Origin of the sequence: Nissabacter sp. SGAir0207, from assembly GCF_005491205.1 — a bacterium.
Classification (GTDB): Bacteria; Pseudomonadota; Gammaproteobacteria; order Enterobacterales; family Enterobacteriaceae; genus Chimaeribacter.
The window spans coordinates 2,000,469-2,058,139 of the sequence record NZ_CP028035.1; the positions used below are offsets into that span (position 1 = coordinate 2,000,469).

General features: G+C 64.5%; 48 protein-coding genes (2 of these 48 cut by a window edge). 24 read left to right on the plus strand and 24 right to left on the minus strand.

Annotated features, from left to right (window positions below):
• Positions 1–68: the beginning of an ROK family transcriptional regulator gene (locus C1N62_RS08625; RefSeq protein ID WP_137763245.1), read on the minus strand. Its footprint begins 1,150 nt before the window's first position; the window shows 68 of its 1,218 coding nt (coding positions 1–68); its start codon is at positions 66–68; the stop codon falls past the left edge of the window.
• Positions 69–196: 128 nt separating this feature from the next.
• Complete coding sequence (locus C1N62_RS08630) at positions 197–1,108, minus strand: LysR substrate-binding domain-containing protein (protein WP_137764961.1); 912 nt, start codon at positions 1,106–1,108, stop codon at positions 197–199.
• Between the two features lie 191 nt (positions 1,109–1,299).
• Between C1N62_RS08630 and C1N62_RS08635 the strand changes: the two genes are divergently transcribed.
• Positions 1,300–2,544 (plus strand): MFS transporter, encoded by a 1,245-nt coding sequence (locus tag C1N62_RS08635; protein WP_240775772.1) that lies wholly within the window; start codon positions 1,300–1,302, stop codon positions 2,542–2,544.
• Positions 2,545–2,679: 135 nt separating this feature from the next.
• Positions 2,680–3,618: a DNA replication terminus site-binding protein gene (tus, locus tag C1N62_RS08640; RefSeq protein ID WP_137763247.1), complete on the plus strand. Its 939-nt coding sequence runs from the start codon at positions 2,680–2,682 to the stop codon at positions 3,616–3,618.
• Between the two features lie 57 nt (positions 3,619–3,675).
• On the opposite strand, the gene fumC is transcribed toward tus, so the two are convergent.
• Positions 3,676–5,073 (minus strand): class II fumarate hydratase, encoded by a 1,398-nt coding sequence (fumC, locus tag C1N62_RS08645; RefSeq protein ID WP_137763248.1) that lies wholly within the window; start codon positions 5,071–5,073, stop codon positions 3,676–3,678.
• 238 nt (positions 5,074–5,311) lie between these two features.
• Here fumC and manA point away from each other — a divergent pair, with 238 nt between their 5' ends.
• Positions 5,312–6,490, plus strand: a complete 1,179-nt coding sequence (gene manA, locus C1N62_RS08650; protein WP_137763249.1) for a mannose-6-phosphate isomerase — start codon at positions 5,312–5,314, stop codon at positions 6,488–6,490.
• 144 nt (positions 6,491–6,634) lie between these two features.
• Positions 6,635–8,191, plus strand: a complete 1,557-nt coding sequence (locus C1N62_RS08655) for a YdgA family protein (protein WP_137763250.1) — start codon at positions 6,635–6,637, stop codon at positions 8,189–8,191.
• 96 nt (positions 8,192–8,287) lie between these two features.
• Here the strand turns inward: C1N62_RS08655 and malI are convergent, their stop codons facing one another.
• Entirely contained in the window at positions 8,288–9,310 is a 1,023-nt protein-coding gene (gene malI / locus C1N62_RS08660) for a Mal regulon transcriptional regulator MalI (RefSeq protein ID WP_137763251.1), read from the minus strand.
• 161 nt (positions 9,311–9,471) lie between these two features.
• On the opposite strand from malI, the gene malX reads away from it, so the two are divergent.
• From malX to C1N62_RS08680, 4 genes are all read left to right on the plus strand, one after another.
• Positions 9,472–11,082 carry a maltose/glucose-specific PTS transporter subunit IIBC gene (gene malX / locus C1N62_RS08665; protein WP_137763252.1) on the plus strand — a complete coding sequence of 537 codons (1,611 nt, stop codon included), beginning with the start codon at positions 9,472–9,474 and terminating at the stop codon, positions 11,080–11,082.
• An 11-nt stretch (positions 11,083–11,093) separates the two neighbouring features.
• Positions 11,094–12,275 (plus strand): MalY/PatB family protein, encoded by a 1,182-nt coding sequence (locus C1N62_RS08670; RefSeq protein ID WP_137763253.1) that lies wholly within the window; start codon positions 11,094–11,096, stop codon positions 12,273–12,275.
• A 148-nt stretch (positions 12,276–12,423) separates the two neighbouring features.
• Complete coding sequence (add, locus tag C1N62_RS08675; RefSeq protein WP_137763254.1) at positions 12,424–13,425, plus strand: adenosine deaminase; 1,002 nt, start codon at positions 12,424–12,426, stop codon at positions 13,423–13,425.
• A gap of 111 nt (positions 13,426–13,536) precedes the next feature.
• On the plus strand, positions 13,537–14,646 hold the full coding sequence (locus C1N62_RS08680; RefSeq protein WP_137763255.1) for an endonuclease/exonuclease/phosphatase family protein: 1,110 nt from the start codon (positions 13,537–13,539) through the stop codon (positions 14,644–14,646).
• Positions 14,647–14,648: 2 nt separating this feature from the next.
• Here C1N62_RS08680 and C1N62_RS08685 read toward each other — a convergent pair whose 3' ends face one another.
• From C1N62_RS08685 to C1N62_RS08710, 6 genes are all read right to left on the minus strand, one after another.
• Positions 14,649–15,653, minus strand: coding sequence for a bile acid:sodium symporter family protein (locus C1N62_RS08685; RefSeq protein WP_137763256.1), 1,005 nt, complete (start codon positions 15,651–15,653; stop codon positions 14,649–14,651).
• Positions 15,654–15,701: 48 nt separating this feature from the next.
• Positions 15,702–16,745, minus strand: a complete 1,044-nt coding sequence (locus tag C1N62_RS08690) for an oxidoreductase (RefSeq protein WP_137763257.1) — start codon at positions 16,743–16,745, stop codon at positions 15,702–15,704.
• Between the two features lie 117 nt (positions 16,746–16,862).
• On the minus strand, positions 16,863–17,792 hold the full coding sequence (gene araC / locus C1N62_RS08695; RefSeq protein ID WP_137763258.1) for an arabinose operon transcriptional regulator AraC: 930 nt from the start codon (positions 17,790–17,792) through the stop codon (positions 16,863–16,865).
• Positions 17,793–17,904: 112 nt separating this feature from the next.
• A complete protein-coding gene (araH, locus tag C1N62_RS08700) occupies positions 17,905–18,906 on the minus strand; it encodes an L-arabinose ABC transporter permease AraH (RefSeq protein WP_137763259.1) in 1,002 nt (333 codons plus the stop codon).
• 16 nt (positions 18,907–18,922) lie between these two features.
• Complete coding sequence (gene araG / locus C1N62_RS08705; RefSeq protein WP_137763260.1) at positions 18,923–20,449, minus strand: L-arabinose ABC transporter ATP-binding protein AraG; 1,527 nt, start codon at positions 20,447–20,449, stop codon at positions 18,923–18,925.
• Between the two features lie 59 nt (positions 20,450–20,508).
• Positions 20,509–21,492, minus strand: coding sequence for an arabinose ABC transporter substrate-binding protein (locus C1N62_RS08710; RefSeq protein ID WP_137763261.1), 984 nt, complete (start codon positions 21,490–21,492; stop codon positions 20,509–20,511).
• A gap of 379 nt (positions 21,493–21,871) precedes the next feature.
• Here C1N62_RS08710 and C1N62_RS08715 point away from each other — a divergent pair, with 379 nt between their 5' ends.
• Together C1N62_RS08715 and araA are read left to right on the plus strand one after the other, a co-directional pair.
• Entirely contained in the window at positions 21,872–23,581 is a 1,710-nt protein-coding gene (locus C1N62_RS08715; RefSeq protein ID WP_137763262.1) for a ribulokinase, read from the plus strand.
• 49 nt (positions 23,582–23,630) lie between these two features.
• Positions 23,631–25,136, plus strand: coding sequence for an L-arabinose isomerase (gene araA, locus C1N62_RS08720; RefSeq protein WP_137763263.1), 1,506 nt, complete (start codon positions 23,631–23,633; stop codon positions 25,134–25,136).
• Between the two features lie 72 nt (positions 25,137–25,208).
• Here araA and C1N62_RS08725 read toward each other — a convergent pair whose 3' ends face one another.
• The 3 genes from C1N62_RS08725 to C1N62_RS08735 form a co-directional block, all read right to left on the minus strand.
• Positions 25,209–27,341 (minus strand): hypothetical protein, encoded by a 2,133-nt coding sequence (locus tag C1N62_RS08725; protein ID WP_137763264.1) that lies wholly within the window; start codon positions 27,339–27,341, stop codon positions 25,209–25,211.
• 159 nt (positions 27,342–27,500) lie between these two features.
• A complete protein-coding gene (locus C1N62_RS08730) occupies positions 27,501–27,926 on the minus strand; it encodes a hypothetical protein (protein WP_137763265.1) in 426 nt (141 codons plus the stop codon).
• A 461-nt stretch (positions 27,927–28,387) separates the two neighbouring features.
• On the minus strand, positions 28,388–29,035 hold the full coding sequence (locus tag C1N62_RS08735) for a TipAS antibiotic-recognition domain-containing protein (RefSeq protein ID WP_168195843.1): 648 nt from the start codon (positions 29,033–29,035) through the stop codon (positions 28,388–28,390).
• 228 nt (positions 29,036–29,263) lie between these two features.
• Between C1N62_RS08735 and C1N62_RS08740 the strand changes: the two genes are divergently transcribed.
• From C1N62_RS08740 to nth, 9 genes are all read left to right on the plus strand, one after another.
• A complete protein-coding gene (locus tag C1N62_RS08740; RefSeq protein ID WP_137763267.1) occupies positions 29,264–30,676 on the plus strand; it encodes a glycoside hydrolase family 1 protein in 1,413 nt (470 codons plus the stop codon).
• Between the two features lie 146 nt (positions 30,677–30,822).
• Positions 30,823–31,263: a DUF2569 domain-containing protein gene (locus C1N62_RS08745; RefSeq protein ID WP_137763268.1), complete on the plus strand. Its 441-nt coding sequence runs from the start codon at positions 30,823–30,825 to the stop codon at positions 31,261–31,263.
• Between the two features lie 53 nt (positions 31,264–31,316).
• The gene (gene rsxA / locus C1N62_RS08750) at positions 31,317–31,898 is read left to right on the plus strand and encodes an electron transport complex subunit RsxA (RefSeq protein ID WP_137763269.1); all 582 of its coding nucleotides are present in this window, start codon (positions 31,317–31,319) and stop codon (positions 31,896–31,898) included.
• The gene (gene rsxB / locus C1N62_RS08755; protein ID WP_137763270.1) at positions 31,898–32,473 is read left to right on the plus strand and encodes an electron transport complex subunit RsxB; all 576 of its coding nucleotides are present in this window, start codon (positions 31,898–31,900) and stop codon (positions 32,471–32,473) included. The genes rsxA and rsxB overlap by 1 nt, the downstream gene beginning before the upstream one ends.
• A complete protein-coding gene (gene rsxC, locus C1N62_RS08760; protein WP_137763271.1) occupies positions 32,466–35,177 on the plus strand; it encodes an electron transport complex subunit RsxC in 2,712 nt (903 codons plus the stop codon). The genes rsxB and rsxC overlap by 8 nt, the downstream gene beginning before the upstream one ends.
• Positions 35,178–36,230 (plus strand): electron transport complex subunit RsxD, encoded by a 1,053-nt coding sequence (gene rsxD, locus C1N62_RS08765; RefSeq protein WP_137763272.1) that lies wholly within the window; start codon positions 35,178–35,180, stop codon positions 36,228–36,230. It abuts the gene before it with no gap.
• Between the two features lie 9 nt (positions 36,231–36,239).
• Entirely contained in the window at positions 36,240–36,872 is a 633-nt protein-coding gene (gene rsxG / locus C1N62_RS08770; RefSeq protein WP_137763273.1) for an electron transport complex subunit RsxG, read from the plus strand.
• Positions 36,865–37,563: an electron transport complex subunit E gene (locus tag C1N62_RS08775; RefSeq protein WP_137763274.1), complete on the plus strand. Its 699-nt coding sequence runs from the start codon at positions 36,865–36,867 to the stop codon at positions 37,561–37,563. Before rsxG ends, C1N62_RS08775 begins: the two co-directional genes overlap by 8 nt.
• Entirely contained in the window at positions 37,560–38,195 is a 636-nt protein-coding gene (gene nth, locus C1N62_RS08780) for an endonuclease III (RefSeq protein ID WP_137763275.1), read from the plus strand. Before C1N62_RS08775 ends, nth begins: the two co-directional genes overlap by 4 nt.
• Positions 38,196–38,222: 27 nt before the next feature.
• Here the strand turns inward: nth and C1N62_RS08785 are convergent, their stop codons facing one another.
• The 10 genes from C1N62_RS08785 to yihU form a co-directional block, all read right to left on the minus strand.
• On the minus strand, positions 38,223–38,735 hold the full coding sequence (locus C1N62_RS08785) for a DUF2501 domain-containing protein (RefSeq protein WP_137763276.1): 513 nt from the start codon (positions 38,733–38,735) through the stop codon (positions 38,223–38,225).
• Positions 38,736–38,833: 98 nt separating this feature from the next.
• On the minus strand, positions 38,834–39,295 hold the full coding sequence (locus C1N62_RS08790; protein WP_137763277.1) for an RES family NAD+ phosphorylase: 462 nt from the start codon (positions 39,293–39,295) through the stop codon (positions 38,834–38,836).
• Positions 39,292–39,738 (minus strand): antitoxin Xre/MbcA/ParS toxin-binding domain-containing protein, encoded by a 447-nt coding sequence (locus C1N62_RS08795; protein ID WP_137763278.1) that lies wholly within the window; start codon positions 39,736–39,738, stop codon positions 39,292–39,294. The genes C1N62_RS08790 and C1N62_RS08795 overlap by 4 nt, the downstream gene beginning before the upstream one ends.
• A 66-nt stretch (positions 39,739–39,804) precedes the next feature.
• Positions 39,805–41,214 (minus strand): MFS transporter, encoded by a 1,410-nt coding sequence (locus tag C1N62_RS08800; RefSeq protein ID WP_137763279.1) that lies wholly within the window; start codon positions 41,212–41,214, stop codon positions 39,805–39,807.
• A gap of 45 nt (positions 41,215–41,259) precedes the next feature.
• Entirely contained in the window at positions 41,260–42,618 is a 1,359-nt protein-coding gene (locus C1N62_RS08805) for an MFS transporter (protein WP_137763280.1), read from the minus strand.
• Between the two features lie 51 nt (positions 42,619–42,669).
• Complete coding sequence (locus C1N62_RS08810; protein WP_137763281.1) at positions 42,670–44,700, minus strand: alpha-glucosidase; 2,031 nt, start codon at positions 44,698–44,700, stop codon at positions 42,670–42,672.
• A gap of 27 nt (positions 44,701–44,727) precedes the next feature.
• The gene (locus C1N62_RS08815; protein WP_137763282.1) at positions 44,728–46,071 is read right to left on the minus strand and encodes an L-fucose/L-arabinose isomerase family protein; all 1,344 of its coding nucleotides are present in this window, start codon (positions 46,069–46,071) and stop codon (positions 44,728–44,730) included.
• 1 nt (position 46,072) lies between these two features.
• On the minus strand, positions 46,073–47,122 hold the full coding sequence (locus C1N62_RS08820; protein WP_137763283.1) for an aldose epimerase family protein: 1,050 nt from the start codon (positions 47,120–47,122) through the stop codon (positions 46,073–46,075).
• A gap of 12 nt (positions 47,123–47,134) precedes the next feature.
• A complete protein-coding gene (locus C1N62_RS08825) occupies positions 47,135–47,989 on the minus strand; it encodes a class II fructose-bisphosphate aldolase (RefSeq protein ID WP_137763284.1) in 855 nt (284 codons plus the stop codon).
• 10 nt (positions 47,990–47,999) lie between these two features.
• The gene (gene yihU, locus C1N62_RS08830; protein WP_137763285.1) at positions 48,000–48,905 is read right to left on the minus strand and encodes a sulfolactaldehyde 3-reductase; all 906 of its coding nucleotides are present in this window, start codon (positions 48,903–48,905) and stop codon (positions 48,000–48,002) included.
• Positions 48,906–49,102: 197 nt separating this feature from the next.
• On the opposite strand from yihU, the gene C1N62_RS08835 reads away from it, so the two are divergent.
• From C1N62_RS08835 to C1N62_RS08845, 3 genes are all read left to right on the plus strand, one after another.
• Positions 49,103–49,999, plus strand: a complete 897-nt coding sequence (locus tag C1N62_RS08835) for a PfkB family carbohydrate kinase (RefSeq protein ID WP_137763286.1) — start codon at positions 49,103–49,105, stop codon at positions 49,997–49,999.
• A gap of 37 nt (positions 50,000–50,036) precedes the next feature.
• The gene (locus C1N62_RS08840) at positions 50,037–50,828 is read left to right on the plus strand and encodes a DeoR/GlpR family DNA-binding transcription regulator (RefSeq protein WP_137763287.1); all 792 of its coding nucleotides are present in this window, start codon (positions 50,037–50,039) and stop codon (positions 50,826–50,828) included.
• 94 nt (positions 50,829–50,922) lie between these two features.
• Complete coding sequence (locus tag C1N62_RS08845; protein ID WP_137763288.1) at positions 50,923–51,828, plus strand: LysR family transcriptional regulator; 906 nt, start codon at positions 50,923–50,925, stop codon at positions 51,826–51,828.
• A 44-nt stretch (positions 51,829–51,872) separates the two neighbouring features.
• Here C1N62_RS08845 and dacD read toward each other — a convergent pair whose 3' ends face one another.
• Positions 51,873–53,066, minus strand: coding sequence for a serine-type D-Ala-D-Ala carboxypeptidase DacD (dacD, locus tag C1N62_RS08850; protein ID WP_137763289.1), 1,194 nt, complete (start codon positions 53,064–53,066; stop codon positions 51,873–51,875).
• Positions 53,067–53,409: 343 nt separating this feature from the next.
• On the opposite strand from dacD, the gene C1N62_RS08855 reads away from it, so the two are divergent.
• Positions 53,410–55,716: an FdhF/YdeP family oxidoreductase gene (locus C1N62_RS08855; protein WP_137763290.1), complete on the plus strand. Its 2,307-nt coding sequence runs from the start codon at positions 53,410–53,412 to the stop codon at positions 55,714–55,716.
• Between the two features lie 146 nt (positions 55,717–55,862).
• Positions 55,863–57,671, plus strand: the 5' portion of a protein-coding gene (locus tag C1N62_RS08860) for an exoribonuclease II (RefSeq protein WP_137763291.1). 126 nt of this gene lie beyond the right edge of the window; the window shows 1,809 of its 1,935 coding nt (coding positions 1–1,809); it begins with the start codon at positions 55,863–55,865; the stop codon falls past the right edge of the window.

Genomic DNA, 57,671 nt, shown 5'->3' on the forward strand with positions numbered 1-57,671 from the left:
CGGTATACCGTGCCTGCATTGGTCTGCTTAATCTGATCGATATGCCCGGGTAGCCCGTCGACAATCACTTACTTGCTCCTGCAATTTTTCGCGCCTCGAAATAAATCATATTCGACATGCCGGGCGTTTGGGAACAAGACGGCAACCATTTGATTGTTTATGTGATTCGCCGCACAGATTCCCGGCGCGAAAGCCTCTATTTGGCCAGCAGCCCGCGATCTTCCAGCAGCAGATCCAGCAGCGCTTGGGCGGGTGCGGTCAACGGTCGGCGCGCGTGGCTCACCAGCCACACTTGGGTGGCGAAGCGCGGGTCAGCCAGCGGGATATAGCGTACGCCGCTGATCTTCAGGCGCATGAAGGAGGCTGGCAGGATGGAGACGCCCAGCCCCGAGGAGACCAGCCCGATGATAGTCATCGCCTCGCCCACCTCCTGGGTGATGAAGGGGCGAATGCCCGCCTCCGCCAGCAGGTCAAGGATCTCATCATAGAGCGCGGTGCCGACCAGCCGCGAGAAGAAGACAAACGGCTGATCCGCCAGCGCCTGCACATCCAGCGCCGCCGGTTCGCCAGCCGCCAGCGGGTGATCCTCTGGCAGTACCGCCACCAGCGGTTCGCGCAGCATCAACTGGTAGTGCAGCGCCTCCGGCAGCACGGTGTTGCGCATCACGCCGAGATCGAGTTTTCCCTCCAACAGCGGGCCAATCTGCTGCTTGGTGTTCAGCTCCTCCATCTGGATATGCACATGGGGGTGCATCTGGCGGAAGCGGCGCAGGCTGCGCGAAATGCTGCCGATAAAGGGCGAAGAGGAGGTGAACCCGATGGTCAGCTCCCCCACCTCCCCCCGGTGGATGCGCGCCGCCTTCTCCGCCGCGTCATTGACCTGCGCCAGAATCTGGTAGGCATCACGCAAAAATTGCTCGCCAGCCTGTGTCAGGCTGACGCTGCGGTTCGTCCGGGAGAGCAATGTGGCACCAATTTGCTGCTCCAGCGTCTGGATTTGCAGGCTCAGCGGCGGCTGTGAGATGCGTAGCCGCTCCGCCGCCCGGCCAAAGTGCAACTCTTCTGCCACCGCGATGAAGTAACGCAAATGGCGCAGTTCAATGTTCATCATATTTTTAAAGTATCAATTGCAATCATTAATATATTAGACAGAAAAATGTGACCTGCCTATGATTTTGTTACACCTGTATGACTCCCCCAACATAAGGATTACCCGTGACCAGCCCCCAACGCTCTGCGAATGACCACCGTGCGAGCGATGCAGCCAATGACAGTGACGCTGCGCATCAACAACCCTCACTGCCGACCTCATCCCGTGCCCTGAAACTCGCCTCGCCGCGCCCAACGACGCCCTTTATCAAGCGTGGGACGCCGCAATTCATCCGCGTGACGCTGGCGCTGTTCTCAGCCGGGCTGGCGACCTTCGCCCTGCTCTACTGCGTCCAGCCGATTTTGCCGCTGCTCTCCCATGACTTTGGCATCTCGCCAGCCAGCAGCAGTCTGTCGCTGTCGGCCTCGACCGGGCTGCTGGCGATCGGGCTGATGTTTACTGGCCCGCTCTCAGACGCGGTGGGCCGCAAGCCGGTGATGGTGGTGGCGCTGTTGCTGGCGGCGGTCTGTACGCTGATCTGCGCGGTGATGACCAGCTGGGACGGCATCCTGCTGATGCGCGCGCTGGTGGGGCTGGCCCTGAGCGGCGTGGCGGCGGTGGCGATGACCTACCTGAGCGAGGAGATCCACCCGAGCGTGGTGGCCTTCTCGATGGGGCTGTATATCAGCGGTAACTCCATCGGCGGCATGAGTGGCCGTCTGGTGACGGGCGTGCTCTCTGACTTCTTCTCCTGGCGAGTGGCGATTGGCGTGGTCGGTCTGTTCGCCCTCGGCGCGGCGCTGATGTTCTGGCGCATCCTGCCGCCGTCGAAGCACTTCCGCCCTGCCTCGATGCGCCCGCGCAACCTGCTGATCAACATCCGCCTGCATTTCCGCGATGCTGGCCTGCCGCTGCTGTTCGTCGAGGGCTTTGTCATCATGGGCAGCTTCGTCACGCTGTTTAACTACATCGGCTACCGCCTGCTGGCGCAGCCCTACCACCTGAGTCAGGCGATTGTCGGCATCCTGTCGATCGTCTACCTGATGGGCACCTACAGTTCGCCGAAGGCGGGTCTGCTCTCCACCCGCTATGGCCGCGGGCCGGTGCTGCTCGGCGCGATTGGCATGATGCTGGTGGGCATCCTGCTGACCGCCTTTAACCCGGTGCCGGTGATTCTGGCTGGCATGGTGCTGGTGGCGGGCGGTTTCTTTGCCGCCCACTCGGTCGCCAGCGCCTGGATTGGCCGCCGCGCGCGCCGCGCTAAGGGACAGGCCTCCTCACTTTACCTGTTCTGCTACTACGCAGGCTCCAGCGTGGCCGGCACCTTTGGCGGCGTCTTCTGGCACAACTTTGGCTGGCTGGGCGTGGTCGGCTACATCAGCCTGATGCTGCTGGTGGGTCTGGCCGTCGGCTGGCGGCTCAAGAGCCTGCCAGAGAAGCGTCTGCCAGCCTGATCCCTTCCCTCCGCGCGCCGGGCCTATTGCGCCCGGTGCGCATTTTTTCCTGCTGACGCACAAAACACAGAATTTCAGGTAGCCAGCCTGTTTCTTATGCGCTATAAAGTATGTTGTAACTATTAGGAGGGGTGAATGAGTAACTACGAGCTTATAGAACGCATGAATGAATGCTTTTACGAACTTGAACTGGCGCTGGATGACCTCACCCATCTCTTGGGCAAGCTGGAGCGGCTGGATGCGCGGGTGTTTGTGCTGCCGGAGATAGAGAAAGGCAAGGAGAATGATCCGCTCGACCAGATTGCCGTCACCCCACTGGCGGGCGACGTCGCCCACCAGCGCGCGCTGCAACACTTCCGCCGGCTGTTTATCCAGGACAACGCCGGACACATCAGCAGCAAATCGGCGGTGCGTCTGCCGGGGGTGCTCTGTTACGCCGTCTCACCGGATGAGCGTCAGGCGGCACAGTTGCTGATTGAGGAGGTGAACAAACTGAAGGCGGAGCTGGAGCATATCGTCACCGTGGAGTCCGGGCTGGAGCGCGAGCAGCGCTTTGAGTTTGTCCACACCCACCTGCGCGGCCTGATCACCCTCAACGCCTACCGCTCTGTGACCTACCTGCTTAACCCCGGCTCGGTGCGCTTTGGCTGGGCGAACAAGCAGATCATCAAGAACGTGACGCGTGAGGAGATTGTTGATCAGCTGAACCGCAGCCTGAAGGCCGGGCGCGCCGTTGCCCCCTACACGCGTGAGCAGTGGGCCGAGAATGTGACGCGCGAGATCAATGACATCATGCGCCTGCCGGAGAAGGCGGCGCTGAAGATCCGTCGGCCGGTGAAGGTGCAGCCGATCGCCCGCGCCTGGTATCCGGCGGAGCAGAAGCAGGTGCAGCACCCCTGCCCGATGCCGCTGATCACCCTGTGCGAGCGGGTCGGCAAGCAGGTGAAGACGCCGAAGCTGGGCGAGCTGCCGGACTATGACGTCAACGCCATCAAGCACAAGTACCGCCCGGCGGCGCAGCCGCTGCATCTGGTGATCCCGCGCCTGCACCTCTATACCGACCATCGCGTCTAAGCGGCAGGGATAAAAAAAGCCAGCGCATGCGCTGGCTTTTTGCTGCCGGGAGCGGGCTTAGCGTTTCATGCTGCCGACCATCTCTTCCGGGCGCACCCACTCATCGAACTGCGCTTCGGTGAGGTAGCCCAGCTTCAGCGCCGACGCCTTCAGGGTCAGCCCCTCTTTGTGCGCCTGCTTGGCAATCTCGGCCGCTTTGTCGTAGCCGATGTGGGTGTTGAGCGCCGTCACCAGCATCAGCGACTCATTCAGCAGCTGGCTGATGCGGTCGCGGTTCGGCTCGATGCCCACCGCACAGTGCTCGTTGAAGCCCTCCATGCCATCCGCCAGCAGGCGGATGGATTGCAGGAAGTTGTGGATCACCATCGGACGGAAGACGTTCAGCTCGAAGTTGCCGGACGCGCCGCCAATGTTGACCGCCACGTCGTTGCCCATCACCTGCGCGCAGAGCATGGTCATCGCTTCGCACTGGGTCGGGTTGACCTTGCCCGGCATGATGGAGCTACCCGGCTCGTTCTCTGGGATGGAGATCTCACCGATGCCGCAGCGTGGGCCGGAGGCCAGCCAGCGCACGTCGTTGGCGATCTTCATCAGCGAGGCCGCCAGACCTTTCAGCGCGCCGTGGCCATGCACCAGCGCGTCACAGGTCGCCAGCGCCTCGAATTTGTTCGGCGCGGTGACGAACGGCTGGCCGGTCAGCTCGGCGATGGCCTTGGCCACGCGCTCGGCGTACTCCGGGTGGGTGTTCAGGCCAGTGCCGACGGCGGTGCCGCCCAGCGCCAGTTCGCACAGGTGCGGGATCGCCGCCTCAATGTGCTTCTGGCTGTAGGCCAGCATCGTCACCCAGCCAGAGATCTCCTGACCCAGCGTCAGCGGGGTGGCATCTTGCAGGTGGGTACGGCCAATCTTGACGATGTCTTTGAACGCCTCGGCCTTCTGCGCCAGGGTGTTTTGCAGGGTTTCCAGCTGCGGCAGCAGGTGTTCGCGCAGCGCAACCACGGCCGCCACGTGCATGGCCGTCGGGAAGACGTCATTGGAGCTTTGGCTCTTGTTGACGTCATCGTTTGGGTGCACCAGACGGCTGTTGCCGCGCTCGCCGCCCAGCAGCTCACTGGCGCGGTTGGCCAGCACTTCGTTCATGTTCATGTTGGTCTGGGTGCCGGAACCGGTCTGCCAGACAGAGAGCGGGAATGCCTGACCATGTTTACCGGCCAGCACTTCGTCAGCGGCTTGCAGGATCGCATTGCCGCGTTCTGCGGGCAGCAGGCCCAAATCCATGTTTACCGTGGCGGCGGCGCGCTTGGTTTGCGCCAAAGCGTTGATCAGCGCGGTGGGCATTTTCTCCGTGGAAATGCGGAAATGCTCTAATGAACGCTGGGTTTGTGCGCCCCACAGTTGTTCCGCAGGAACTTCAATCGGCCCCATTGAGTCTTTTTCAATGCGAGTGGCTGCCATTACTTTCTCCTTAAGATGCATAGCACAGATAGTGAGTGTGCCGCCGGGCGCACCCAGGCTGCCCTCGGCACAACACCCTATATTGACACAGAAAAGCGCACGATAATGAGATACAGCCTCATTTATTAGACTTTCCTTATTGATAATCACCCGTTCCCATTGTTAACTAACCAAAATTTTGCTGAGTGCCGGGATCTCCCCGGCCCCTTTCTATATTTTTCATGAGCAGGATAGCCACATGCAAAAGATGCACAATGCGGTTCAGAACTATGCCTGGGGCAGCCCCGACGCGCTGACCCGCCTGTATGGTATTGCTAATCCGCAGGGCAAGCCGATGGCCGAGCTGTGGATGGGCGCGCACCCCAAAAGCAGTTCCGAGATTGTTGATGAGCAGGGGCAACGCCGCGCGCTGCGCGAGGTGATTGACGCTGACCCGGCCCACTGGCTCGGCCAGGCGGTGGCGGATCGCTTCGGCGAGCTGCCGTTCCTGTTCAAGGTGCTGTGCGCTGACCAGCCGCTCTCCATCCAGGTGCATCCGAGCAAGGCCGCCGCCGAGGTGGGCTACGCGAAGGAGAATGAGGCTGGCATCCCGTTGGACGCCGCCGAGCGCAACTACAAGGACGCCAACCACAAGCCGGAGCTGGTGTTCGCCCTGACCCCGTTCCAGGCGCTGAACGGCTTCCGCGCGCTGAATGACATCATCTCCCTGCTGCAACCGGTGGCCGGTGCGCACCCGGACATCGCCGCCTTCCTGCAACAGCCGGACGCCGATCACCTGGCGGCCCTCTTCACCGGCCTGCTGAGTATGCAGGGCGAAGCCAAATCACGCGCGCTGGCGGTGCTGAAGGCAGCGCTCAACAGCCAACAGGGCGAGACCTGGGACGCCATCCGCAGCATCGCTGGCGTCTACCCGGATGACAGCGGCCTCTTCTCGCCGCTGCTGCTGAACGTCATCACCCTGCAACCGGGCGAAGGGATGTTCCTCTACGCTGAGACGCCGCACGCCTACCTGAATGGCGTGGCGCTGGAGGTGATGGCCAACTCGGACAACGTGCTGCGCGCCGGGCTGACGCCAAAATATATCGACATCCCAGAGCTGATGGCCAACCTGAAGTTTGAGCCGAAGCCTGCCGACACGCTGTTGACCCAGCCGCACCGCCACGGCCACGAGCTGAACTTCCCGATCCCGGTGGAGGATTTCGCCTTCTCCCTGCACGATCTCTCGGCCGAGCCGCAGGCGCTGGCGCAGCAGAGCGCGGCCATCCTGTTCTGCGTGGAGGGCGAGGCGGTGCTGGAGAAGGAGGGGAACCAGGTGGTGCTGAAGCCGGGCGAGTCCTGCTTCATTGGGGCCTTTGAGTCGCCGGTGCAGGCCAGCGGCGTGGGCCGGATCGCGCGGGTATTCAACCAGTTGTCTTGATCCCGCTCCCCCGCCCCGGCCCATTCTTTGCTAAACTCTGCCGCGGGCCAGCCAAAAAAACGCCTTCGGGCGTTTTTTTATGCGCCGGCGCCGTGGGAAAACAGACAGCGGCCATGCCCAAGGCCGCGTAAAGGATGAGAAGCTATGAAAAAATCGTTAATTGCCGTCAGCGTCATCGTGGTGCTGGGCGCAGCATGGACCGGCGCTTCCTGGTACACCGGGAAGCAACTCGAAAGCCATCTGGACGAGATGGTGGCGCAGGCCAACAGCCAGATTAAATCCCAGTTCCCACAGGCCGGCGTGCGGCTGGTGCACCAGGATTTCCAGCGCCATCTCTTTAGCAGCAACGCCAAACTGGTGTTGCAGGCCGATCCGGCTGCCCAGGGTGAGAAGGCGCTCGGCCCCGGCGAGGAGGTGGTGTTCAATGAGACCATCGACCACGGCCCCTTCCCGCTGGCGCAGCTGAAAAAGTTCAACCTGATCCCCAGCATGGCCTCGGTGCACAGTGAGCTGGCGAACACCGCCGCCGTGCAGGGCCTGTTCACCATGACCAAGGGCGCGACCCCGGCCAGCGCCGAAACGCGCATCGCCTACAACGGCGACACCCAGACCGCCCTCGCGCTGGCCCCGATTGACTACCAGAACAACGCCAGCCGCCTGGAGTTCTCCGGTGCCACCCTTGACGCCGACATCGCCCGTGACTTCGCCACCGCCAAATTTGACGCCCGCAGCGACAGCGTCGCCCTCACCTCACGTAACCAGTTCGGCCAGCTGGAGAAGATGACCTTCAGCGGCGTCACGGCCAGCAGCGACACCCATAAGGGCGCGTTGCAGGTGGCGATCGGCGACCAGCAACTGGTGGCGAAACAGGTGGTAGTCAACGTGGAGGGCAAAGATGCCGCCGCGCTGGAGAACTTCCGCCTTAACAGCCACTTCGGCGAGCAGGGCAACACCCTGAATGGCCGACTGGACTACAGCCTGGACGCGCTGAAGGTACAGGGCGCTGACCTCGGCGCGGGCAAGCTGACCGTCACGCTGGACAAGCTGGACGCCGCGGCGCTGAAGCAGTTCTCTGAGCAGTACAACCAGCAGACCATGCAGCTGATGCAGCAGGGCGACCAGCTCGACCCGGCCGCCTATCAGGCGCAGGCCGCCGCCATCCTTGGCCAGAACCTGCCGATCCTGCTGAAGGGCAGTCCGAGCATCACCATCAACCCGCTGAGCTGGAAGAACAGCGCTGGCGAGAGCACCTTCACCCTGAACCTGAACTTCAACGAACCCCCGGCGGGCCAGCCAGCGGCGCAGACTCAGGATCAGCTGATTGCCCAACTGGTGCGTAACCTCGATGCCACCCTGACCATCCCGATGCCGATGGCAACCGAGCTGGCGACCCAGATTGGCAAGATGCAGGGTTACAGCGAGGCGGACGCCAAGAAACTGGCGGCGCAGCAGGTGCAGGGGCTGGCGGCGATGGGCCAGATGTTCAAGCTAACCAACGTGCAGGACAACACCATCAGCACCCGCTTCCACTTCGCCAACAACCAGGTGGATTTGAACGGCCAGACCATGAGCTTGCAACAGTTCGCCGGCCTGTTTGGCATCTTTGGCGCCCCGGTTGACGCCCCGGCCCCGACGCAGGTGCCCGGCGTCTCGCCGCTGGCCCCGCTGCCCGGCATGGCACCGGTCACCCCGGCGCAGTAATAGAGAGTAATAGAAAGGCCATCCTCAGGGATGGCCTTTTTCTTTGCCGAATCCATCAACGGCCAGCTTGGCTTTTTCTAAGGCTTCCCTTACCGCTCACCCTTCCCGCACCGTCAGTTGTGGGGCGACCACCCATTGGCGGAGGGTGGTGTCGCCGTCGATTTTTTGCAGCAGGCGGTTGGCGGCGCTGCGGCCCACTTCGCGCGCCTCGGCGGAGACCAGCGTGAGCGGCAGTTCTGCCAGCATGGCATCGCTGGCTTCGCCAAAGCCCACCAGCGTGATGCGCGGGCTGTAGAGTCCCTCCAGCGCCTGACCGCCGAGCGCGCGGCCCGTGCTGATCACGCCGAAGTAGGCCCCCAGCGCCACCGCCGCGTCGTGGCAGACCAGCGCGGTGATCTGTGGGTGGCGGCGCAACAACGCCTCGGTTTTGGCGGCGATGCCCTGTCGGCCATCAGACTCAATCACCCACTCTGGGTGGAATGGCAAGCCATACTGCAACAGCGTGGCGCAGAAGCCGCCGAGCCGCTCGGCGCGGGTCAGCGAGTGGCCCGCACCGCCCAGATAGGCGATCTGCTTGTGGCCACCATCCACCAGATGGCGGGTGGCGAGCCGCGCGGCCTGCTGGTTGTCCGGCCGCACCAAGTCCATCCCCTCCAGCGCCGCACCGCGGGCCGCGCACACCAACGGCACGCCCGCCGTCTCCGCCCGCTGGCGCACCTCCAGCCCGTGCAACAGGTTGCCAGCCAGCACCAGCCCCTCAACGCCCTGACGCAGCAGGCTCTCCGCCGCCCGCAGCGTGCCGTGGCCCTGCGCGCCGCCCTGTGCCAGCAGCAGCGTGCGCCCCTCCGCCTCCAGCGTCTCGCCCAGCCCCGCCGTGACCTCCGCGTAAAAGGGCGCACAGAGGTCACGCACAATCAGCCCAACCGTGCCGGAGCGCCCGCCGCGCAGCGTCGCCGCCTGCCGGTTCGGCAGGTAGCCCAGCGTCTGAATCGCCGCCTGCACCCGCGCCGCCGTCTCCGCTGAGATGCGTCCCTTGCCGCTCAACACCATCGACACCGTGGTAATGGAGACCCCGGCCTGGCTGGCGACATCATGAATGGTTGTCTTCTTCTCCGCCATCTCTCCGCCCCGTTGACCTTCCTTGATGAATGCGGCCCTCATACTCTGTGATCGGCCCCTCATACCACAATGATAAAACGTTTTATCTTACTTTACCTGCTTTATCAGGCGTTTTTTCACAATTTTATCGCGTTTTTACAACATTTTCGCAAGGAGCGTGTATGTCTCTCTCTGCCCGGCCCCGCCTTACGCTGTGGGAATTTTTCCAAAGCCTCGGCAAAACCTTTATGTTGCCGGTCGCCCTGCTGTCGTTCTGCGGCATTATGCTCGGCATCGGCAGTTCACTTAGCAGCCGGGACGTGATTGCCCTGCTGCCAGCGCTCGGCCACCCGCTCTGCCAGATGCTGTTCGCCTGGATGAGCAAGATTGGCTCGGTGGCTTTCAGTTTCCTGCCGGTGATGTTCGCCATCGCCATCCCGCTCGGCATGGCGCGGGAGAACAAGGGGGTCGCCGCCTTCTCCGGCTTTGTCGGCTTTACGGTGCTGAACCTGGCGGCCAACGTCTGCCTGACGGCGCGTGGCATCCTGCCCGCCAGTGACCCGCTGCTGTTGAAGGCCAACAATATCCAGATGATTCTGGGGGTGCAGTCGATCGATACCGGCATCCTTGGCGCGGTGCTGGTGGGGATAGTGGTCACGCTGCTGCATGAGCGCTTCCACACCATCCGCCTGCCCGATGCGCTGGCCTTCTTTGGCGGCGCGCGCTTCGTGCCCATCATCACCACGCTGGTGCTGGGCGTGCTCGGGCTGGCGGTGCCGCTGGTCTGGCCGTGGTTTGCCGCTGGCATCAACGGGCTGGGCCGGTTGATCAGCGGCGCGGGCATCTTTGGCCCGATGCTGTTCGGCAGCGGCGAGCGCCTGCTGCTCCCCTTCGGTCTGCACCACATTTTGGTGGCGCTGATCCGCTTTACCGAGGCGGGCGGCACGCTGGAGGTGTGCGGGCAGGATGTCAGCGGCGCGCTCACCATCTTCCAGGCGCAGCTCTCCTGCCCAGAGACCCACGGCTTCGCGGAGAGCGCCACCCGCTTCCTGTCGCAGGGCAAGATGCCGGCCTTCCTCGGCGGCCTGCCCGGCGCGGCGCTGGCCATGTACCACTGTGCCCGGCCAGAGAACCGTGCACGGGTGAAGGGGCTGCTGATCTCAGGCGTGGTGGCCTGCGTGGTGGGTGGCACCACCGAGCCGATCGAGTTCCTGTTCCTGTTCGTCGCCCCGCTGCTCTACCTTGCCCATGCGCTGCTCACCGGCCTTGGCTTTACGCTGATGGCGCTGCTGGGCGTCACCATCGGCAACACCGATGGCAATATCATCGACTTCGTGGTGTTCGGCATCCTGCATGGCACCGCCACCCGCTGGTACTGGGTGCCGGTGGCCGCTGCCGCATGGTTTGCCCTCTACTATGTGCTGTTCCGCGTCGCCATTTTGCGCTTTGACATCCACACCCCCGGCCGCGAAACCGAGCCAGTGGCTGGCACTTTCGCCACCAGCAATGCCCCTACCGGCCGCTCTGGCTATGACGTCCCGGCCATTCTGGCGGCGCTGGGCGGGGCAGAGAACATCCTGTCACTCGATAACTGCATCACCCGCCTGCGGCTGACCGTGCAGGAGATGGCGCGGGTGGATGACGCAGCGCTCAAACGCCTGCGTGCGCTGGGCGTGGTGCACCTCAACGCCCATACGTTGCAGGTGGTGATTGGCCCACAGGTGCAGTCGGTAAAAGATGAACTGGCGGCGCTGATGGCCGTTGAGCGCCCACTACAGAACGTGACAGCGTAACAGGAGCCATGATGTTTGATTTCTCCACGCCGGTTGACCGGCACAATACCTGGTGCACCCAGTGGGACTACGTGGCCGATCGCTTCGGCCATGCGGATCTGCTGCCCTTCACCATCTCAGACATGGATTTCGTCACCGCGCCCTGTGTGCTGGCGGCGCTCCACCAGCGGCTGGCGCACGGCGTGCTGGGCTACAGCCGCTGGCAGCACGACGACTTTTTGGGCGCGGTGCAGGGCTGGTTCCAGTCGCGCTTTGGCACCGCGATTGAGTCCAAAAGCGTGGTGTATGGGCCGTCGGTGATTTATATGGTTTCGGCGCTGATCCAGCTCTGGTCAGCGCCCGGCGACGCGGTAGTGATCCATACGCCCGCCTATGACGCCTTCTACAAAGCGATTGAGGGCAACCAGCGGCAGGTGCTGGCCTGCCCACTGACGCGTGACAACGTCACCTGGCGCTGCGATATGGCGGCGCTGGAGCGCCTGTTGGCGCGGCCCGAGTGCAAAATCCTGCTGCTGTGCAGCCCGCACAACCCCACCGGCAAGGTGTGGCAGGAGGAGGAGTTGCGCATCATGGCCGGGCTTTGCGCGCGCCACGGCGTCCGGGTGATCAGCGATGAGATCCATATGGATATGGTGTGGCAGGGGCAACACCGTCCGTGGGCGGCCATCGCCCCGCCGGAGAGTGACTGGGCACTGCTGACCTCCGCCTCCAAATCCTTCAACATCCCGGCACTGACCGGCGCTTATGGCCTGATCAGTGACAGCGTCACGCGCGGTCACTATCTGCAACAGTTGAAGGGGCGCGATGGCCTCTCCTCCCCGGCGGTGCTGGCGTTAACGGCGCACATCGCCGCTTACCAGAAAGGCGCGCCCTGGCTGGATGCGCTGCGCAACTATCTGGCGGAGAACCTGCGCTGGACGGCACAGGCGCTCAACCACGCCTTCCCAACGCTCGGGTGGCAGCCGCCGGAGGCGACCTATCTGGCGTGGATTGACCTGCGGCCGTTGGCGATAGATGACGAGGCGTTGCAGCGGCAACTGATTGAGCATGAGCGGGTGGCGATCATGCCCGGCACCACCTATGGCGCGGAGGGGCGCGGGTTTGTGCGGCTCAATGCCGGTTGCCCGCGCGGCAAACTGGAGCAAGGGGTCAACGCGCTGATCCACGCCTTGCGCACCTTGCAGGCGCAGTAAGCGGTAAAAATCCCACCGCCGCCAGTACAGGTGGCGGTGGATTGCGCAAACAGCCCACCATTCGCCCTCTTTTTGCTGCAACGCATGGTAATTTTCATCTGTTTATTTTTATACTGTTATGCACTTTATTCTTAGAAGAGTGCACATCATGATTGATCCCCGCCTTCCCCTGACTGACATCCACCGCCATCTTGACGGTAACATCCGTGCGCAAACCATTCTCGAGCTGGGTCGCCAGTTCAACCACCCGCTGCCAGCCAATGAGCTGGAGGCGCTGCGCCCGCATGTGCAGGTGACGAAAAATGAGCCGGATCTGGTGAGCTTCCTGCAAAAGCTGGATCTGGGCGTGGCGGTGCTGGGGTCGCTGGAGGCCTGCCGCCGTATCGCCTATGAGAACGTCGAGGATGCCCGCCAGGCCGGGATCGACTACGCCGAGCTGCGCTTCTCGCCGGGCTACATGGCGATGACCCACCAATTGCCGGTGGCTGGCGTGGTGGAGGCGGTGATTGACGGCGTGCGCGCTGGCATCCGCGATTTCGGCACCGAGGTGCGCCTGATTGGCATCATGAGCCGCACCTTTGGCGAAGAGGCCTGCCTGCGTGAGCTGGAGGGGCTGCTGGCGCACCGCGATGGCATCACCGCGCTGGATCTGGCTGGCGATGAGCTGGGCTTCCCCGGCAGCCTGTTCCTCAGCCACTTCAACCGCGCGCGTGACGCCGGGATGCGCATCACCGTGCACGCTGGCGAAGCCGCTGGCCCGGAGAGCATCTGGCAGGCGATCCGCGAGCTGGGTGCCGAGCGCATCGGCCACGGCGTGAAGGCGGTGGAAGACCGGGCGCTGCTCGATTTTCTGGCCGAGCAGCAGATCGGCATTGAGTCCTGCCTCACCTCCAACATCCAGACCAGCACCGTCTCCTCGCTGGCCGCGCACCCGCTGGCGACCTTCCTGCGCCACGGCGTGCTCGCCTCAATCAACACCGATGACCCGGCCGTGCAGGGCATTGAGCTGCCGCACGAGTACCAGGTTGCCGCACCGCAAGCTGGCCTGACGCCCGAGGAGATCCGCCAGGCCCAGCAGAATGGCCTGACGATGGCATTCCTCAGCGAGCAGGAGAAGCAGGCGCTGCGCGACAAGGCCGCCGCCCGCTGATGTGTTGCAGGCCGGCGTCGCCCGGCCTGCCCCTCCCCACCCTTTTCTGATTTTCCCCCCTTCCGCCGCTCCACTGGCTACGCTGTTAACAGCGCAACACAGGAGAGAGCCATGCGTATTGCATCCTACAATGTGGAAAACCTGTTTGACCGGGCAGCGGTGATGGATCAGGCCAGCTGGAGCAGCGGTCGGCCGGTGCTGGAGAAGTTCGCGGCACTGAACGCCCTGCTGGGGGAAGTGACCTACACCGACGCGATGAAAAAGAAGATGGCGGCCCTGCTCGTCGATCTGGGGCTGGAGAAGTCAGACACCGGCCCGTTTGTCATTCTGCGGCGCAACCGCGGCAGCCTGCTGACGCGGCCCCGCGCTGGCGGCATCACCATCACGGCCGAGGGCCGGGCCGACTGGGTTGGCTCGCTGGAGCTGATTGAGGAGCCGGTGAACGAAATCGCCATGCGCCTCACCGCCAAAGTGATGATTGACCTGAAGGCTGACGTGCTGGCGGTGATTGAGGCGGAGAGCCGGCCATCGCTGGCGGCCTTCAACCAAGAGATTATCCGCGCGCTGGGCGGCGAGCCGTTCCGCCATGTGATGGTGATTGATGGCAATGACACGCGCGGCATCGACGTCGGGCTGATGACCGGCCCCGAACTGCCGATTGGCGAGATGCGCAGCCACGTCGATGACCGGCAGGACGAGGCGCTGATCTTCTCGCGTGACTGCCCGGAGTACAGCATCGCCCTCGCCTCCGGCGAGACGCTGTGGGTGATGGTCAACCACCTGAAGAGCAAGGGCTACGGCAGCAAGAGCAGCTCCGACGCCCGCCGCCGGTTGCAGGCGCAGCGGGTGCGGGAGATCTACCAGCAGCGGGTGCAGGAGGGGCATCGGTTCATCGCCATCGCCGGGGATTTCAATGACACGCCGGAGAGTGACGCCCTCGCGCCGCTGTTGCAGGAGAGCGACCTGCGTGACGCCTTCACCCACCCGCGCTTTGATCAGGGCGGCTATCCCGGCACCTGGGGCAACTGCGCGGCCAGCAACAAGTTGGATTACATCCTGCTGTCGCCCGCGCTCTGGGACAAGGTGCAGGCGGGCGGCGTGATTCGCAAGGGGATGTGGCCGGGCGTGCGCCCGGTGAAGTGGGAGGCCTACCCGGAGATGACAGCGCCGGAACATGCCGGTTCAGACCATGCGGCGCTGTGGGTAGACCTGGATATCTAGTCTCAGCGCGCCGGGCGCTCGACCGCCTTGGCCTCCGCCGCGGCGGTGCGCCGGGCGTAGCGCGCCGCCAGCACCGCACAGACCATCAGCTGGATCTGGTGGAAGATCATCAGCGGCAGCACCATCGCGCCGACCGCGGCGGTCGGGAACAGCACGTTGGCCATCGGGATGCCATTCGCCAGACTCTTTTTCGAGCCGCAGAACACAATGGTTATCTCATCGGCGGTGTTGAAGCCGAGCCAGCGCGCGGCGAGGGTGTTGACCACCAGCACCACCGCCAGCAGCACCAGCGACATCACCACAATCGCCAGAATTGACCAGCCATCAATCTGGTGCCAGATCCCCTCCACCACCGCGGCGCTGAAGGCGGTGTAGACCACCAGCAGGATCGAGGAGCGGTCGGTGATGTTCACCAGCTTCTTGTGGCGCTGTACCCAGCCGCCAATCAGCGGGCGCGACAGGTGGCCAATGATAAAGGGCACCATCAGTTGCAGGATGATTGAGCCGATGGCGTGCAGGATGTCAGTGCTGCCGCCCTGCGTATGCATCAGCGCGCCCACCAGCAACGGCGACAGGAACACGCCAAGGATGCTGGAAGCCGAGGCACTGCAAATCGCCGCCGCCACGTTGCCGCCAGCCACCGAGGTGAAGGCGATGGCCGACTGCACGGTGGCTGGCAGCGCGCAGAGGTAGAGGAAGCCGAGGTAGACGGTGGGCGTCAAAATCCCCGGCGACAGCAGGTTCATCGCCAGCCCCAGCAGCGGGAACAGCACAAAGGTGCTCAGGAACACCACCACGTGCAGCCGCCAGTGGCCCATGCCCGCGATGATCGCCTCGCGTGACAGCTTCGCGCCATGCATAAAGAACAGCAACGCGATGGCGGCGGTGGTCAGGTACTCAAAGCCGGTTTTGACCCGGCCCTCACAGGGGAACAGCGAGGCGACGATCACCACCGCCACCAGAATCAGCAAAAAGGGGTCTATCCGCAAACGTTGCAACCACGACATGACACTTTCCTTGAACAGGGGCGCCAGATGGCGCCCAATATAATGCCCTTAGGCTTTGACTGGCAGGGCGCGTTTCTGGCCGGCGGACTCCAGCCCCAGCTCAATCAGCTCCATCACGCGGATCGCCTCGGCGGCGGTCACCGGGTTGTTGCCCTGCCCGTTGATGGCGTCACGCACCTGCGCATAGTAGGCCGGATAGTTGCCCGGCAGCGTCAGCAGCGCCTTCTCCGCCATCATGTCGCCGTTCGCCAGCGTCACCACGCCGTCGCGCATGTCATAGCCCCAATCCTCCTGCGGCAGGCGCTCGCCGGCCTTCAGGCGATCCTCCTGCGGGTCGAGGCCAAACTTGACGTAGCTGCCCTGCGTGCCCTGCACGGTGAAGCGCGGGGTTTCGGCGGCGGCATAGACGGTGCTGTGCAGCACCACGCGCAGGTTGCGGTAGCTGAGGATGGCGTGGAAGTAGTCCACGGCGCGGGCGTTGGGGCGTAGCATCCCCAGATCAACGTAGAGGCTGTCGGGCATACCGAACAGTTGCAGCGCCTGATCGATCAGGTGCGGGCCAAGATCGTACCAGATGCCACTGCCGGGGCCGCCGCCTTCGCGCCAGCGGTTGCGCACCTCAGGGCGGTAGCGGTCGAAGTGGGATTCAAAGTAGACGATGTCGCCGAGGCTCCCCTCGCCCATCAGGGATTTCAGCGTCAGGAAGTCGCTGTCCCAGCGGCGGTTGTGGAACACCGAGAGCAGCTTGCCGGTGGCGGCGGCGAGTTTCTCCAGCTCGCGCGCCTGCGCCAGCGTCACGGTAAAGGGCTTGTCCACCACCACGTGCTTGCCAGCGGTGAGCGCCGCCTGCGCCAGCGGGAAGTGGGTCTCATTCGGGGTGGGGATCACCACCAGATCGATGCTGGGATCGTCGAACAGCGTTTGCGGGTCTTTTACCACCTTCATCGAAGGCCAGTCGGCCTCGACCTTGCTGGCGTCACTGCTGGAGATCGCCGCCAGCTCCAGGCCCGGCGTTCCCGCCAGCAATGGCGCATGGAAGGTTTTGCTGGCGTAGCCGTAACCCACCAGCCCAACACGGATTTTCTCTGCCATTTCACATCCTCTTGAACGTTAACCTGCCCTGATTTGACACCATGACGGGCAGCAGAACAAGAGTAAATTATTTGTGAAGATTGGCGGTTCCGCCACCCGGCCGGGCGGCGGCGGGCGCTAGCGGGAGTTGGCGGCCTCCTGCTCCGGCCAGGGGCGTTCGCGGTAGGGGCGCGCCGGGTAGTTGATCTCGGTGCTGCGGCGACGGAAGTCGCTGGGGCTGACGCCCACCCGCTTGCGGAACACGCGCGAGAAGTAGAGCTGGTCATCATAGCCCACCACCCGGCCAATGGTGGCGATCGACTCCTGGGTGGTCTGGAGCAGCAATTTGGCGCGGATCACCCGCTGATCCTCGCGCCAGCGCAGGATATTGATGCCCACCTGCTCGCGGAACAGGTGCGCCAGCCGCGACGGCGACAGGCAGACGTGGCGTGCCACCTCCTCAATGCGCAGTTCGCCAGCCAGGTTGCCGGTGATGAACTGGCACGCCTCAATCACCCGTGGGTCGAGGATCTTCTGCGGGCTTTGCGGATCCTCCTCCATCGCCCGCAGCAGCAGGCGCTCCAGCAGGTTCATCCCCAGCTCCTCGGAGAAGCGGCGGCCCGACTTCTGCGTCTGCTCGATGTTGGCGAACAGGCGGTCAAACTCCAGCAGCAGCGTATTGTCTGGCAGCGTCAGCCGGCCCACCTCGTTGGTCTTGCTGCGCCACTCCAGCCAGTCGGCCCAGTAGGCGCGCGGGCGGAAGTAGACCCAGCGGTGATACCAGCAGTCGCTGTTGGCGGAGCGCCCATAGTGGTGCGGCGCCTTGGGCGGAAAGAGCATCAGGTCGCCGGGGTTGCAGTAGAAGGCCTGCTCGCCGTCGAAGATGCGCCCCTGCCCCTTGATGGTCAAATTGAGGATGTAGCCCTTCATGCCGCCCGGCCGATCGACCACGAAGTCGAGCGGGCCATCCGCCATGATGGGCGTCAGCCCGGCCACCAGATAGGCATTGAAGTTATAGCCCGGCAGCAGCGGGTTGGGTTGCGGTTCCTGAATCATGCGGTGATACATCTGATCCTCCAACATCAACGCGTTAACGCCACACATTGCCGATCTCGCGGCCGGGCGGCAAGCGCGCCGCCCGGCCATGTTGCGAAAGTGTGAACAGAAAAGGTTTTTACCCCTACACCGTGCGTTTTGCCGCCTGTTTGTAGCGGTCGAAAATCACCGCCGCCAGCAGGATCGCGCCGCGCACCACATATTGCGAGAAGGGCGAGATGTTCAACAGGTTCATGGCGTTCTCCACCGTACCGAGGATCAGGATACCGGCGATCACGTAGGAGATTTTGCCGATGCCGCCCTTCAGCGAGACGCCGCCCAGCACGCAGGCGGAGATGACAATCAGCTCATAGCCAATCGAGGTCATCGGCTGGCCGCTGGTCATGCGCGAGGCGAGGATGATGCCCGCCGCCGCCGAGACCAGCCCGGAGAGGATAAAGATGATGATCTTGGTGCGCACCACCGGCACCCCGGCCAGCCGCGCCGCCTCCTCATTGCCACCGATCGCCAGGGTGTTGCGGCCAAAGGTGGTTTTGTTGAGCAGGAAGCCGAACAGGATCAGGCAGGCGACGGTGATCCAGATTGGGGCTGGCAGGCCGAACCAGTTGGTGTAGCCGAGGGCGAAGAAGCGCTCATCCTCAATCCCCACCGCCTTGCCATCGGAGATGATGTAGGCCAGCCCGCGCACGATCTGCATCGTCGCCAGCGTGGTGATCAGGGCGTTGATCTTCAGCCGTGCGATGACAAATCCGTTCACCAGCCCGGAGAGCAGCCCCAGCCCCATGCCAGCGGCCACGCCGAGCCACAGGCTCTCGCTCAGGTTGATCACCACCGCGGTGGTGACACCGGCGCAGGCGATCACCGAGGCGACGGAGAGGTCAAAGTCGCCGGAGGCGAGGCAGAACAGCATCCCGCAGGCCACCATGCCGGACATGGAGATCGCCAGCCCCAGCCCCTTCATGTTGATGAAGGTGGCGAAGTTCGGCACGAAGATGGCGCAGGCGAGAAACAGCACCGCGAACACCACCAGCATACCGTAGCTGTCCCAGACGCGGGACAGCCCCAGGCCGCGCGGTTTCGCCGGGCTGCTGCCGGGTTTGATGGAATTTGTGGTAACAGTGGACATCGTATTGCTCCTCACATCAGGCGGCGGCGCCTGGGTCAAGTTCAGGGGTACGCAGCATGGCCAGGCTGAGCGCTTTCTCTTCCGTGGCCTCATCATGGGACAGCTCGCCGGAGACCGCGCCTTCGCGCATCACGATGATGCGGTCAGCCAGCCCCAGCACCTCCGGCAGGTCGCTGGAGGCGAACAGCACCGCGATGCCCTGCTTCGCCAGCTCATAAATCACGTGGTAGATCTCATGCTTCGCGCCGACGTCAATGCCGCGCGTCGGCTCATCCAGCATGATCACCTTCATCTCCTCCGACAGCCAGCGGCCCAGAATCGCCTTCTGCTGGTTGCCGCCGGAGAGGTTCATGATCAGCTGGCGGGCGTGCGGCGTTTTGATGTTGAGCGAGCGGATATGCTTGTCGGCGTTGGCGCTCTCCCAGCGGTTGTTGATCAGGCAGCCGGCGGTGACGGTCTTGCGTCGGGCGCTGATGTTGATGTTCTCCTGCACCGAGTGCACCGGGATGATGCCGTCGGCCTTGCGATCCTCCGGGCAGAGCATGATGCCAGCGCGGATGGCGTCAATCGGCGAGCGCACCCGCAGCGGCTCGCCATCCAGCAGCAATTGGCCGCCGCTGATGCGCGTGCCGCCAAACAGCCCCTTCATCAGTTCGCTGCGCCCGGCCCCCACCAGCCCAAACAGGCCGACGATCTCACCGGCGCGCACCTCGAGCGAGATCGGGGTGCGCACGCCCGGTGCCTTGACCTCCTCCACCGTCAGCCGCACCGCGCCGTGCGGGCGCGGCGCATAACCGTAGACGTCGCCCAGATCGCGGCCCACCATCGCCTGCACCAGCTTCTCGTTGTCCACCTGCGCCATGTCGTCAAAGGTGCGCACGTAGCGCCCATCCTTGAACACGGTGATGGCATCGCTGAGGGCGAAAATCTCCTCCATGCGGTGTGACACATAGAGGATCACCCGCCCCTCGGCGCGCAGTTCGCGGATCACGCGGAACAGCTGCTCGATCTCGCGCGCAGAGAGCGAACTGGTCGGCTCGTCAAAGGCGATCACCTTGGCGTTGCGCGCCAACGCCTTGGCGATCTCCACCATCTGCCACTGGCCGATGGAGAGGTACTTCAGCGGGGTGTCGGGATCGATCTCCAGCCCCAAGTGCTTAAGCTGCAACTGCGCCTCGTAGCGCAGCAGCTTGCGGTTCACCAGCCCGCGCTTGTGCGGCAGCTGGCCCAGATAGATGTTCTCCGCCACCGTCATCTCCGGCACCAGATGCAGCTCCTGGTAGATGATGGCGACGCCGGCGTTCAGCGCGTCGGTGGTGTTGTTAAAGGCGACCGGCGCCCCCTTCAGGCGGATCTCACCGCTGGTGGGGGTGTAGTTGCCGCTGAGGATCTTCAGCAGCGTGGACTTGCCAGCGCCGTTCTCCCCCATCAACGCGTGGATCTGGCCGGCATGGCAGTGGAAGCTGATGTCGTCCAGCGCCTTCACGCCCGGAAACTGTTTGCCGATGGCGCGAAACTCCAGATAGGGTGACTGCGTTGTCATCGTATAACCCTCGTGGGATGGTCAACGGAAAAGGCGGCCCGCAGGGGCCGCCGGGAGGCTTACATCAGCCCTTTCTTTTGCAGTTCGGTCTTGAAGTTGTCGCGGGTAATCAGCACCACGTCGGTCACCTCGGTGAACTTCGCTGGCTCCGCATCCTTCTGCACCCAGTCATGCAGCATCTGGATGCTCTTGTAGCCGTGGATGTCCGGGCTTGGCAGCAGCGAGCCGTAGAAGCCGGTGGCCTGGCCCTTCGACAGTTCGCTCACCGCGTCCACGCCGTTGATGCCGATGCCAATCACGTTCGGTGCCTTGAAGCCCTGCCCCTCGGTGGCGCGCACGCCGCCCAGCACGGTGTTGTCATTCATGCCGACGATCAGCCAGTTCTTCACCTCCGGGTGCTGCACCAGCATTGAGTTGGCGGCGTCAAACGCGCCGGGGATGTCGTTGGACTTGGTCGGCACCTTGTAGATCTGCTTCTCCGGGAAGCCAGCGGCCTTCAGCGCGTCCATCGAACCGGTGGTACGGCGGCGGGCGGTGTCCAGCTCGTCGGCGGTGATCGCCATCACCCCAGTCTCCGCCGCGTTCCAGCCGCGCTTCTGCATCTCTTTGTACAGCTCCTGCCCCTGGCGCTCGCCAATCTTGGTGGCGGCCATCATCACCAGCGGCACCGTCTCCATTGGCTTGCCCTTGGCAGTGACGAACTGGTCATCCACCGCGATCACCTTCAGGTCATAGCCGCGCGCCTTGGCCATGATGGCCGAGCCGAGTTTCGGGTCAGGGGTGCAGATCACAAAGCCCTTCGCGCCGCTGGCCGCCAGGCTGTCGATGGCGTTCAGCGTCTTCTCGCCATCCGGCACCGCGATCTTGATCACCTCAAAGCCCAGATCCTTGCCGGCCTTGTCGGCAAACTTCCACTCGGTCTGGAACCACGGCTCCTCCGGCTGCTTCACCAGAAAGCCGAGTTTCATGGTTTCGGCGATAGCTGATTGTGACATAACGGCCGCCAATGCGATGGCTGCGAGTCCCTTAGTGAATTTATGCATGATGCTCTCCGGTCTTATTGGTGTTGTTCACCCGGTGCGACGGGCGCTGTGAAAACGTTATCAGTAGGGGATCACGTCGGGCGGAGCAGCGGGACAGTGCCCGTGACAGGGCGCTTTCTGGCTGCCCGCCTGCGGTAAGACGGGAACAGTTTTAACGGGAAATGGGCATGGAAAATGTGGAGCGCTATCACATCTGCAAATAACAGCAGGAATATGCATAGATATAGCGAATTTAGCCAACCGATAACTTTTGACTGACATCACAGAAACATCCAAGGAAGCAGAAAAGTGCATACTTGCAGCAAGTGGCTCCTCACCCTGCCCGCCAGCCAGCTCCTAATGTAGTCAACACTTCCCCAGACCCATAGGAGTACCCAGAATGACGCAAGGTGCCATAGCGATCGGCCTTGATTTTGGCAGCGATTCGGTACGCGCGCTGGCCGTGGATTGCCAACAGGGCACCGAGCTGGCGACGGATGTCATCTACTACCCGCGCTGGCAAGAGGGGCGCTTCTGCCGCCCGGCGCAGAACCAGTTCCGCCACCATCCGCTGGACTATATTGAGGCGATGGAGCAGGCGGTGCGCAACGTGGTCAGCCAACTGACGCCCGCGCAGCGCGCCGCGGTGCGCGGCATTGGCGTGGATACCACCGGCTCCACCCCCGCCCCGGTCGATGCCGAGGGGCGCGTGCTGGCGCTACGGCCAGAGTTCGCCGACAACCCGAACGCCATGTTCGTGCTGTGGAAAGACCACACCGCGATTGAAGAGGCGGAGGAGATCAACCGCCTCTGCCGCAGTGGCCGCTTCCCTGACTACAGCCGCTACATCGGCGGCGTCTACTCCTCCGAGTGGTTCTGGGCCAAGATCCTGCACGTCTCGCGCGCCGATGCCGCGGTACGTGAGGCGGCCGCCTCGTGGGTGGAGCTGTGCGACTGGGTGCCCGCGCTGCTGGCTGGCCGCACCGCGCCAGCTGACCTGCTGCGCGGCCGCTGTAGCGCTGGCCACAAGATGCTGTGGCACCCCTCCTGGGGCGGGCTGCCGCCGCGCGACTTCTTCGCCGCCCTTGACCCGGCGCTGGTGGAGCACCTGCCCTACCCGCTGTTCACCGAAACCTACACCGCCGAGCGGCCGGTCGGCACCCTGAGCGCCGAGTGGGCGCAGCGCCTTGGCCTCTCCGAGGAGGTGGTGCTCTCCGGCGGCGCGTTCGACTGCCACATGGGCGCGGTCGGTGCCGGGGCGCAGCCCTACACGCTGGTGAAGGTGATTGGCACCTCCACCTGCGACATCCTGCTCGCCGATCAGGCGCGGGTCGAGGATCGGGCCATCGCTGGCATCTGCGGCCAGGTAGATGGCAGCGTGGTGCCGGGCATGATTGGCATGGAGGCTGGCCAGTCAGCCTTCGGCGACATGTATGCATGGTTCAGCCGCCTGCTGAGCTGGCCGCTGAAGCAGGCCGCCGCCGCCAACCCAGCGCTGGCACCGCAGCTCAAGCAGATTGAGGCGGAGTTGCTGCCCGCCCTGACCCGCGCCTGGGCGGACAACCCCTCGCTGGAGAGCCTGCCGCTGGTGCTGGACTGGTTCAACGGCCGCCGCACCCCCAATGCCAACCAGCGCCTGAAGGGGCTGATCACCGACCTGAACCTCGGCACCGACGCCCCGGCGCTGTTCGGTGGCTTCATCGCCGCCACCGCCTTTGGCGCGCGCGCCATCATGGAGTGCTTCGAGCAGCAGGGCATTCCGGTGGAGAACGTGCTGGCGTTGGGCGGCATCGCCCGCAAATCACCGGTGATCATGCAGGTGTGCGCCGACGTGATGAACCGCCCGTTGCAGATTGTCGCCTCTGACCAGTGCTGCGCGCTGGGCGCGGCCATCTTTGCCGCGGTGGCCGCTGGCGAGTATGCCGACGTGCCAGCCGCCCAGCAGCACATGGCCTGCCAGATTGAGCGCACCCTGCTGCCGGATGCGGCGCGGGTGGCCGCCTTCCAGCGCCTCTACAGCCACTACCAGCAGTGGTGTGACACCGCCGAGCCGCGCTTCGCCGCCGCCCCGGCCCAGCCGGTCGCCCCGACGGCCGAACCCCTTGCCTAATTTTTCCGGCGGGCGCCTGCCGCCCGCCCCTATCTTTCAGGAGTTGCAGATGGACGCATTTAAACAGCACGAAGTATGGTTTGTGATTGGCAGCCAGCACCTGTACGGGCCGGAGACCCTGCGCCAGGTGACGGATCACGCCGAGCAGGTGGTCAACGGCCTGAACAAAGAGGCGCGCCTGCCGGTGAAGCTGGTGCTGAAGCCGCTCGCCACCACGCCGGATGAGATCGCCGCGCTCTGCCGCGAGGCCAACTACCACGCGGGCTGCATCGGCCTGATGGTCTGGCTGCACACCTTCTCACCAGCCAAGATGTGGATTGCCGGCCTGTCGCTGCTGCACAAGCCGCTGTTGCAGCTGCACACCCAGTTCAATGCCCAGGTGCCGTGGGAGAGCATGGACATGGACTTCATGAACCTCAACCAGACCGCCCACGGCGGCCGCGAGTTCGGGTTCATCGGCGCGCGGATGCGCCAGCACCACAGCGTCATCACCGGCCACTGGCAGGATGGCACCACCCACCGCCGCATCGCCGAGTGGATGCGCGTGGCGGCGGCGCGCCAGGAGAGCCAGCAACTGAAGGTGGCGCGCTTTGGCGACAACATGCGTGAGGTGGCGGTCACCGAGGGCGACAAGGTGGGCGCGCAGATCCAGTTCGGCTACAGCGTCAGCGCCTACGGCATCGGCGATCTGGTGAGCGTGATCAACGAGGTGAGCAACGGCGACGTCGATACCCTGATTGAGGAGTATGAGGCGAGCTACGAGCTGACCGACGCGGTGAAGGTCAACGGCGACCGGCGTGAGAACCTGCTGGACGCGGCGCGCATCGAGCTGGGGATGACGCGCTTCCTCGAGCAGGGCGGCTTCCGCGCCTTCACCACCAACTTCGAGAACCTGTGGGGCATGAAGCAGCTGCCGGGGCTGGCGGTACAGCGCCTGATGCAGAAGGGCTACGGCTTTGGCGGCGAGGGCGACTGGAAGACCGCCGCGCTGCTGCGCATCATGAAAGTGATGGCCGAGGGGCTGGAGGGCGGCACCTCCTTTATGGAGGATTACACCTACCACTTCCAGCCGGGCAATGATCTGGTGGTCGGCTCCCACATGCTGGAGGTGTGCCCGAGCATCGCCAAGGAGCGCAAACCGCTGCTGGACGCGCAGTACCTCGGCATTGGCGGCAAGGCCGATCCGGCGCGCCTGATCTTCTCCACCCCGGCTGGCCCGGCGGTCAACGCCAGCGTGATTGACCTTGGCGACCGCTTCCGCCTGCTGGTGAACGTGGTGGACACCGTCGAGCAGCCGCACCCGCTGCCGAAGCTGCCGGTGGCGCGCGCCATCTGGCAGGCGCAGCCTGACCTGCCGACCGCGGCAGAGGCCTGGATCCTCGGCGGCGGCGCGCACCACACCGTGTTCAGCCAGGCGCTGAACCTCGACCACCTGCGCCTCTACGCCGAGATGCACAACATCGAGCTGCTGGTGATTGACAACCAGACCACCCTGCCAGCCTTCAAGGATGCGCTGCGCTGGAACGAGGTCTACTACAAGCTCTGCACCCGCTGATCCCCCGCCATAAAAAAGAGTGGGCCTGATGGCCCACTCCTGCTTGCCGCTCCCTGTTATTGCCCACCTGATTTATTGGCTTTTTTTCCCACTTTTAGTTGGCTGAGCACTGCCTGGATCCACCGCTTGATCCGCCGCAGCGGCGTCAGCACCGCTGGCGGCCTCGGCATCCTCGGCGGTCTGTTCCGTTGGAACGGCACCGGCATCAGCGGCGGGTTCTTCGACCACAATCTCTTGATCGGCACCGTCGCTGGGGCCTGGCTGGGGATCGGCGGCAGCGGCGTCCGCCTCCGTCGTTGCCTCCGTAACCGACTCCGCTGTCGCGGGAGTGGCGCCGGGCTGAGACCCATCTCCCGCGCTAGAGGGATCGGGCGTACCTGCCACGCTCTGTGGGCCAGCATCACTGCCACTGCCGGTGCCATCATCTGGCTGGGTGTCAGCCTCCACGGCGGTCGGCTGGCCAGCGGCGTTTTTGCCCCCCAGCCCGGCGGCCAAGGCATCGGCGGGCTGCACCGGAATGGCGTCGCTGGCGGCCTGCTCCGCCTCGGTCGGCGGCGTGTCCGGCGCGTTCAGATCCGCGGGCTGGGCGACATCCGGGGCATTGGCGGCGTTTACCTCCGCTGGCTGCACCGGGATGGCGTCACTGGCAGCCTGCTCCGCCTCGGTCGGCGCGGCGTCAGGCGCGTTCAGATCGGCGGGCTGGCCGACGTCCGGGGCGTTGGCGGCGTTCACTTCCGCCGGCTGCGCCGGGATCGCCGGGCTATCGCTGGACGCATCCGCCGCCGGTGCCGCGCCGCCCTCGCCGCCTTCAGCCGGGGCGTCACTGGCCGCCGCGTCCACAGGCTGCGAACTCTCCCCGGCTGGGTCAGCGGGTGGCTCCTCGGTGACAATCTCCTTCGGCTCGCCTTTGGCTGGCGCGCTGGAATCCCGCACCCGTCCGGCATCGTGGTCAGCCTGATCGGTGGTGTCCCCGATCTGCTCAACGTCGCTCTGCGGTTTCGGTGTCTCGCCCACCGCCAGCCCCGGCGGGGTGGCGATCTCCTTGGACTGCTGCTCATCCGGGGCCTCTTCCGTGACAATCTCCTTCGGCTCACCCTTGGCCGGTACGGTGGACTCCGATAACCGGCCAGCATCATGGTCAGCCTGCGGCGTGGTGCCCTCCTCCGGCGCGGGCAGTTTCACGCCAGCGGCCTGTGCCACCTGCGCCACCACGCCAGTGACCACATCAGCCAGCGCGCCGGTGGCGGCCGAGACCGCGCCCGACGCCGCGCCAGCCACCGCCTCCTTGGCTTTCGACAGCAGCTCATCCTCCTTGGCCTGAAGGATCGCCTTGGCCTTTTTCATCAGGATGTCTGCCGGCTGGAGCGGCACCTCGCTCACGGCTTCCGCGCCATCGCTCACCGCTTTGTGGGCGATGGCGGTGGCGGCGGCCAGCCCGGCCTCCACGGTCTGCTTCGCCACCTGCGCCACCTCTTTCGGCACGGTCAGGCCGGTGCTCATGTCCGTTTCATCGGCGCTGACGGTGCTCGGCTGGTAGTTGGCATCCTCCACGCCAAAGATGGAGTAGTCCACCTGCATGTTGCCGGTCAGGTCGGTGACCCCATTCTCCTTGCGCTCGCCATATTTGTAGTGCTGCAACCGGTTGAGGGAGAGATAAAGCAGGCCCAGCTGCTCATCATCCTCATCCTGCAAACGCTGCGACATCACCTCGGTCACGAACTTCACGATCTCCACGCCAGCGCGGAAGCCGGGGTTGGCGACGTTGAGCACCAGCGACCCCAGCGACCCGGCAAAGTTGTTGAACTCGGAGTGGTCGGCGATGGAGGAGAAGACCGACCCCAGCTCGCGTGTGTCCTTGTTGCTCTTGACCGCCATCAGGCACCAGTTGATGTCCTCTGGCATCTTGTCGCACTGGAACAGCGTGTAGCCGGTGCTGCCAAAGGTCAGCCGCGCGTTGTCCTTGACGTTCTCCACCGTGGTCAGGATCTGCGAGGAGCTGACGCTCTGCACCGCACGCGCCAGCAGCGCGGTTTTTTGCGCGGGATCGTTGGAGTCCAGCCAGGTGTCGATGTCCGGCAGGGTGGACTGGCTGGTGGTGACGAAACTGACCAATTTGACATTCGACAGGTCCTTGCGCCAATTAAACAGTGAGCGGGTGGCGCCGTTACTGGTTAGCTTGACTTGGTTGGCTCTGAAATAGAACATAATGTACCTCTGCATAATGTAATGAGAAAAGTGGCCGGAAAAACCACAGGAATATAAAAGGCGCCTTCACGCGAATAACCTGATTCTCTATAATGGTTGTGCGCCATCTTCCCTCCGCAATAACACCTGGCGATGGCGCACGGGCGAAAATTATTTCTCCTATCGTTTATTTTTCAGTGCGCCTATGGTGTCATCCTTTATTTTGCTGCTAAGGCTGGATCCAAAGAAATATTGGATAATGGCCGACAGCGCTACCCCCAGAAGAAAACCGGTAACGGTATTGATGATGCTTTTTCGCTGGGCCATCTCCACGGCCGACGAAAAACACGCCATGAACAAAAACAGGAAAGTCAGTAATGTGACGCAAAAGGCGTAGATATAGATAAAGTTGTTGCTCAGGAACGGCTCTCTCTCCTGCCGGGCGGCAGGAACGGCCTCTGACACCGGCGCCACGGCAGCGTGGCTCTCCGGCAAGGTGCTGTGTGGCTCCACTGACCCCTCCCGTTGGGGCTGTGAATGTTTAGTCTGCTTTTCGCTCATGGTAAAACCTCCGTTAATTAATACATTCCACTGTTTCAATGTCATCCCAATCCCTGCGATTCATTAAAGGCATAACATCAGCGCGGTAACTGATAAAGTTCACCCGGTTCATTTTGCATCATTCAACTCTATGAGCCTTCTGGCACGCGCCTCCCCCCTCTCAGTGAGCTATCACATTCCCTCTTTTTTCTCATTCACGCCGCTCATCACCGTTTAAAAACAGCGCGCTAAGCAGGCAAGCAAATAAACCCCGGCCGCGGTCAAATAAAATAACCGCTTCGGTTGACGGAAAATAAAAAAACCACAATCCAGGGTTGAATTAATGGCAGTGAACTATTTCATGACGGAAAAAGTCGCCAAAGGTTAAGGGGATTGAACCGGCGGGCAATATGAAAATAGTCAGTGAGGGGATTTAGCCCTCTCTATTTTAGGGCTTTCCCGGAAAAGCGTGCCGCGCAGGGGCGGCCAGAAAAAAATTGCCCGGAACGGGCAATTTCGGGCGGGGATCAGGGGTGGCGGGTGAGATGGTCAACCGCCTGCCGTAGCCACTGGCGCAATGGCTCATCCAGCCACGCCCCCTGCGCCAGCTCCGGCTCGCTCTCCATCGCGTGGCGAATTTTGGCGTGGGTCTGTGGATCGTTGCCAGCAAAGGCGCAAAACAGCGCCAGCCAGCGCTGGGCCAGTGGCCGCGCCTGCGGCGAATCGGGCGCGATGCCCTGCTCGCGCGCACGGCGCATCTCCGCCACCAGCGGCAGCCAGGCGGCCATCTGCTTCGGGTAGTTCTCATACAGGAAGGCGTACTCCGCCTCATTCAGGTAGCGGCGGAAGATCTGCATCCGGTTTTCGGCAAAGGCGTGGGTGATGAACGCCTCAATCTCCGGCGTCATGCCGATCGCCTCACGCATCGCTGGCTCCTGCTGGTGCATCTGGTTCAACCGGTGCAGGAAATCCGCGTTGCCAGCGGTGTCGCGCTCCAGCGCCAGCATCCAGCGCAACGCCAGCTGCCGGGCGGCCGGTTCCTGCGGCAGGGTGTGATTCTCCATCAGCCACTCCGCCTCCTTCACCATCGCGCGCCACTCAATGTCACGCGCCTCATCTGGCCGGGAGAGCGGCAGTTGCGCCTGCTCAGCCTGTGAAAAGTATTTGTCGTACATGATCAGCCCCTCCAGGGTTCTCAACGCTCCCTTTAGCATAGCAACTTATGCCTGCGTGACGGCGACCCGCGCCACACCCTGAACACGCCCCTGCCCGTCGCGGTGAAACAGTGCGCCGGATCGCAAAAACCACCCCCCAGCCGCAACCGGTTACAGAAACCGGTTGCAGTTGTTGCGGGGCGGCTTTTACACTGGCCGCCGGTGTTATTCACTCAGGAGAGGTTTGCCATGTCTGCATTTCCACAGGATTTTTTATGGGGCGCGGCCACTGCCGCCTACCAGGTTGAGGGCGGCTTTGACGCGGATGGCAAGGGGCCATCGATTTGGGATGAGTTTGCCCACCGCCCCGGCACCACCTATCAGGGCACCAACGGCGATGTGGCGGTAGACCACTACCACCGCTTTCGTGAGGATGTGGCGCTGATGGGCGAGCTGGGGATGAAGAGTTACCGCTTCTCCCTCTCCTGGCCGCGCCTGCTGCCGGAGGGGCGCGGCGAGGTGAATGAGGCGGGCGTGGCCTTCTACAGCGATCTGATCGATGAGCTGCTCAAGCACCAGATTGAGCCGATGATCACCCTCTACCACTGGGATTTGCCGCTGGCGCTGCAACAGGAGGGCGGCTGGGAGGTGCGCTCCACCGCCGATGCCTTTGTCGAGTATGCCCGCCTCTGCTACCAGCGCTTCGGCGACCGCGTGAAGCTGTGGTCCACCTTCAATGAGACGGTGGTGTTCATCGGCCACGGCTACATCACCGGCGCGCACCCACCTGCGGTGCAAGACCCGGCGCGCGCGTTGCAGGCCTGCCACCATGTGTTCGTCGCCCACGCCGCCTCGGTGGCGGCCTTCCGCACCAGCGGCATCGACGGGCAGATTGGCTTCGTCAACGTGCTGCAACCGCACACCCCGCGCAGCGACGCGCCGGAGGATATCGCCGCCTGCCAGTTCGCCGATGGCATCTACACCCACTGGCTCTACGACCCGGTGCTGAAGGGCGAGTACCCGGCGGAGCTGCTGGCACAGGCACAGGCGCTGTGGGGCGTGCCGCGCTTTGCGCCGGGCGATGCCGATCTCTTGCGCAACAACCGTTGCGACTTCATCGGCCTCAACTTCTATAAGCGCGAGACCGTGGCCGCCAACGACCAGCCCACCAGCTTCAACGCCAACCACAGCGGCCAGCGCGGCAGCGGCCACCAGCAGGGCAAGGAGTTTGGCGTGCAGGGGCTGTTCAAGTTTGTGCGCAACCCGCAGGGCGTTTACACCGACTGGGACTGGGAGATCTACCCGCAGGGGCTGACCGACGGCATCATGATGATCAAGGCGCGCTATGGCGATGTGCCGATCTACATCACCGAGAACGGGCTGGGGGCGAAAGACCCGATTATTGATGGCGAGGTGCGTGACGATGACCGCATCGACTACCTGCGCCAGCACATCGCCGCCATCGCCGAGGCGATTGAGCAAGGGGCGGATGTGCGCGGCTACTACCCGTGGTCATTCATCGACCTGCTGAGCTGGCTCAACGGCTTCCAGAAGCAGTATGGCTTTGTCTACGTTGACCACCAGCGCGGGCTGGCACGCCAGCGCAAAAAGAGCTTTGCGTGGTATCAGCAAGTGATCGCCAGCAACGGCGAACAGCGTTAATCCCACCGGGGCCGGCCCTGACCGGCCCTGTTATTTTGTTACTCTTTCACAACACATTCTTGATAAGCCGGGGAATTTCACTCTGGTAGTATGTGCCGGCTGAATGCGGGCCTTCCGCGCTGTTTCATCCTGCACAAAGGTTTTTTATGCTGCAAAATCAACCCATCAAACGGCTTGGCGGCTGGTTGCTGGCCCCGCTGGCCTACCTGATCCTGATCCTGCTGAGCAACACCGTGATGCTGGTGCTGTATGGCATGGCGCTCTCCAGTGAAACATCGCGGGCGCAACTGCTGGCTGGCTCGCCCGGTATGGCCCTGCCGTGGTTTGTCTCGCTGCTGACGACTTTGGGCATGTGGCTGTTCAGCGCCTGGGTGCTCTGGCGTTTTACCCAGCGCCGGCGGGTGCTGCCGAAGCTCTATATCTTCTGGCTGCTGGTGGGCGTGTTGCTGGCGATCAAAACCTTCGCCTTTTCGCCGATCCCCGATGAGCTGGCGGTGCGCGTGCTGCTGACCCCGCTGCTGGCGGCGGCGCTGCTGGCGCCCTACTTCACGCGTTCGCAGCGGGTCAAGCAGACCTTTATTGAGTAACCCCGTCGCGGTTGGCGACGGCTTCTTTTGGCTTCAGACTTTCAGGCATTGCAATGACCGAATACCTGCTCCTGTTTATCGGCACCGTGCTGGTGAACAACTTCGTACTGGTGAAATTTTTGGGCCTCTGCCCCTTCATGGGTGTCTCCAAGAAACTGGAGACCGCCATTGGCATGGGCCTGGCCACCACCTTTGTGATGACGCTGGCCTCCATCAGCGCCTGGGCGATCAACAGCTTCATCCTGCTGCCGCTGGATCTGGTCTACCTGCGCACCCTCTCCTTTATTCTGGTGATCGCCGTGGTAGTGCAGTTCACCGAGATGGTGGTGCGCAAGACCAGCCCGTCGCTCTACCGCCTGCTGGGGATCTTCCTGCCGCTGATCACCACCAACTGCGCGGTGCTCGGGGTGGCGTTGCTCAACATCAATGAGTCCCACAACTTCCTCCAGTCCGCGGTCTACGGCTTTGCGGCGGCGGCGGGCTTCTCGCTGGTGATGGTGCTGTTCGCCGCCATCCGTGAGCGTCTGGCGGTGGCCGATGTGCCAGCACCGTTCCGTGGCTCCTCGATTGCGCTGGTGACCGCTGGCCTGATGTCACTGGCTTTCATGGGCTTTACTGGCTTGGTGAAATTCTGATGAGCACGTTGTGGATTGCGATTGCCGCGCTGAGCGCGCTGGCGCTGGTGTTCGGCCTGATTCTGGGGTACGCCTCCCGCCGCTTTAAAGTGGAAGAGGATCCGGTGGCCGAGCAGGTCGATGCGCTGCTGCCGCAGAGCCAGTGCGGCCAGTGCGGCTACCCCGGCTGCCGCCCCTATGCCGAGGCGGTTGCCAACGGCGAGAAGATCAACAAGTGCGCGCCCGGCGGCGAGCAGGTGATGGTGAAGATCGCCGCGCTGCTTAACGTCGAGCAGCAGCCGCTGGATGGGGGTGACACTGTCACGCATCCGGTGCGCAAGGTGGCCTTTGTCGATGAGAGCAACTGCATCGGCTGCACCAAGTGCATTCAGGCCTGCCCGGTGGATGCAATTGTCGGTGCCACCCGCGCCGTGCACACTGTGGTGGCCGATCTCTGCACCGGCTGCGACCTGTGCGTCGCCCCCTGCCCGACTGACTGTATTGAGATGAGACCCGTGAAGACCACCACTGCCAACTGGAAATGGGATCTGAATGCCATTCCAGTCCGCGTGATTGCGGAGGGCCAGCATGTTTAACCTGCTGAAGGCCCTCAATAAACACAAGATCTGGGACTTCTCCGGCGGCATCCACCCGCCAGAGATGAAGACCCAGTCGAGCCATGTGCCGCTGCGGCTGGCACCGCTAAGCCATGAGTTCATTATTCCGCTGCAACAGCACCTTGGCCCCGAGGGCGAGCTGCTGGTTAAGGCCGGTGACCGGGTGCTCAAAGGGCAGCCGCTGACCGCAGGCCGCAACCGCACCCTGCCGGTGCACGCCCCCTCCTCTGGCACCGTGCGGGTGGTGGAGCCGCGCATCACCGCCCACCCCTCCGGCCTGAAGGAGCTGTGCGTGGTGATTGACGCTGACGGCAACGACCGGTGGTGTGACCTGTCACCGGTGGCCGACTACCGCCAGCATGACGCCGCCGACCTGATCGCGCGCATCCATCAGGCGGGCGTGGCGGGCCTTGGCGGTGCGGGCTTCCCGACCGCCACCAAATTGCAGGGCGGCCAGCGCGGCGTGAAGACGCTGATCGTCAACGCCGCCGAGTGCGAGCCGTACATCACCGCCGATGACCGCCTGATGCAGGAGCACGCGCCGGAGATCATCACCGGCACGCGCATCCTCTGCCACATTCTGCAACCGGAGCAGGTGCTGATTGGCATTGAGGACAACAAACCCGAGGCGATCGCCGCGTTGAAAGCGGCGCTGAAGCAGGATGACACGCCGGGCGTGAAGATTGAGCTGCGCGTCATCCCCACCAAATACCCCTCCGGCGGTGCCAAGCAGTTGACGCGCATCCTGACCGGGCAGGAGGTGCCGCACGGCAAGCACTCCTCCTCCATCGGGGTGCTGATGCAGAACGTCGGCACGCTCTACGCCATCACCCGCGCCATTGTGCATGGCGAGCCGCTGATTGAGCGCGTGGTGACGCTGACCGGCGAGTCCGTCGGCCAGCCGGGGAACCTGTGGGCGCGCATCGGCACGCCGGTCTCCCAGCTGCTCGAGTACAGCGGCTTCCGTCCGCATGACCAGCAACTGGTGATCATGGGCGGCCCGCTGATGGGCTTCACCCTGCCGAACCTCGACGTGCCGACCGTCAAGATCACCAACTGCCTGCTTGCGCCATCGCGCAGCGAGATGGGCGAGCCGCAGGCGGAAGAGGCGTGCATTCGCTGTAGCCAGTGCGCGGACGCCTGCCCGGCTGGCCTGCTGCCGCAACAGCTCTACTGGTTCAGCCGCGGCCAGGAGCATGAGAAGGCACGCAACTACAACCTGTTTGACTGCATTGAGTGCGGTGCCTGCGCCTACGTCTGCCCAAGCAACATTCCGCTGGTGCAGTACTACCGTCAGGAGAAGGCCGAGATCCGCGAGCTGGATCAAGAGGCGGCGCGCGCCACCGAGGCCAAGGCACGCTTTGAGGCCAAGCAGGCGCGGCTGGAGCGTGAGAAGCAGGCGCGTGAGGATCGCCATAAGAAGGCGGCCGTCCGGCTGGATGATAGCGCGACACCGGCTGACGCCAGCCCGGCGGCCGCCGCGGAGCGTGAGGCGCGCGCGGCCGAGCGCCGTCTGTTGCGCGCCGCCGCCGCGGCAGAGACGCCGGTTGACCAGATCTCCCAGTCTGAGGATGAGCAGCAGCACGACGTCGATCCGCGCAAGGCGGCGGTCGCCGCCGCCCTTGCCCGCGTCAAGGCCAAGAAAGCGGCCGAGGGCGCGCCAGTGGCCGAGACCCCGGCCAGCGCCCCCTCGGCCGAAGAGCAGCGCAAAGCCGCCGTGGCTGACGCCCTGGATCGGGTGCGCGCCAAACGCGCCGCTGCCGCCGAGGCCGCCGCTGCCCCTGAGGCCGTAGAGTCAGAACCATCAGGCGAAGATAAACGCAAAGCCGCCGTGGCCGCCGCTGTTGCCCGCGCCAAGGCCAAGCGCGCCGCGCAGGCCGCTGACGCCCCGGCAGACGCAGAGGCAGAAGCCCCGGCCGCCGAACTCTCCGCCGAAGATAAACGCAAGGCCGCCGTGGCCGCCGCTGTCGCCCGCGCCAAGGCCAAGCGTGCCGCGCAGGCCGCTGATGCCCTAGCGGACGCAGAGGCTGAAGCCCCGGCCGCTGAACTCTCCGCCGAGGAGAAACGTAAAGCCGCCGTGGCCGCTGCCGTTGCCCGCGCCAAGGCCAAGCGTGCCGCGCAGGCCGCTGATGCCCCGGCAGACGCAGAGGCTGAAGCCCCGGCCGCTGAACTCTCCGCCGAAGATAAACGCAAAGCCGCCGTGGCCGCTGCCGTTGCCCGCGCCAAGGCCAAACGTGCCGCGCAGGCCACTGACGCCCCGGCAGACACAGAGGCAGAAGCCCCGGCCGCCGAACTTTCGGCCGAGGAGAAACGCAAAGCCGCCGTGGCCGCCGCCGTTGCCCGCGCCAAAGCCAAGCGTGCCGCGCAGGCCACTGATGCCCCGGCAGACGCAGAGGCAGAAGCCCCGGCAGAAACCGCGGAACCAGCCGTCGAACTCTCTGCCGAGGAGAAACGCAAAGCCGCCGTGGCCGCCGCCGTTGCCCGCGCCAAGGCCAAACGTGCCGCGCAGGCGGCGGATTCGGCCAATGACGATGCCCCGGAGCCGCTGCGTAAAGCCGTCGGCGACGAAAAGCACAGCATGGAAAAACAAGAAAGCGACCCGCGCAAGGAGGCAGTCGCTGCGGCGATTGCCCGGATCAAGGCGCGCAAGGCCGCACAAGAAACGATGTCGAACGAGGAATAAATGGCTTTCAGAATCGCAAGTTCACCCTTTACCCATAACCGGCAACGCACCAGCAGCATCATGCTGTGGGTGATGCTGGCCTGCATCCCTGGCATGGCAGCGCAGTGGGTCTTCTTCGGCCCCGGCAACCTGGTGCAGGTGGCGCTGGCGATGGTCACCGCCCTGCTGGCGGAGGGGGCCATCGTGGCGCTGCGCCACCAGTCGGTGAAAGCCAAACTGGGCGACAACTCCGCCCTGCTGACCGCCCTGCTGCTCGGCATCAGCCTGCCGCCGCTCGCCCCTTGGTGGATGGTGGTGCTCGGCACCTTCTTCGCCATCGTCATCGCCAAAGGGCTGTATGGCGGGCTGGGGCAGAACCCGTTCAACCCGGCGATGGTCGGCTACGTAGTGCTGCTGATCTCCTTTCCGGTGCAGATGACCACCTGGCTGCCGCCGGAGTCGCTGCAACTCCATACGCCGGGCTGGCATGACACCCTGCTCAGCATCTTCAGCGGCCACAACAGCGACGGCCTGACGCCCTACCAGCTCCAGATGAATGTCGATGGCGTGACCCAAGCGACGCCGCTGGATGGCTTCAAGACCGGCCTGCGCGCGGGCCACAGCCATACGCAACTGCTGGCGCAGCCGATCTACAGCGGCTTTCTGGCGGGCCTCGGCTGGCAGTGGATCAACCTTGGCTTCCTGGCGGGCGGCCTGCTGCTGCTCGGCCGCCGCCTGATTCACTGGCATATCCCGGTCAGCTTCCTGCTGATGCTGGCGTTTTGCAGTGGGCTGGCGTGGCTGGTCAACCCGGCGGCCAACGCCTCGCCGCTGATCCACCTCTTCTCCGGCGCGACCATGCTCGGCGCGTTCTTTATCGCCACCGACCCGGTCACCGCCTCCACCACGCCGCGCGGCCGCCTGATCTTCGGCGCACTGATTGGCCTGCTGGTGTGGCTGATCCGCGTCTATGGCGGCTACCCGGACGGCGTCGCTTTCGCCGTGCTGCTGGCCAACATTACCGTGCCGCTGATTGACCACTACACCCAACCCAGAGTCTACGGGCATCGCTAAGGAGCTATGATGTTTGATACCATGCGACGCCACGGCACTACCCTGGCGCTGTTCGCGGCGTTGACCACCGGCCTGACGGCGGTGGTCTACCACCTGACCCGGCCAACCATCAACGATCAGGCCGCCCAGCAGCAGAAAGCGCTGTTTGATCAGGTGATCCCAACGGACATCTATGACAACCACATGCAGCGCGAGTGCTACCTGATTACCGATCCGGCGCTCGGCAACGTCGGCCCGCACCGCCTCTATCTGGCGCGCAAGGACGGCGAGCCGGTGGCGGCGGCGATTGAGACCACCGCGCCGGATGGCTACTCCGGTGCCATCCAGATCCTGGTGGCCGCCGATTTCCACGGCAAGGTCTACGGCACCCGCGTGCTGGAGCACCATGAGACGCCGGGTCTGGGTGATAAAATTGAGGTGCGGATCTCTGATTGGATCAAGCACTTCGCCCAACAGAGCATTGATGGGCCAAATGACCGCCGCTGGGCGGTGAAGAAAGATGGCGGCATGTTTGACCAGTTCACCGGTGCCACCATCACCCCGCGCGCGGTGGTGAATGCGGTGCGCCGCACCACGCTCTTGATGGAGAGCCTGCCGCCGAAACTTGCCACTTTACCCCCTTGTGGAGCCTCTGATGAGTGAAGCCAAACGCGTAATCGTTGACGGGTTGTGGAAGAACAACTCGGCACTGGTGCAGCTGCTGGGCATGTGCCCGCTGCTGGCCGTCACCTCGACCGCCACCAACGCCCTCGGGCTGGGGCTGGCGACCACGCTGGTGCTGCTCTGCACCAACACCTCCATTTCGCTGATGCAGCGCTGGATCCCCCATGAGATCCGCATCCCGATCTACGTGATGATCATCGCCTCGGTGGTGAGTTGCGTGCAGATGCTGATCAACGCCTATGCCTACGGCCTCTACCAGTCGCTGGGCATCTTTATCCCGCTGATCGTCACCAACTGCATCGTGATTGGCCGGCCGGAAGCCTACGCCGCCAAGGCACCGGTGCGCTACGCGGCGCTGGATGGCCTGATGACCGGCCTCGGCGGCACCGCGGCGATGTTCGTGCTGGGATCCATGCGTGAGATCCTGGGCAACGGCACGCTGTTTGATGGCGCTGACCTGCTGCTCGGCAGTTGGGCCAAGGTGCTGCGGGTGGAGGTGGCGCACCTCGACACGCCGTTCCTGCTGGCGATGCTGCCGCCGGGGGCCTTTATCGGTCTGGCGATGCTGCTGGCGATCAAATACCTGATTGACCAGAAGATGAAGGCGCGGGCCGCGGCGGCGAAGGCCATCCCGGTTACCACCCTGCCGGGTGAGGCGGGGAACGCATGAACCGGGAGAAGCGCGTCGCCATCCTGACCCGGTTGCGCGACAACAACCCGCACCCCACCACCGAGCTGGTCTACAGCACGCCGTTTGAACTGCTGATCGCGGTGCTGCTGTCGGCGCAGGCCACCGACGTCAGCGTCAACAAAGCCACTGCCCGGCTCTACCCGGTGGCAAACACGCCACAGGCGATACTGGAATTGGGCGTGGACGGGGTAAAGGAGTACATCAAGACCATTGGCCTCTACAACAGCAAGGCGGAGAACGTCATCAAGACCTGCCGGCTGCTGCTGGAGCGCCACGGCGGCGAGGTGCCGGAAGATCGCGCAGCGCTGGAGGCGCTGCCGGGCGTCGGGCGCAAGACCGCCAACGTGGTGCTTAACACCGCCTTTGGCTGGCCGACCATCGCCGTCGATACCCACATCTTCCGCGTCTCCAACCGCACCAATCTGGCACCGGGCAAGAACGTCGATCAGGTGGAGGAGAAGCTGTTGAAGGTGGTGCCAGCGGAGTTCAAGGTCGATTGCCACCACTGGCTGATCCTGCATGGGCGTTACACCTGCATCGCCCGCAAGCCGCGCTGCGGCTCCTGCCTGATTGAGGATCTGTGCGAGTATCGCGAGAAGGTCTACGAATAGGCCGGGGCGGAGTCCCCGGCTGGCAAGTTACAGCAGTTTCGCTGACTGTTTCAGCACTACGTCACAGGCCTTGGTTTTCAGCTTGTCACGCAGTTGCTGGGTGCCCGCCCCGAGGCTGGCGAGGTTAAGGCTGGTGCCCTGCCCGGTCTGCAACAGGCCGCCCAGCCCCTGCTGGTACTCCTCGTTCTCCGCGCCAGCGGCGCTCTGGATGCCGAGCTTGCTCAGCAACTGATCCTTGACGCTGCTGGCCTTGCTGGTGGAGAGCACATTGTTCTTCACGCAGTACTCCAGCACGCCCGCCGCGTTGCTGGCGCTGTCGGCCTTCAACGCGCTGTCGCCGCCGTTGAGCAGCCCCATCAGGGTGGTCAGCGAGGTGCCGCCGGTGTTGGTTGTGGTGCTGGTGGTGGTGCCGTTGGCGTTGTTGCCATTCAGCGCGTCATTGGCGCTCTTCAGCGCGCCCATCAAATCGGCTTGCGCCGCCCCACTGACCAGCGTGCCAGCCAGCGCCAATGCCATCAGGCGGCGTACGGAAAAGATCATACTATCCCCTCAATTCATTAAAATAATGCATGTTTAAACCCGCCCAGCCTAGCGGCAGGAAGCACAATGCTCAATGCGGGGCAATCCGAGTTTTGCCGTCAGAGCGCCAGACGGCGGTCAAAATTGAAGTCATAGGCCACCACGCTCTCCAGCGCGGCGCGGAATGCCGGGTGGTGGGGGTTGAGCAAGGCGTTGTTTTCATGGGGAATGACGCAGGAGGGCACCATCAGCGCCGCGCCGCTGTTGGCCTCCAGCCAGCCGCTGCCGAGATCCATTGTCGAGAGCGGTGCCGGGTCGTGCGTCCAGTCATCGGGCAGGTAGCGCGACTCCAGGTAGTTCACCTCACTGTCCGGCAGTTCAATGCTGAACAGCGCGTAGCGCTCCAGCAGGCTCTGGCGCGGGGCATGCACCAGAATCTCCAGCGCGGCAAGCGCGATGGAGCTGGAGACGTACACCGCCGCCTGCCCCTTGTGGTTCCAGCGGCCGCCAAAGCGCTTGGCGCCGCTGCCGCTCCACGCCTCATCGGCAAACGCGGCCTTGACCAACCGGTAGAAGATCATGCGATCACACCATGCTCCAGCCGACCAATCAGATCCAGCACCTCAATCGCGCCACTCTCGGTGGCGATCAGCGACAGCGGGCTGACCTGCCCCAGCCCCTTGACCGGCGAGCGCAGCCAGTCACCGGCCTCCTGCTTGTCGCCGCCGAAGAGCTGCACGGCGGCGTCAAACACCCGCACCAGCCGCGCGATGCGTTCGCTCTCATCCGCCGAGAGCGTGCTGCCCGCCTGCTTGCGCCGGGCGATGTTGCGCTCGTTGATGCCAGCGATGCGCAAAATCTCTGCCTGCGACATGGATGACCAGTCGCGGATGCTCTCCAGCACCTCGACCGGCAGCCCGGCCTGCAACGCTGAGATCAGCGCCCGCCCCCGGTCGCCCGGCAGGCCAGCAAAACGCCACAAGGCGTGATCCTGCGAGGGTTGGGTAGGGATATATGCGCGCATGGTTCTCTCCTTGTCCGACAATTGTCAGTGTTCAGTATAGACAATTGTCGGGATAATGAACACTCCTTAACCGCTGCGCCGCTGCAAATCCAGCAGAATCTCCTCGTAACGCTGCTCATCCAGCCGGTAGCCGCGCCACCAGATCAGCAGCGTCAGCAGGGCCAGCGCGCCGGGGTAGATGAACATCAGCAGCGTCATGCCGTGCTGCACCTCCACGGTCTGGAGGCTGTTGGGCCGATAGCCGACCCACGCCAGCACCACCCCCGGCAGCGAGCCGGCAATCGCCTGTGACAGCTTGCGGCTGAAGGTGAAGAAGGCGTAGACCATCCCCTCGGTGCGCAGCCCGGTGCGCCACTCGCCATACTCCACCGCATCGGAGGCGAAGGCCCAGTAGAGGCTGTTGACCAGCGCGCTGCCGTAGAAGGCCAGACAGGAGAAGAGAATAAAACTGACGCTGTCCGGTGCCGGCCAGAAGTAGTTGCACAGCTCGCCCAGCGCCCAGATGGCACAGCCAAGGATAAAGGTGAACTTTTTGCCGCGATGCTTGGAGAGCCAGGGCACGCAGAGCACGCCAAGGAAGACGCAGCCCATGCTGAAGAAGCCCATCCACGGCAGGATGTTGATGTCCTGCAACACGTACTGGCAGTAGTAGACCTGCGCCACCAGCTTGACGTTGAAGGCGGAGAAGGTCAGCACGTTCACCAGACAGAGCAGCAGCAGCGGCCGGTTGCGCACGATCGCCAGCAGCGCCGGGCGCAACGGCAGCGGTGCACGATCGCGCGCGGCGGTGGTGGCCGGGCGCACCCGCTCACGGATATTGGCGTAGCAGAAGAGTTGCAGCGCCACCCCGGCGCTGGCAAACAGCGCCACCACGCACAGCGCGCCCTGCGGGGTGGCGGGCGCCATCGACAGCAGCGGCACAAAGCTGACGGTGGTGATCAGCAGCGCCAGGTTGGAGCCGCCCTGCCGCCACGCGGCGAGCTGCGCCCGCTCCACCGGGTCCTGGGTCATGGCGGCGATCATCGAGCCATAGGGAATATTGACGATGCTGTAGATCAGGCCAAACAGCATGTAGGTGAAGTAGGCCCACAGCAGCATCCCGTCGGGCGAGAAGTCCGGCTGGGTGAAGCTGGCGACGGTCGCCAGCCCGAGCGGCACCGCGCCATAGAGCATAAAGGGGCGGAACTTGCCGCGCGGCCCGATGCGCTGCCGCCGGTCAACCCAGGTGCCGACGCTGAAGTCCGCCAGCGCGTCGAAGATTTTGGTGAAGAAGAAGACCCCACCGGCCGCCGCCGGGGGCAGGCCGAGGGTGTCGGTGTAGAACTTCAGCAGGTAGATCTGGCCGAGGTCAAACATAAAGCCATTGCCGACGTCGCCCAGCCCGTAGGCGATCTTCTCCCGCAGCGTCACCGGCAGCACGCTGGGGGCGGCATCCACCGCCGGGGGTACGGCCAACACATCACTCTGTTGCGTCATGGTTCCCTCTCTGGCCACAGGCCGGTGGGTAAGTGTAGGGTCAAATCAGGCAGTGTGCCGCCGGGCTGCCAGTTCGCCGACAATCTTCACGTAAACCTGCTCGTTGAGGCGGTAGCCGCGCCCCATGATCAGCGCCGTCAGCAGCGCCAGCCCACAGGGGTAGAGGAAGATCAGCTGGCGTAGCCCCTCCAGCGCCTCGGCGGACTGCGCCACGTTCGGCACGTAGCCAATCTGCGTCAGCATCAGGCCGGGGAAGAAACCGGCCAGCGCCTGCGACATCTTGCGGAAAAAGGTAAAGCCGGTGTAGACCGTGCCCTCGGCGCGCACGCCGGTGCGCCACTCGCCATACTCCACGGTGTCAGAGACCAGCGCCCAGTTGAGGCTGTTGACGAAGGCAGAGCCGAAGAAGGTCAGGCAGGAGAGCAGCACAAAGCTGAGGGGGTCGTTGCCCAGCAGGTAGTTGAGCAGATCGCCCACCGCCCAGAGCAGCAGCCCGCCGAGGTAGACCCGCTTCTTGCCGAACCGGCGCACCGCGCGCGGCACGCAGAACACGCCCAGCATGACGCAGCCCATGCTGAAGAAGCCCATCCACGCCATCAGCGACAGGTCATTGAGCACGTACTGGATGTAGTAGATCTGGATCGCCAGCTTGACGTTGAACGCCGCCAGCGTGCAGAGGTTGGCGAGGCAGAGCACAAACAGCGGCCGGTTGCCAGCAATGGCGCGGAAGGAGCCAAGCAGGCTGGCGCGCTGGCTGGCCGCCGGTGCGACGTGGCGCTCGGTGACGCCACGGGCGCAGAGCCACATGCAGGCCAGCCCCAGCAGCGCGAACAGGCTGGCGGCCATCAGGTAGCCGAGCTGGGGCCGGCCGGCGAACAGGTCGAGGATCGGCACAAAGCCGACGGTACAGAGCAGCAGCCCGAGCGTCGCCCCGCCCTGCCGCCAGGCGGCCAGCTGCGCCCGCTCATCGGGGTGTTGGGTGATGGCGGGCACCATCGCGCCGTAGGCGCAGTTCATCAGGCTGAAGAACAGCCCGTAGAGCATAAACAGCAGCGTGGCGAACAGCGCCCTGCCGGTCAGGCCGAAGGGGGTGCCAGCAAAGTTGGCCACCGCCAGCAGCGCCACCGGGAAGGCGGCATAGAGGATAAAGGGGCGGAATTTGCCACCGGGGCCAGCGCGGCGGGCATCCAGCAGCAGCCCGGTGCCCATGTCCGTGAAGGCGGTGAAGAACTTGGCGACCAAAAAGATCAGGCCGCCCCAGGCACCGGGCAGGCCAAGCACATCGGTGTAGAACTTCAGCAGGTAGAGGGTGCCAATGTCCAGCAGCAGGTTGGAGCCGACGTCCCCCAGCCCATAGGCGACCTTCTCACGCAGCGGCAACGCCGGCTGAGTCTGTGGATTCATGATGGATTCTCCTTGAAGGCGCACCGCCGGGGCGGTGCGCCGTGGCGGGCGTCAGGCGTCGCGCAACCCGGCAAACAGCGTGGCCCACTGGCTGTCGCGGCGGTAGAACACCGGCGGCTGCCCGAGCGGCGCGGCCACCGTCACCTCGCGGCCACCGTCATACGGCTCGCCGCTCCAGAGGTGCACCCACTGGTCATGGGGCAGGTAGAGCCGCCACTCATGCTGGCCGGGCTGGTGCACCGGCGCCACCAGCAGGTCGCGCCCCAGCAGGTACTGGTAGCCGAGATCCCAGGTGCGCGGGTCATCCTCGTAGTGCAGCAGCAGCGGCCGCATCACCGGCACGCCCTGTTGGCTGTTCTGCGCCACCGCCTGTTGCAGGTAGGGCTTCAGGCGGCGGAACACCTGCCCCATGCGCGCCAGATGGCGCAGGGTGTCGTCGTCGCTGTCGAACTGCCAGTTGTCATCCGGCCGGTTGCCCTCGTGGCTGCGCATTAGCGGCGTGAAGGCGGCGAAGTCGCACCAGCGCAGCAGCAGCTCCTTGCTGCGCGCCATGCCGAACAGCGTGGTGTAGCCGCCGAGGTCACTGTGGTGCAGGCCGTGGCCGCACATCGCCAGCGACAGCGCCGCCGGGATCACCGAGGCCAGCCCATCGTCCAGACTCCAGTCAACGTTCTGGTCGCCGGCCCACATCATCACCGAATATTTCTGGCTGCCGCTGAAGCCAGCGCGCATGAAGAACAGGATCTCGCCGAGCTTGCCGCTCTCCGCCAGCGCCTCGTAGTTGCACTTCGCCCACAGCACCGGCCACGCGTTGTGCATGATCTCGGCGCTGACGCCGTTGTGCAAATGGGTGTCGGTGGGCAGGTACTCGCCGAAGTCGGCCATCCAGCCGTCGAGGCCAAAGGCGATCAGGTTCTGCTTGATGACGCCCTTGTACCAGTCGTAGGCCGCCGGGTTGGTCAGATCCACCACGCCAGCGTAGAACTCGCCAAACTCCACCTGATAGGGGCCGCCGTCGGCGTCCGTGGTGAGGTAGCCGCGCGCCGCCGCCTCGGCATACAGCTCCTTCTCCACCGCCACGTAGGGGTTGATATAGCCGAGGAAGCGCACCCCCTCCTTGCGCCACTGCGCGATGCGCTGATCTAGCCCCGGATAGAGCGTCTCATCCCAGCGCCAGTTCCACATCAGCCGCTTGCCAAAGGAGGTGACGCGCCGCCCCTCCCAATCCTGCGCCCAGATGCCCGCCACCGGCACCCCCAGCGCGCGGGCGCGATCCAGCTTCTGCTGGCACACCTCGGTGCCGCCCTGAATGCCAAGGATGATGCCGTCATAGACCCACTCCGGCAGCTCCGGCTGGCGGCCCAGCAGCGCGCTCACCCGGCTGACCAGCGCCAGCAGGCTCTCTGCCGCCTCAAAGCAGAGGTCGGCCTGCCCCTCCCACACCGCCAGTTGGTGGCGCTCTGGCTGCGAGAAGTCAAAGCACATGTAGCCGCTGTTGCTGAAGTGGCAGAAGTAGCGGCGGCTGGAGACAAAGGTCGGCTGCGGGAAGAAAGTCCAGTAGTAGTCGCCGCCAGCGTTCTCCTGGCAATCCGCCTGCCAGGTGACGAAGCTCTTTTTGTTGCGGCCCACGCCCTGCTCGCTGGTCCAGAGCGGGAAGGGGCGGCCGCGCAGGTTGAAGTAGGAGAACTGCTCGCCACAGCCGTAGACGCGCTCCTCCGGCTCCGCCTCGAGGTTGATCCACAGCCGGTTGTAGTGCGGCGTCAGCGTCTGGACGTTGAGCGTCAGCCGCCCGCTGTCGTCACTGCCCAGCGTCAGCCGGGCGGCGGCCACTTCGCCGCGTGACAGCGTCACCACTTGCCCGCCATCGTGCGGCGCAATGTGGCAAGTGGTGAGGGCCAGCTTCTCTTCCAGTTGATCTTTCACGCTAAAGTTGCCGCGGAACATCTCAATGTCCGCCACGCCGCGCCCGGCCACCAGACAGGGGCGCGCGGCGCTGTGGCACAGCAGCGGCTTGCCATCCAGCGTGAGGTGGAAGCCATCGGCGGTGGGGGTAAAGCGGACATTCTTGGGTAACGTGCTCATCATTGACTCCCTGTGTGGGGGCTGGCGTCATGCCAGCTCCAGCAGTTCCAGATCCAGCAGTTGCGCCACCTTGCGCAGCAACGGCCGGTGATCGCCATAGACCAGTGAGGTGTGGTGCTCCATGCCAGCGGCCAGCAGGCGTTGCCGGTAGGTGTCGGCGTCCACGTCCAGCCGCGCCACCCCGGAGGTGCCGGAGAAGGCCAGCGGCGCTTTCAGCATTTCGCCGCCCGCCAGCATCAGCCGCAGCTTGCCCTGCCCCTGGCTGATGCGGCAGAGAGTGATGCGCCCCGGCTTCAGCGCGAACTCCGACAGCAGCGGCAGCTTGCGGTTGGAGTGCAGCGTCGCACGCACCGGGCCGTCACGGTCAGCCATCTCAATCGGTGCCTGTCCACAGTGCCAGAACACCACACTGTTGTCCTGCGGATCGATGTCCACCAGATCGGTATTGAACGCCCCCTCCCCGGAAGCCCACTGCAACAGCAGCGAGGAGATCACGCCGTAGAGATCCGCCTCGCAACCACAGGGCACGCCATCCTCATTCATCAGCGCCAGCGCACCGCAGGCGGCACAGCCGTAGTCGGTGAAGAAGTCCGGCCAGCAGCGCACCGCGATGCCATCATAGTTCCCGTCTGCCGCCTGCTGTTGCAGGGCAGCGTAGGTCTTCAGCGTCTTGCGCGTCGCCACCGGGTCCATCTCCGCCAGGTTGCTGAAGTCCCGTGCCCGGCGCTGCCACGGCGCGTCAGCCACGCTGTCGGGCAGCGCTTTCACCTGATTGATGAAGGCACCCACCTCCAGCCGATCGTGGGCCACACCGAGGCGGCCGGCCAGCTCCTGCGGCTGGTAGTTGCAGGCGTCAAAGCCGGTGGGATGATCGCCAATCACCAGCAGCCGTGACCGGCGCAGACGCGAGACGAGGCCCGCCGCCCTGGCCGCCAGCGCCAGCTCAGCGGCGGCGGCCGGGCTGTCTGGCGCGGCGTGCAGGGTCAACGGCGTGATATTTAGGCGGCTCAGGGCGTGGCAGGCCAGATTGACGCCGCAGAAGGCATTCAGCCGCAGGCGGCCGCCGGTGCGCGGCTCGGGGAATGACCAGAGCAGCGCTGGCAGATCCAGCTCGCGCAGCACCTCAGTGGTCAGCGAGGCGTCGGTAAAGGTCGCTTGCACAATCAGCAGCAGATCCGGCTGGGCGGCGCGCAGGGTGCCCAGCGCCGTGCGCGTGGTCTCCGCGTCCAGACAGAGCACCGGCTCGCCAGCCAGCGTCACCGGCAACTGGCGCAGCGTCTGCCACGCCTGCGCCAGCATCTGTTCGGCATAGGGCACATCGAAGGTGGCGCGGCCCAGCGCCAGCACGCCCAAAGTGGGTTGTGGGTTCATCTCAATCCTCCGCTCGGGTGGAGAAGGTGTGTTCGGTGTGGTGGCGATAGCGTTCGCCGGGCTGGAGCACGATGCCGGGGAAGTGCGGCTGGTGCAGGCTGTCAGGGAACGCCTGCGTCTCCAGACAGAGGCCCGCGAAGGCGGCATAGTGGCGCTGCCCCTTGCCGATCCAGCGTTTGTTCGACAGCTTGAAGGCGTTGTAGCACTGCACGCCGGGCTGGTTGGTGGTAACGCGCATCTCACGCCCGCTGGCCGGGTGGTAGAGGGTGGCCGCCGGGTGCAGCGCCCCCTCGCCGCCGCGCAGCACAAAGTTGAGGTCAATCCCCTGCTGCGGCAGCGGGGTCATCACCTCCGCCAGCGGGCGCGGCTGGCGGAAATCGACCGGGCTATCGGCCACCGCGCGGATCTCGCCGGTCGGCAGCATCGTTTGCTCCTCTACCGGGGTGTAGAAATCGGCGTCAATCTGCAACCAATGGCGGCGGATATCCTCCGCCTGCGCCGAGAGGTTGTAGTAGCTGTGGTTGGTGAGGTTGACCGGCGTCGGCTGGTCGCAGGTCGCCTGATAGTCAAAAGCCAATACGTTATCCTCACGCAGGCTGATGCGGTGAATCACCTCCAGGTTGCCGGGGTAGCCCTCCTCGCCATCCGCTGCGCGGTAGTAGAACAGCACGCCGTCGCCATCCGGCTCCGCCTGCCACAGCCGTTTGTCAAAGCCACAGACGCCGCCATGCAGATGCTGGCCGGTCGCCGTCTCATTGCAGGCCAGCGTGTGCGTCCGGCCCGCCAGCCGGAAGCGGCCACCGCCAATGCGGTTGGCGCAGCGGCCAGCGATGGCACCGAAAAAGGGGTGGCCAGCCTGATACTCCGCCAGCGTGTCAAACCCCAGCACCACGTCGCCCGGCACGCCCTGCCGGTCTGGCACCCACAGCTGGGTGATGATGCAGCCATAGTTGGTCACCGCCAGCCGCATCCCCTGCCCGTTGGTGAGGGTAAACAGCCTCACCGCTTGCCCGTGGTGCTCCCCGAAGGGAGCCTCATGTATCTCTGTCATTACCTGTTCCCCCTATGCCCGCCCCTGACTGCCAAACAGGCGGATCTTCTCCTGCACCTTCTGGCGCATCGCCTCACGGCCACGGCCCAGCGTCACGGCCAGCGCGTACTCCTGCGGGTTCTCCGCCAGTACCCCGGCCATGCCTTCGGTGAACGCCTGCCGCAGCTCCGTGTCCACATTGATCTTGGCTACCCCCAGCCCAATCGCCCGCTGGATCTGCGCATCCGGCACGCCGGAGCCGCCGTGCAGTACCACCGGGCGCGCCACCGTCTCACGTAGCTCCGCCAGCCGCCCGAAAGCCAGTTTCGGTGGCCGGGTGTAGAGGCCGTGGGCGGTGCCGATCGAGACCGCCAGATAGTCAACGCCGGTGGCCGCCACAAAGCGCGCCGCCTCTTCGCAGGAGGTGATCAGCGCCTCCTCATCGGCCACGTCTATCTCATCCTCCACGCCGCCAATTTTGCCAATCTCCCCCTCGCAACCAATCTTCAGCGCGTGGGCCACCTCCGCCACCGCGCGCGTGATGCGCGCATTCTCGGCGAACGGCAGGTGCGAGCCATCAAACATCACCGACTGGAAGCCGCAGCGCACCGCCTCCAGCGTCTGCTCAAAGCGGCGGCTGTGGTCGAGGTGGACGCAGACCGGCACGCTGACGCGACCCAGATAGGCGTCCACCAGCGCCTTCAGCGGCGCGAGGCCCAGCGTGTTGATGGCGCGCTGACCAATCTGGATCATCACCGGCGAGCGCTCCGCCTCCGCCGCCTCCAGCACCGCCAGAATGGTCTCGGCGTTGTGCGCGCTGAACGCGCCGATGGCATACCCCTCCTGCCACGCATGGCGAACCATGGTGTCTCCTGCTACATACGGCATGGTCTACTCCTCATTGCGTGCCCTCAGGCACCACGGAGGGCCGCCCGGCGGCGGCCCGCATCTGCTCCAGAATGGCGCTCCAGTCCTGTCGGCCACGTCCCTGCGCCCGCGCCTGGCTGTACAGCTCGCGCGCCGCCGCGCCCATCGGCAGCGGCACCCGCAACTGGCCAGCCAGCGTCAGGGCCAGCCCCAGATCCTTGTGCGCCAGATCGATCATGAAGGTTGGGCTGAGATCGCCCTTCAGTACCCGCTGCGGCCAGGTGGTGCCGAAGTGGCCGCGCACCGCCGGGGTGAGGTTCATCACCTCCAGCGCTTTATCCAGCGGTAGCCCGAGCGCCTCGCACAGCACCGCCGCCTCTGCCGAGAGGGCATTGAGGGCAATGCTCATGTAGTTGTTGATCAGCTTGAGGCGGATGCCGCGCCCCGGCCCGCCCGCCGCGATCAGGGTGTCGCCAAGGCAGCGCAGCAGCGGCGTGGCGCGCGCCACCTGCGCCTCACTGCCGCCCGCCAGAATCAGCAGGGTGCCAGCGATGGCGTGATCCGAGGTGCGCCCCACCGGCGCGTCCATAAAGCTGATGCCGCGCGCCGCCAGTGCCGCGCACAGGGCATCGCTCTCGGTCGGCAGGATGGTGGACATGTCAATCACCAGCGCCTGCGGATCCAGCGTCTCCAGTGCGCCCCGCTCCCCCAGCAGCGCCGCGTGCACCTGGGGGCCGGTCGGCAGCATGGTGATCACCACCTCCGCGCCCTGCGCCGCCTGCGCCGGGCTGTCACAGCCGTGGGCGCCCTCTGCCACCAGCGCCGCCACCGGCTGCGGGTTGAGGTCATGCACCCGCAGCGTATGGCCGTGGCGCATCAGGTTGCGCGCCATCGGCGCACCCATCTGCCCCAGACCGATAAAGGCCACTACTGTCATACTTACTCTCCTTTGGCTGGATTGAAGGTGGCAGGGTGCAGTGTCCAACAGTGAGCAGGCCGCCACGCCTCGATGTCATTTATTGTCTTTTTCTGATCGTATTTGTTGTTTTGAGTAAAAAACCGGACAGCCGTCACTTTTTGAACAATTGCCGTGGCTAAACTGGGTCGCACTCAATCAGCGTTAAGGAGCATGTGATGGGACATCTGGCCTGTGTGGGGATCGCGGTGGAGGATCGCCTCTACTATCTGGAGCGCCTGCCAACCGGCGGCGGGAAATATATCGCCCAGTCTTACCGGGAGGCCGGGGGCGGGCCAGCGGCCACCGCGGCGGTGGCGGCGGCGCGGCTGGGAGCCACGGTGGATTTCATTGGCCGCACCGGCGATGACGCCTGCGGGGCGCGGCTGCGCGCGGAGCTGGAGGGCTACGGCGTCAGCGTGCGCCACTGTCGGCAGGTGGCGGGCGCGGCCTCCGGTCAGTCGGCGGTGCTGGTGGACGCCGCCGGTGAGCGCACCATCATCAACCATCCGGGGCACAATCTGGACGCGGATGCCGGGTGGCTGGCGGCCATCGATTTCAGCGCCTATGACGCGCTGCTGGCCGATGTGCGCTGGCCGGAGGGGGCAGAGGTGGCGATGGCGCGGGCGCGCGCCGCCGGGGTGGTGACCGTGCTGGACGCCGACGTCACGCCACAGCCCATCACCCCGCTGCTGGCGCTGGCTGACCACGCCGCCTTCTCCCTGCCCGGCCTGCACCGGCTGACCGGCGAGCTGCCGGTGGAGCAGGCGTTGCGCCGGGCGGCCGCGCTGACCGCCGGGCAGGTCTACGTCACCCTCGGGGCGGAGGGCTGCGTGTGGCTCGATCGGGGCGTCTGCCGCCACCAGCCAGCCTTCGCGGTGACAGTGAAAGACACGACGGGGGCGGGCGACGTGTTCCACGGCGCGCTGGCGTGGGCGCTGGCACGCGGCATGGCCCCGGCGGAGGCGGTGCGCTGGGCCAGCGGCGCGGCGGCGCTGAAGTGCACCCGCGAGGGGGGCCGCGCCGGGATCGCGGACTATGATCAGCTAGGCGCATTTTTGTCACTTTATGGCTAGAATAGGCCAACGCTGCACAGCAGAGCGAGGAACAGAGATGAGCCTGACGGAAGTGACGGGCAACCCACGGCACGATCAACTGATCGCGCTGATTGCCGAACGGGGTTACATGAGCATTGAGGCGCTGGCACAGTTGCTGGCGGTCTCCACCCAGACCGTGCGCCGCGATATTCGCAAGCTGAGCGAGGAGGGCTTTATCACCCGCCACCACGGCGGCGCGGGCCGCGCCTCCAGTCTGGTGAACACCGCCTTTGAGCAGCGGGAGCTGGCCTGCAACGAGGAGAAGCGCGCCATCGCAGCGGCGATCGCCGACGCCCTGCCCGACCGCTGCACGCTGTTCATGACCATCGGCACCACCGTTGAGCACATCGCCCGCGCGCTGTTGGCGCACAGCCAGTTGCGCGTCATCACCAACAGCCTGCGGGTGGCGCAGATCCTCTACAAGCAGAAGGATTTCGAGGTGCTGGTGCCGGGCGGCGTGCTGCGCGCCCACAATGGCGGCATCATTGGCCCGAGCGCCATCCAGTTTGTCTCTGGTTTCCGCGCCGACTATACCCTCACCAGCACCGGCGCGCTGGAGGGCGACGGCACGCTGCTGGAGTTTGACGTCAATGAGGTGGCGATGGCGCGCGCCATGATGGCACACAGCCGCAATGTGCTGGTGGCCGCCGACCACACCAAGTTCCGTGCCTCGGCGGCGGTGGAGCTGGCGCAGGTGGGCGAGATCAGCGCGCTGTTCACCGACGCCCCGCCACCCCCGCCGCTGGCGGCCCGGCTGGCGCAGCATCAGGTGGCACTGCACGTCGCCCCGGTGGCCGTCGCGGAATAAGCGGCTTTCACCCCCCCATCACGGCGGATTATCCGGTGCCAACGGTGGTATAATGCCCCCATTCCCTGCCTGATAATTATCATCTGCACCCTTTATGGATATTAAACAACTGATCTACCTCTGTAACCTGGAGCGGGAGCGCCACTTTGGCCGCGCCGCCGAGGCCAGCTTTGTCAGCCAGCCGACCCTGTCGATGCGGCTGAAGAACCTGGAGAAGGAGCTGGGGCTGAACCTGATCAACCGCGGCAACAACTTCGAGGGCTTCACTGCCGAGGGGGAGCGGGTGCTGAACTGGGCGCGGGAGATTGTCGCTGTCTATCAGGGGCTGAAACTGGAGGTGGACTCCCTCAAGCATGGCCTGACCGGCACGCTGCGCATTGGCGTGATGCCGCAGTGCAGCCTGTCGCTGGCGCAGATGCTGAAGGGGGTGCAGGCGGAGAACCCGCGCCTCGACTACCGTGTCGCGGAGCTGAGCGCCGACCAGCTGCTGGAGGCGCTCAACAGCCACGCGGTGGACGTCGGCATCGGCTTTTTTGAGATGACCACCCTCAACGAGCTGCACTTCCAGTTGCAGCCGCTGGAGGACAATGGCGTGGATGTGCTCTACCATCCGGCGCACTTCCCGCAACTGGCGGGCGACACGCCGCTGGCGCTGGAGGCGGCGGCGGCGCTGCCGCTCTGCCTCTCCGACCCCAGCCGCTACTTCCGCCGCTACCTCGACAACCAGTTCAGCCTGGCCGGGCTGGCGCTGCGCCCCATCCTTGACAGTAGCTCCATCTTCCAGCTGATGCAGGGGGTCTATGTCGGCCTTGGCTGCGGGCTGGTGCCGCGCGGCCACCTGATTGATGAGATGACCCCGGCGCTGCGCCGCCGCCCGCTGGCGATTGCGCCGATGAGCCGCCACGCCGCGCTGGTGGTGGCCGAGCCGGGGCGCGCCACGCCGCTGGCCCAGCACTTCTTTGACGCCGCCCAGACCTGGCTGCGCCGACAACCGGCGTAAAAAAGCCAGCCCGTGGGCTGGCTTCTCGTCTGCCCGGCGCGGGGCTAGATCTTCAGCTTGATGTAGTCCACCGCACGGCTGATCAGGCTGCCCTGCTTCACCGGCTCCAGCACCACCAGCGGGATTGACTTCAGCACCTTGCCCTGATCGAGGATATTGATCTTGCCGACCGCCTGGCCCTTGGTCAGCGGCGCCTTGAGCTGCGGGTTGTCCAGCACGTACTGCGCCTTGATCTTGTCAGTGTCGCCCGCTGGCACGCTGAGGAATACCTCATCCGCGCTGCCCAGCTTCACCTTATCCTGATCGCCATACCACACCTGCTCATTGGCGACGCCCTGCCCGGCCTTGAACACCGGCAGGGTGGCGAACTCGCGGAAGCCCCAGGTCAGCAGTTTGCGCGCCTGCTCCTCACGCCCCTTCGGGCTTTTGCCGCCCATCACCACGGCGATCAGACGGCGCTGCCCCTCGGTGGCCGAGGCGATGATGTTGAAACCGGCGCTCTCGGTGTGGCCGGTCTTCAGGCCATCAACGTTAAGGTTTTTATCCCACAGCAGGCCGTTGCGGTTGTTCTGGGTGATGTTGTTGTAGGTCAGCGTCTTCTCGCTGTACATGTGGTACTCCTCCGGCTCGCCGTGGATGATGGCGCGCGACAGCACCGCCAGATCATGGGCGGAGGTGAACTGCCCCGGCGCGTCCAGCCCGTGCACGGTTTCGAAGTGGGTGTCCTTCAGGCCAAGCTGGTCGGCGTACTGGTTCATCAGGCTGACGAAGGCTGGCTGGCTGCCCGCCACGTAGTCCGCCATCGCCACACAGGCGTCATTGCCGGAGTCGATGATGATGCCGCGGCTCAGGTCACGTACCGTGACGCGGTCGCCCGGCTTGAGGAACATCAGCGAGGAGCCAGCGAAGACCGGGTTGCCCGCCGCCCAGGCATCTTTGCCGACGGTGACCACATCATCCAGCGTGATTTTGTGTTGGTCGAGCGCGCGATCCACCACGTAGCCGGTCATCAGCTTGGTCAGGCTGGCCGGGTTGCGGCGCGCGTCCTGATTGCCCTGCGCCAGGATGTCGCCGGTGGCATAGTCCATCAGCACAAAGGAGGCGGCGTCGATGCCCGGCGCGACCACCGGGAAGTTGATCGGCGCCACACCGGCGGCGGTCGGGCTGGCGTCTGCCGCGGCGTGGCCAGCGGAGAACAGCAGCACACCACATAACATACTCAAAACACTACGCTTCACACACATATCCTCTTGCTGCGCGGGCAATCTGGCCCACGCAATAAAAAACCATCGAAAAATCCGGGGGCTAGAGTGCATCAATTCCGGCTGGGGTGAAACCCCAAGACTTTTGCTAATGATTACATAATGAAACCATCCATTTACAACAAGCTCACAATTTCAGCGATCCGCCCTGCCCGCTTTTCTCCCCTCTCGCCCTGTGGTGATGCGATAAGCTTCCTCTATCAGACGATTGCGTCATTCGATTAGACGCTGTGACGGTCACTCCCTAAAATTGCGACATAAATTATCCAAACACTTAAAAAAGTGTTTACGTTTCTGAAACAAGACCTGCGACATAAGAATGAAATTCAAACCTTCGATTAAGCCTTACACCGGCGCGGCCGGCGGATGGGGCGCGCTTGAGTCCACCACCCGTTACGTTTTTGACAGCAAGAAAGTGCTTTCCAACCTGCGCAACCTGATGCGTGTCAACAAGGGCCGCGGCTTCGACTGCCCCGGCTGCGCTTGGGGCGATGACAACCACAGCACCTTCAGCTTCTGTGAGAACGGCGCGAAAGCGGTGACTTGGGAAGCGACCCGCAAAGCGGTGGAGCCAGAGTTCTTCGCCAAGCACAGCGTCTCTACCCTGCGTGAGCAGAGCGACTACTTCCTTGAGTACCAAGGCCGCCTGACCCACCCGATGCGCTATGACCGCGCCACTGACCGCTACCGCCCGGTAAGCTGGGAAGCGGCGTTCGACCTGATCGCCCGCCATGTGAAGGCGATGAGCCACCCGGACCAGATTGAGCTTTACACCTCTGGCCGCGCCAGCAACGAAGCCTCCTACCTCTATCAGGTATTTGGCCGCCTGCTGGGCACCAACAACTTCCCTGACTGCTCCAACATGTGCCATGAGGCGAGCGGCGTGGCGCTGAAGCAGTCCATTGGCGTGGGCAAGGGCACCATCCGTCTGGATGATTTCGAGAAGGCGGACGCGATCTTTGTCTTCGGCCAGAACCCCGGCACCAACCACCCGCGTATGCTGCACAGCCTGCGCCACGCCGCCGACCGCGGCGCGCACGTGGTGAGCTTCAACACCCTGCGCGAGCGTGGGCTGGAGCGCTTCGCCGATCCGCAGAAGCCGCTGGAAGTGGTGACCACCAAGGCTGGCCGCATCAGCTCCCGCTACTACCAGCCGAACCTCGGCGGTGACATGGCGGCCGTGCGCGGCATGGTAAAAGTGCTGCTGGAGCGCCACCGCCTGAAACTGGCGGCCGGCGAGCCGGGCCTGTTCGATCAGGCGTTCCTCGACCAGAACTGCGCTGGCGTGGAAGCCTACTTCGATGCGGTGGACGCCACCTCCTGGGATCACATCGTCAGCCAGTCTGGCCTGAGCGAGCAGGATCTGCGTGAAGCGGCCAGCATCTATGAGAGCGCTGAGCGCGTGATCTGCACTTGGGCGATGGGCCTGACCCAGCACAAGCACTCGGTGCCGACCATCCGTGAGATCGTCAACCTGCAACTGCTGTTCGGCCAGCTCGGCAAGCCGGGCGCGGGCCTCTGCCCGGTGCGCGGCCACAGTAACGTACAGGGCAACCGCACCATGGGCATCGATGAGAAGGCCCCGGCCGCGCTGATCGACAGTCTGGCGGCGCACTTCAACTTCACGCCGCCGCGCGAGAAGGGCCACAACACCGTTGAGGCACTGGAAGCGATGCTGCGTGGCGAGGTGAAAGTTCTGATCGCCCTCGGCGGCAACCTGGCCGCGGCCGCGCCGGATACCGCGCGCACCGCGCAGGCGCTGCAAGCCTGCGACCTGACCGTGCAGATCAGCACCAAGCTCAACCGCAGCCACCTGCTGCCGGGCCGTGACGCGCTGATCCTGCCGACCTTGGGCCGCACCGAGGCGGACATTCAGGCTACCGGCCCACAGTTCATTACCGTGGAAGACTCCTTCAGCATGGTGCACGCCTCCGAGGGTGTCGGCAAACCGATCTCCGAGATGCAGCGCTCCGAAACCGCGATCGTCTGCGGCATCGCTGACGCGGTACTGGGCAGCGAGAAGCTGGACTGGATGGCGCTGGCAGGCGACTACAACCTGATCCGCAACCACATTGAGGCCACTATCCCTGGCTTCAAGGACTTCAATGCCCGTTGCGACATCAAGGGTGGCTTCTACCTCGGCAACGCGGCAGCCGAACTGCGCTTCAACACGCCGGGCAACAAGGCGCACTTCAGCCATGCCCCGCTGCCGGACGCGGTGATCCCGATGCCGAATGGCGAGAAAGCGCCGTTCACGCTGCAAACCCTGCGCTCCCACGACCAGTACAACACCACCATCTACGGCCTTGATGACCGTTACCGTGGCGTTTACGGCCAGCGTGAAGTGCTGTTCATCCACCCGCAGGATCTGGCGGCGCTGGGCCTGAACGACGGTGAGCTGGTGGACATCGAGACGCTGTGGCATGACGGCGTGGAGCGTGTGGTAACCGGCTTCAAGCTGGTGAGCTACGACATCCCGCGCGGCAACCTGGCGGCCTACTACCCCGAGACCAACCCGCTGGTGCCGATGTCCAGCTTTGGCGATGACACCCACACCCCGACCTCCAAATCGGTGCCGGTGACCATCCGCCGCAGCGAAGCCGCTGATACCCGCCGCATCGCCTGATGCGTCTGCCCGGCCGCCCGGCCGGGCCTTGCCCCAAGGCGCTTTTTTCGCAACAGGTTGCGGCTAAAGCGCTTGCCCGCCGGGGCTGATTCGCGTAAAACTGTCAGCCGCGATTCCGCCCCCTTTAACCCCACGCTCTGGATGCTATGTTTCAAGATAACCCGCTGCTCGCACAGCTAAAACAGCAACTTCACTCTCAGACTCCCCGCGCGGAAGGCGTGGTAAAAGGCACTGAGAAAGGCTTTGGCTTCCTGGAAGTGGATGGCCAAAAAAGCTACTTCATCCCGCCGCCGTACATGAAGAAAGTGATGCATGGCGACCGCGTGGTGGCTACCCTGCATACGGAGAAAGAGCGCGAGGTCGCAGAGCCGGAATCGCTGATTGAACCGTTCCTGACGCGCTTTGTTGGCCGCGTCCAGAAGAAAGATGACCGCTTCTCCATCGTGCCGGATCATCCGCTGCTAAGAGACGCCATCCCGTGCCGCCCGGCGCGCGATGTAAAACATGAATTCAAAGAGGGCGACTGGGCCGTGGCCGAGATGCGCCGCCACCCGCTGAAGGGCGACCGCGGCTTCTACGCCGACCTGACCGCCTACATCACCTTTGGTGAAGATGATTTCGCCCCGTGGTGGGTCACGCTGGCGCGCCACAATCTGGAGCGCGAGGCACCGGAGTCCGCCGTTGGCGAGATGCTGGAGCAGCAACTGACGCGTGAAGACCTCACCGCCCTGCCGTTCGTCACCATCGACAGCGCCAGCACCGAAGACATGGATGACGCGCTGTATGTCGAGACCCTCGATAACGGCCAGCTGCGCATGACGGTGGCGATTGCCGACCCGACCGCCTACGTCAGCGAAGGCAGCGCGATTGATGACGCCGCCCGCATCCGCGCCTTCACCAACTACCTGCCGGGCTTCAACGTCCCGATGCTGCCGCGCGAACTCTCCGATGACCTCTGCTCCCTGCGCCCCAACGTGCAGCGCCCGGTGCTGGCCTGCCGCGTGACGCTGGGCGAGGATGGCAGTCTGGGTGATGACATCCACTTCTTCGCCGCCCACATCGAGTCCCGCGCCAAGCTGGTGTATGACGAGGTTTCCGACTGGCTGGAAGGCCAGGGTGAGTGGCAGCCGCAGAGTGACGAGATCGCCACCCAGATCCGCCTGCTCAAGCGCGTGTGTGAACTGCGCAGCCAGTGGCGCGAGCAGAATGCGCTGGTGTTCAAGGATCGCCCGGACTTCCGCTTCGTGCTGGGCGACAAGGGCAACGTGCTGGAGATTCTGGTGGAGCACCGCCGCATCGCCAACCGCATCGTGGAAGAGGCGATGATCGCCGCCAACGTCTGTGCGGCGCGCGTGCTGCGTGACCGTCTGGGCTTTGGCGTCTACAACGTCCACACCGGTTTCGACCCGGCGCTGGTCGAGCAGGCAGTGGCCATTTTGCAGGCCAACGGCATTGAGGCCGATCCGGCCGAGCTGCTGACCCTGCCGGGCTTCTGCACCCTGCGCCGTGAACTGGACGCCCAGCCGACCCCGTTCCTCGACAGCCGCATCCGTCGCTTCCAGACCTTCGCTGAGATCGCCACCGAGCCGGGCCCGCACTTCGGTCTGGGGCTGGAGGCATACGCCACCTGGACCTCACCGATCCGTAAGTATGGCGACATGGTCAACCACCGCCTGCTGAAGGCGATCATCACCGGTCAGGCGGGCGTCAAGCCGCAGGCGGAGATGACGCTGCAACTGGCCGAGCGCCGCCGCCTGAACCGCATGGCGGAGCGCGACGTCGGTGACTGGCTCTACGCCCGCTACCTGAACCCGAAAGTGGGCAGCGGCGAGCGCTTCCGTGCCGAGGTGATCGACGTGACCCGCGGCGGCCTGCGCGTGCGCCTGCTGGACAACGGCGCGGTGGCCTTTATCCCGGCCCCGTTCCTGCACGCGGTGCGTGACGAGCTGGTGTGC

Coding starts and splice junctions, on each gene's coding strand:
- C1N62_RS08630 (WP_137764961.1), bottom strand. CDS start 1,108: ATGAACATTGAACTGCGCCATTTGCGTTACTTCATCGCGGTGGCAGAA.
- tus (WP_137763247.1), top strand. CDS start 2,680: ATGAGTAACTACGAGCTTATAGAACGCATGAATGAATGCTTTTACGAA.
- fumC (WP_137763248.1), bottom strand. CDS start 5,073: ATGGCAGCCACTCGCATTGAAAAAGACTCAATGGGGCCGATTGAAGTT.
- manA (WP_137763249.1), top strand. CDS start 5,312: ATGCAAAAGATGCACAATGCGGTTCAGAACTATGCCTGGGGCAGCCCC.
- C1N62_RS08655 (WP_137763250.1), top strand. CDS start 6,635: ATGAAAAAATCGTTAATTGCCGTCAGCGTCATCGTGGTGCTGGGCGCA.
- malI (WP_137763251.1), bottom strand. CDS start 9,310: ATGGCGGAGAAGAAGACAACCATTCATGATGTCGCCAGCCAGGCCGGG.
- malX (WP_137763252.1), top strand. CDS start 9,472: ATGTCTCTCTCTGCCCGGCCCCGCCTTACGCTGTGGGAATTTTTCCAA.
- C1N62_RS08670 (WP_137763253.1), top strand. CDS start 11,094: ATGTTTGATTTCTCCACGCCGGTTGACCGGCACAATACCTGGTGCACC.
- add (WP_137763254.1), top strand. CDS start 12,424: ATGATTGATCCCCGCCTTCCCCTGACTGACATCCACCGCCATCTTGAC.
- C1N62_RS08680 (WP_137763255.1), top strand. CDS start 13,537: ATGCGTATTGCATCCTACAATGTGGAAAACCTGTTTGACCGGGCAGCG.
- C1N62_RS08685 (WP_137763256.1), bottom strand. CDS start 15,653: ATGTCGTGGTTGCAACGTTTGCGGATAGACCCCTTTTTGCTGATTCTG.
- C1N62_RS08690 (WP_137763257.1), bottom strand. CDS start 16,745: ATGGCAGAGAAAATCCGTGTTGGGCTGGTGGGTTACGGCTACGCCAGC.
- araC (WP_137763258.1), bottom strand. CDS start 17,792: ATGTATCACCGCATGATTCAGGAACCGCAACCCAACCCGCTGCTGCCG.
- araH (WP_137763259.1), bottom strand. CDS start 18,906: ATGTCCACTGTTACCACAAATTCCATCAAACCCGGCAGCAGCCCGGCG.
- araG (WP_137763260.1), bottom strand. CDS start 20,449: ATGACAACGCAGTCACCCTATCTGGAGTTTCGCGCCATCGGCAAACAG.
- C1N62_RS08710 (WP_137763261.1), bottom strand. CDS start 21,492: ATGCATAAATTCACTAAGGGACTCGCAGCCATCGCATTGGCGGCCGTT.
- C1N62_RS08715 (WP_137763262.1), top strand. CDS start 21,872: ATGACGCAAGGTGCCATAGCGATCGGCCTTGATTTTGGCAGCGATTCG.
- araA (WP_137763263.1), top strand. CDS start 23,631: ATGGACGCATTTAAACAGCACGAAGTATGGTTTGTGATTGGCAGCCAG.
- C1N62_RS08725 (WP_137763264.1), bottom strand. CDS start 27,341: ATGTTCTATTTCAGAGCCAACCAAGTCAAGCTAACCAGTAACGGCGCC.
- C1N62_RS08730 (WP_137763265.1), bottom strand. CDS start 27,926: ATGACATTGAAACAGTGGAATGTATTAATTAACGGAGGTTTTACCATG.
- C1N62_RS08735 (WP_168195843.1), bottom strand. CDS start 29,035: ATGTACGACAAATACTTTTCACAGGCTGAGCAGGCGCAACTGCCGCTC.
- C1N62_RS08740 (WP_137763267.1), top strand. CDS start 29,264: ATGTCTGCATTTCCACAGGATTTTTTATGGGGCGCGGCCACTGCCGCC.
- C1N62_RS08745 (WP_137763268.1), top strand. CDS start 30,823: ATGCTGCAAAATCAACCCATCAAACGGCTTGGCGGCTGGTTGCTGGCC.
- rsxA (WP_137763269.1), top strand. CDS start 31,317: ATGACCGAATACCTGCTCCTGTTTATCGGCACCGTGCTGGTGAACAAC.
- rsxB (WP_137763270.1), top strand. CDS start 31,898: ATGAGCACGTTGTGGATTGCGATTGCCGCGCTGAGCGCGCTGGCGCTG.
- rsxC (WP_137763271.1), top strand. CDS start 32,466: ATGTTTAACCTGCTGAAGGCCCTCAATAAACACAAGATCTGGGACTTC.
- rsxD (WP_137763272.1), top strand. CDS start 35,178: ATGGCTTTCAGAATCGCAAGTTCACCCTTTACCCATAACCGGCAACGC.
- rsxG (WP_137763273.1), top strand. CDS start 36,240: ATGTTTGATACCATGCGACGCCACGGCACTACCCTGGCGCTGTTCGCG.
- C1N62_RS08775 (WP_137763274.1), top strand. CDS start 36,865: ATGAGTGAAGCCAAACGCGTAATCGTTGACGGGTTGTGGAAGAACAAC.
- nth (WP_137763275.1), top strand. CDS start 37,560: ATGAACCGGGAGAAGCGCGTCGCCATCCTGACCCGGTTGCGCGACAAC.
- C1N62_RS08785 (WP_137763276.1), bottom strand. CDS start 38,735: ATGATCTTTTCCGTACGCCGCCTGATGGCATTGGCGCTGGCTGGCACG.
- C1N62_RS08790 (WP_137763277.1), bottom strand. CDS start 39,295: ATGATCTTCTACCGGTTGGTCAAGGCCGCGTTTGCCGATGAGGCGTGG.
- C1N62_RS08795 (WP_137763278.1), bottom strand. CDS start 39,738: ATGCGCGCATATATCCCTACCCAACCCTCGCAGGATCACGCCTTGTGG.
- C1N62_RS08800 (WP_137763279.1), bottom strand. CDS start 41,214: ATGACGCAACAGAGTGATGTGTTGGCCGTACCCCCGGCGGTGGATGCC.
- C1N62_RS08805 (WP_137763280.1), bottom strand. CDS start 42,618: ATGAATCCACAGACTCAGCCGGCGTTGCCGCTGCGTGAGAAGGTCGCC.
- C1N62_RS08810 (WP_137763281.1), bottom strand. CDS start 44,700: ATGAGCACGTTACCCAAGAATGTCCGCTTTACCCCCACCGCCGATGGC.
- C1N62_RS08815 (WP_137763282.1), bottom strand. CDS start 46,071: ATGAACCCACAACCCACTTTGGGCGTGCTGGCGCTGGGCCGCGCCACC.
- C1N62_RS08820 (WP_137763283.1), bottom strand. CDS start 47,122: ATGACAGAGATACATGAGGCTCCCTTCGGGGAGCACCACGGGCAAGCG.
- C1N62_RS08825 (WP_137763284.1), bottom strand. CDS start 47,989: ATGCCGTATGTAGCAGGAGACACCATGGTTCGCCATGCGTGGCAGGAG.
- yihU (WP_137763285.1), bottom strand. CDS start 48,905: ATGACAGTAGTGGCCTTTATCGGTCTGGGGCAGATGGGTGCGCCGATG.
- C1N62_RS08835 (WP_137763286.1), top strand. CDS start 49,103: ATGGGACATCTGGCCTGTGTGGGGATCGCGGTGGAGGATCGCCTCTAC.
- C1N62_RS08840 (WP_137763287.1), top strand. CDS start 50,037: ATGAGCCTGACGGAAGTGACGGGCAACCCACGGCACGATCAACTGATC.
- C1N62_RS08845 (WP_137763288.1), top strand. CDS start 50,923: ATGGATATTAAACAACTGATCTACCTCTGTAACCTGGAGCGGGAGCGC.
- C1N62_RS08855 (WP_137763290.1), top strand. CDS start 53,410: ATGAAATTCAAACCTTCGATTAAGCCTTACACCGGCGCGGCCGGCGGA.